This window comes from Shewanella hanedai (assembly GCF_007197645.1).
GTDB classification, from domain to species: domain Bacteria; phylum Pseudomonadota; class Gammaproteobacteria; order Enterobacterales; family Shewanellaceae; genus Shewanella; species Shewanella hanedai.
This window is the reverse complement of record NZ_VKGK01000003.1, coordinates 115,343-173,013: the sequence shown is the minus strand read 5'-3', so window position 1 is coordinate 173,013 and position 57,671 is coordinate 115,343. Positions and strand designations below refer to the sequence as shown.

General features: G+C 42.0%; 58 protein-coding genes (2 of these 58 running past the window's edge). 5 read left to right on the top strand and 53 right to left on the bottom strand.

Annotation, left to right across the window (positions count from 1 at the left end; genetic code table 11):
- From FN961_RS04195 to FN961_RS04185, 3 genes are all read left to right on the top strand, one after another.
- Window positions 1-18, top strand: partial view of an MBL fold metallo-hydrolase RNA specificity domain-containing protein gene (locus FN961_RS04195; protein WP_229814620.1) — the 3' end only. Its footprint begins 1,521 nt before the window's first position; only the last 18 of its 1,539 coding nucleotides appear in the window; the start codon falls outside the window, past its left edge; its stop codon occupies window positions 16-18.
- Between the two features lie 256 nt (window positions 19-274).
- Window positions 275-724, top strand: coding sequence for an REP-associated tyrosine transposase (locus FN961_RS04190; protein ID WP_143563292.1), 450 nt, complete (start codon window positions 275-277; stop codon window positions 722-724).
- A gap of 667 nt (window positions 725-1,391) precedes the next feature.
- On the top strand, window positions 1,392-2,900 hold the full coding sequence (locus FN961_RS04185; protein WP_143563291.1) for a peptide MFS transporter: 1,509 nt from the start codon (window positions 1,392-1,394) through the stop codon (window positions 2,898-2,900).
- Between the two features lie 803 nt (window positions 2,901-3,703).
- On the opposite strand, the gene FN961_RS04180 is transcribed toward FN961_RS04185, so the two are convergent.
- The gene (locus tag FN961_RS04180) at window positions 3,704-4,807 is read right to left on the bottom strand and encodes a response regulator (protein WP_143563290.1); all 1,104 of its coding nucleotides are present in this window, start codon (window positions 4,805-4,807) and stop codon (window positions 3,704-3,706) included.
- 56 nt (window positions 4,808-4,863) lie between these two features.
- Window positions 4,864-5,613: an MlaA family lipoprotein gene (locus FN961_RS04175; RefSeq protein ID WP_143563361.1), complete on the bottom strand. Its 750-nt coding sequence runs from the start codon at window positions 5,611-5,613 to the stop codon at window positions 4,864-4,866.
- A 331-nt stretch (window positions 5,614-5,944) separates the two neighbouring features.
- Between FN961_RS04175 and FN961_RS04170 the strand changes: the two genes are divergently transcribed.
- Together FN961_RS04170 and FN961_RS04165 are read left to right on the top strand one after the other, a co-directional pair.
- The gene (locus FN961_RS04170) at window positions 5,945-7,888 is read left to right on the top strand and encodes a flagellar hook-length control protein FliK (protein WP_143563289.1); all 1,944 of its coding nucleotides are present in this window, start codon (window positions 5,945-5,947) and stop codon (window positions 7,886-7,888) included.
- A 67-nt stretch (window positions 7,889-7,955) separates the two neighbouring features.
- Window positions 7,956-8,294: an EscU/YscU/HrcU family type III secretion system export apparatus switch protein gene (locus FN961_RS04165; protein ID WP_143563288.1), complete on the top strand. Its 339-nt coding sequence runs from the start codon at window positions 7,956-7,958 to the stop codon at window positions 8,292-8,294.
- Between the two features lie 346 nt (window positions 8,295-8,640).
- Here FN961_RS04165 and FN961_RS04160 read toward each other — a convergent pair whose 3' ends face one another.
- From FN961_RS04160 to FN961_RS03915, 51 genes are all read right to left on the bottom strand, one after another.
- Entirely contained in the window at window positions 8,641-9,045 is a 405-nt protein-coding gene (locus FN961_RS04160) for a DUF2802 domain-containing protein (protein WP_143563287.1), read from the bottom strand.
- 81 nt (window positions 9,046-9,126) lie between these two features.
- Window positions 9,127-9,612 carry a chemotaxis protein CheW gene (locus FN961_RS04155; RefSeq protein ID WP_143563286.1) on the bottom strand — a complete coding sequence of 162 codons (486 nt, stop codon included), beginning with the start codon at window positions 9,610-9,612 and terminating at the stop codon, window positions 9,127-9,129.
- A gap of 7 nt (window positions 9,613-9,619) precedes the next feature.
- Entirely contained in the window at window positions 9,620-10,645 is a 1,026-nt protein-coding gene (locus FN961_RS04150; RefSeq protein WP_143563285.1) for a chemotaxis protein CheW, read from the bottom strand.
- On the bottom strand, window positions 10,629-11,420 hold the full coding sequence (locus tag FN961_RS04145) for a ParA family protein (protein ID WP_143563284.1): 792 nt from the start codon (window positions 11,418-11,420) through the stop codon (window positions 10,629-10,631). Before FN961_RS04145 ends, FN961_RS04150 begins: the two co-directional genes overlap by 17 nt.
- Window positions 11,421-11,457: 37 nt before the next feature.
- Window positions 11,458-12,063: a hypothetical protein gene (locus FN961_RS04140; protein ID WP_143563283.1), complete on the bottom strand. Its 606-nt coding sequence runs from the start codon at window positions 12,061-12,063 to the stop codon at window positions 11,458-11,460.
- Window positions 12,056-13,171, bottom strand: coding sequence for a protein-glutamate methylesterase/protein-glutamine glutaminase (locus FN961_RS04135; protein WP_143563282.1), 1,116 nt, complete (start codon window positions 13,169-13,171; stop codon window positions 12,056-12,058). The genes FN961_RS04140 and FN961_RS04135 overlap by 8 nt, the downstream gene beginning before the upstream one ends.
- A gap of 24 nt (window positions 13,172-13,195) precedes the next feature.
- Window positions 13,196-15,358: a chemotaxis protein CheA gene (locus FN961_RS04130; protein ID WP_143563281.1), complete on the bottom strand. Its 2,163-nt coding sequence runs from the start codon at window positions 15,356-15,358 to the stop codon at window positions 13,196-13,198.
- Between the two features lie 15 nt (window positions 15,359-15,373).
- Window positions 15,374-16,111: a protein phosphatase CheZ gene (locus FN961_RS04125; RefSeq protein WP_143563280.1), complete on the bottom strand. Its 738-nt coding sequence runs from the start codon at window positions 16,109-16,111 to the stop codon at window positions 15,374-15,376.
- A 14-nt stretch (window positions 16,112-16,125) separates the two neighbouring features.
- Window positions 16,126-16,509, bottom strand: coding sequence for a chemotaxis response regulator CheY (gene cheY / locus FN961_RS04120; RefSeq protein ID WP_012143382.1), 384 nt, complete (start codon window positions 16,507-16,509; stop codon window positions 16,126-16,128).
- Window positions 16,510-16,527: 18 nt separating this feature from the next.
- Window positions 16,528-17,268: an RNA polymerase sigma factor FliA gene (locus FN961_RS04115; protein ID WP_143563279.1), complete on the bottom strand. Its 741-nt coding sequence runs from the start codon at window positions 17,266-17,268 to the stop codon at window positions 16,528-16,530.
- Window positions 17,261-18,142, bottom strand: a complete 882-nt coding sequence (locus tag FN961_RS04110) for a MinD/ParA family protein (protein WP_143563360.1) — start codon at window positions 18,140-18,142, stop codon at window positions 17,261-17,263. The genes FN961_RS04115 and FN961_RS04110 overlap by 8 nt, the downstream gene beginning before the upstream one ends.
- Before the next feature lie 4 nt (window positions 18,143-18,146).
- Window positions 18,147-19,544 carry a flagellar biosynthesis GTPase FlhF gene (flhF, locus tag FN961_RS04105; protein WP_143563278.1) on the bottom strand — a complete coding sequence of 466 codons (1,398 nt, stop codon included), beginning with the start codon at window positions 19,542-19,544 and terminating at the stop codon, window positions 18,147-18,149.
- A gap of 11 nt (window positions 19,545-19,555) precedes the next feature.
- Window positions 19,556-21,655 (bottom strand): flagellar biosynthesis protein FlhA, encoded by a 2,100-nt coding sequence (gene flhA / locus FN961_RS04100; protein WP_143563277.1) that lies wholly within the window; start codon window positions 21,653-21,655, stop codon window positions 19,556-19,558.
- A 240-nt stretch (window positions 21,656-21,895) separates the two neighbouring features.
- Window positions 21,896-23,029 (bottom strand): flagellar biosynthesis protein FlhB, encoded by a 1,134-nt coding sequence (gene flhB / locus FN961_RS04095; protein ID WP_143563276.1) that lies wholly within the window; start codon window positions 23,027-23,029, stop codon window positions 21,896-21,898.
- A complete protein-coding gene (locus FN961_RS25765) occupies window positions 23,022-23,159 on the bottom strand; it encodes a hypothetical protein (protein WP_185972717.1) in 138 nt (45 codons plus the stop codon). Before FN961_RS25765 ends, flhB begins: the two co-directional genes overlap by 8 nt.
- Window positions 23,159-23,956, bottom strand: a complete 798-nt coding sequence (gene fliR / locus FN961_RS04090) for a flagellar biosynthetic protein FliR (protein ID WP_143563275.1) — start codon at window positions 23,954-23,956, stop codon at window positions 23,159-23,161. Before fliR ends, FN961_RS25765 begins: the two co-directional genes overlap by 1 nt.
- 70 nt (window positions 23,957-24,026) lie before the next feature.
- Complete coding sequence (locus FN961_RS04085; RefSeq protein ID WP_143563274.1) at window positions 24,027-24,296, bottom strand: flagellar biosynthetic protein FliQ; 270 nt, start codon at window positions 24,294-24,296, stop codon at window positions 24,027-24,029.
- A gap of 9 nt (window positions 24,297-24,305) precedes the next feature.
- Window positions 24,306-25,052 (bottom strand): flagellar type III secretion system pore protein FliP, encoded by a 747-nt coding sequence (fliP, locus tag FN961_RS04080; RefSeq protein WP_143563273.1) that lies wholly within the window; start codon window positions 25,050-25,052, stop codon window positions 24,306-24,308.
- Complete coding sequence (gene fliO / locus FN961_RS04075; protein ID WP_143563272.1) at window positions 25,049-25,423, bottom strand: flagellar biosynthetic protein FliO; 375 nt, start codon at window positions 25,421-25,423, stop codon at window positions 25,049-25,051. The genes fliP and fliO overlap by 4 nt, the downstream gene beginning before the upstream one ends.
- Window positions 25,424-25,433: 10 nt before the next feature.
- Window positions 25,434-25,817 carry a flagellar motor switch protein FliN gene (gene fliN, locus FN961_RS04070; RefSeq protein WP_143563271.1) on the bottom strand — a complete coding sequence of 128 codons (384 nt, stop codon included), beginning with the start codon at window positions 25,815-25,817 and terminating at the stop codon, window positions 25,434-25,436.
- A 56-nt stretch (window positions 25,818-25,873) separates the two neighbouring features.
- Window positions 25,874-26,902, bottom strand: a complete 1,029-nt coding sequence (fliM, locus tag FN961_RS04065) for a flagellar motor switch protein FliM (protein WP_143563270.1) — start codon at window positions 26,900-26,902, stop codon at window positions 25,874-25,876.
- 166 nt (window positions 26,903-27,068) lie between these two features.
- Entirely contained in the window at window positions 27,069-27,590 is a 522-nt protein-coding gene (fliL, locus tag FN961_RS04060) for a flagellar basal body-associated protein FliL (RefSeq protein ID WP_143563269.1), read from the bottom strand.
- A 119-nt stretch (window positions 27,591-27,709) separates the two neighbouring features.
- Window positions 27,710-29,332, bottom strand: a complete 1,623-nt coding sequence (locus FN961_RS04055) for a flagellar hook-length control protein FliK (RefSeq protein ID WP_143563268.1) — start codon at window positions 29,330-29,332, stop codon at window positions 27,710-27,712.
- Between the two features lie 166 nt (window positions 29,333-29,498).
- Window positions 29,499-29,945: a flagellar export protein FliJ gene (gene fliJ / locus FN961_RS04050; RefSeq protein ID WP_143563267.1), complete on the bottom strand. Its 447-nt coding sequence runs from the start codon at window positions 29,943-29,945 to the stop codon at window positions 29,499-29,501.
- 62 nt (window positions 29,946-30,007) lie between these two features.
- Complete coding sequence (gene fliI / locus FN961_RS04045) at window positions 30,008-31,348, bottom strand: flagellar protein export ATPase FliI (RefSeq protein WP_143563266.1); 1,341 nt, start codon at window positions 31,346-31,348, stop codon at window positions 30,008-30,010.
- A gap of 89 nt (window positions 31,349-31,437) precedes the next feature.
- Complete coding sequence (gene fliH / locus FN961_RS04040) at window positions 31,438-32,433, bottom strand: flagellar assembly protein FliH (protein WP_143563265.1); 996 nt, start codon at window positions 32,431-32,433, stop codon at window positions 31,438-31,440.
- Entirely contained in the window at window positions 32,433-33,479 is a 1,047-nt protein-coding gene (gene fliG, locus FN961_RS04035) for a flagellar motor switch protein FliG (RefSeq protein WP_143563264.1), read from the bottom strand. The genes fliH and fliG overlap by 1 nt, the downstream gene beginning before the upstream one ends.
- Window positions 33,479-35,182 carry a flagellar basal-body MS-ring/collar protein FliF gene (gene fliF / locus FN961_RS04030; RefSeq protein ID WP_185972723.1) on the bottom strand — a complete coding sequence of 568 codons (1,704 nt, stop codon included), beginning with the start codon at window positions 35,180-35,182 and terminating at the stop codon, window positions 33,479-33,481. Before fliF ends, fliG begins: the two co-directional genes overlap by 1 nt.
- Before the next feature lie 94 nt (window positions 35,183-35,276).
- Window positions 35,277-35,609, bottom strand: coding sequence for a flagellar hook-basal body complex protein FliE (gene fliE / locus FN961_RS04025; RefSeq protein WP_143563262.1), 333 nt, complete (start codon window positions 35,607-35,609; stop codon window positions 35,277-35,279).
- Window positions 35,610-35,899: 290 nt separating this feature from the next.
- Complete coding sequence (locus FN961_RS04020; protein ID WP_143563261.1) at window positions 35,900-37,258, bottom strand: sigma-54-dependent transcriptional regulator; 1,359 nt, start codon at window positions 37,256-37,258, stop codon at window positions 35,900-35,902.
- Window positions 37,245-38,360, bottom strand: a complete 1,116-nt coding sequence (locus FN961_RS04015) for a sensor histidine kinase (RefSeq protein WP_143563260.1) — start codon at window positions 38,358-38,360, stop codon at window positions 37,245-37,247. The genes FN961_RS04020 and FN961_RS04015 overlap by 14 nt, the downstream gene beginning before the upstream one ends.
- Before the next feature lie 222 nt (window positions 38,361-38,582).
- The gene (locus FN961_RS04010) at window positions 38,583-40,016 is read right to left on the bottom strand and encodes a sigma-54 dependent transcriptional regulator (protein ID WP_143563259.1); all 1,434 of its coding nucleotides are present in this window, start codon (window positions 40,014-40,016) and stop codon (window positions 38,583-38,585) included.
- A 524-nt stretch (window positions 40,017-40,540) separates the two neighbouring features.
- Window positions 40,541-40,951: a flagellar export chaperone FliS gene (gene fliS / locus FN961_RS04005; protein WP_143563258.1), complete on the bottom strand. Its 411-nt coding sequence runs from the start codon at window positions 40,949-40,951 to the stop codon at window positions 40,541-40,543.
- A 10-nt stretch (window positions 40,952-40,961) separates the two neighbouring features.
- On the bottom strand, window positions 40,962-41,288 hold the full coding sequence (locus FN961_RS04000; protein WP_143563257.1) for a hypothetical protein: 327 nt from the start codon (window positions 41,286-41,288) through the stop codon (window positions 40,962-40,964).
- Between the two features lie 24 nt (window positions 41,289-41,312).
- Window positions 41,313-42,683 carry a flagellar filament capping protein FliD gene (gene fliD / locus FN961_RS03995; RefSeq protein WP_143563256.1) on the bottom strand — a complete coding sequence of 457 codons (1,371 nt, stop codon included), beginning with the start codon at window positions 42,681-42,683 and terminating at the stop codon, window positions 41,313-41,315.
- Window positions 42,684-42,722: 39 nt separating this feature from the next.
- On the bottom strand, window positions 42,723-43,112 hold the full coding sequence (locus FN961_RS03990) for a flagellar protein FlaG (protein WP_143563255.1): 390 nt from the start codon (window positions 43,110-43,112) through the stop codon (window positions 42,723-42,725).
- A gap of 109 nt (window positions 43,113-43,221) precedes the next feature.
- The gene (locus FN961_RS03985; RefSeq protein WP_143563254.1) at window positions 43,222-44,040 is read right to left on the bottom strand and encodes a flagellin N-terminal helical domain-containing protein; all 819 of its coding nucleotides are present in this window, start codon (window positions 44,038-44,040) and stop codon (window positions 43,222-43,224) included.
- Between the two features lie 235 nt (window positions 44,041-44,275).
- Window positions 44,276-45,097: a flagellin N-terminal helical domain-containing protein gene (locus FN961_RS03980; RefSeq protein WP_143563253.1), complete on the bottom strand. Its 822-nt coding sequence runs from the start codon at window positions 45,095-45,097 to the stop codon at window positions 44,276-44,278.
- A 78-nt stretch (window positions 45,098-45,175) separates the two neighbouring features.
- The gene (gene flgL, locus FN961_RS03975; protein WP_143563252.1) at window positions 45,176-46,366 is read right to left on the bottom strand and encodes a flagellar hook-associated protein FlgL; all 1,191 of its coding nucleotides are present in this window, start codon (window positions 46,364-46,366) and stop codon (window positions 45,176-45,178) included.
- A gap of 11 nt (window positions 46,367-46,377) precedes the next feature.
- Window positions 46,378-48,297 carry a flagellar hook-associated protein FlgK gene (flgK, locus tag FN961_RS03970; RefSeq protein WP_143563251.1) on the bottom strand — a complete coding sequence of 640 codons (1,920 nt, stop codon included), beginning with the start codon at window positions 48,295-48,297 and terminating at the stop codon, window positions 46,378-46,380.
- A 43-nt stretch (window positions 48,298-48,340) separates the two neighbouring features.
- A complete protein-coding gene (gene flgJ / locus FN961_RS03965; RefSeq protein ID WP_143563250.1) occupies window positions 48,341-49,348 on the bottom strand; it encodes a flagellar assembly peptidoglycan hydrolase FlgJ in 1,008 nt (335 codons plus the stop codon).
- A 193-nt stretch (window positions 49,349-49,541) separates the two neighbouring features.
- A complete protein-coding gene (locus FN961_RS03960; RefSeq protein WP_143563249.1) occupies window positions 49,542-50,633 on the bottom strand; it encodes a flagellar basal body P-ring protein FlgI in 1,092 nt (363 codons plus the stop codon).
- An 11-nt stretch (window positions 50,634-50,644) separates the two neighbouring features.
- Entirely contained in the window at window positions 50,645-51,334 is a 690-nt protein-coding gene (flgH, locus tag FN961_RS03955) for a flagellar basal body L-ring protein FlgH (RefSeq protein WP_143563248.1), read from the bottom strand.
- A gap of 10 nt (window positions 51,335-51,344) precedes the next feature.
- Window positions 51,345-52,133, bottom strand: coding sequence for a flagellar basal-body rod protein FlgG (flgG, locus tag FN961_RS03950; protein ID WP_143563247.1), 789 nt, complete (start codon window positions 52,131-52,133; stop codon window positions 51,345-51,347).
- Window positions 52,134-52,144: 11 nt separating this feature from the next.
- The gene (gene flgF, locus FN961_RS03945; protein ID WP_143563246.1) at window positions 52,145-52,888 is read right to left on the bottom strand and encodes a flagellar basal-body rod protein FlgF; all 744 of its coding nucleotides are present in this window, start codon (window positions 52,886-52,888) and stop codon (window positions 52,145-52,147) included.
- Window positions 52,889-53,176: 288 nt separating this feature from the next.
- A complete protein-coding gene (gene flgE / locus FN961_RS03940; RefSeq protein WP_143563245.1) occupies window positions 53,177-54,538 on the bottom strand; it encodes a flagellar hook protein FlgE in 1,362 nt (453 codons plus the stop codon).
- A gap of 146 nt (window positions 54,539-54,684) precedes the next feature.
- Window positions 54,685-55,500: a flagellar hook assembly protein FlgD gene (gene flgD / locus FN961_RS03935; protein WP_143563244.1), complete on the bottom strand. Its 816-nt coding sequence runs from the start codon at window positions 55,498-55,500 to the stop codon at window positions 54,685-54,687.
- A gap of 13 nt (window positions 55,501-55,513) precedes the next feature.
- Window positions 55,514-55,930 (bottom strand): flagellar basal body rod protein FlgC, encoded by a 417-nt coding sequence (gene flgC, locus FN961_RS03930; protein ID WP_143563243.1) that lies wholly within the window; start codon window positions 55,928-55,930, stop codon window positions 55,514-55,516.
- Between the two features lie 2 nt (window positions 55,931-55,932).
- Window positions 55,933-56,331, bottom strand: coding sequence for a flagellar basal body rod protein FlgB (gene flgB, locus FN961_RS03925; protein WP_143563242.1), 399 nt, complete (start codon window positions 56,329-56,331; stop codon window positions 55,933-55,935).
- A gap of 345 nt (window positions 56,332-56,676) precedes the next feature.
- Complete coding sequence (locus FN961_RS03920) at window positions 56,677-57,510, bottom strand: CheR family methyltransferase (RefSeq protein WP_143563241.1); 834 nt, start codon at window positions 57,508-57,510, stop codon at window positions 56,677-56,679.
- Between the two features lie 119 nt (window positions 57,511-57,629).
- Window positions 57,630-57,671 carry the end of a chemotaxis protein CheV gene (locus FN961_RS03915; RefSeq protein ID WP_143563240.1) on the bottom strand. 879 nt of this gene lie beyond the right edge of the window, so only the last 42 of its 921 coding nucleotides appear in the window; the start codon falls outside the window, past its right edge; the stop codon is at window positions 57,630-57,632.

Sequence of the window (57,671 nt, the reverse complement as noted above, 5' to 3'; positions counted from 1 at the left end):
GAAATAGGGAAAAGCTGATAAAAGCGAACGCCGCAAGCGGCTACGGTTGACGGAATGGCCTGCGGCCGCACGGAACACTTTGCTTACGGTAAAAAGCCTTATTCTATTGTAGGTCGGCATTTATGCCGTCGCTCTTGCTTGTTGTGGTTGTCTGGATTTGATGGGCTAAAGCCCAACCTACAAGGAAGCGGAGAAGAGCGGCCTGCGATGACGGATGAAATGATTCTATTGTAGGTCGGCATTTATGCCGTCAGGTATATAGCAAGGAAATACTATGTCATGGAGTGATTTACGAAAAGGTCGATATTCACAAGAACAAGGTGAGTACTTTATTACTTTTAACACACAAAATAAGCAGAAATATTTCGACGATTTTAATGTTGCATCTATATTTTGTTCGCAAATAGCAATAAACGAACATCTGCATAATTGTACTTGGTTAACCTGGGTGTTGATGCCAGACCATTTTCATGGATTATTGCGTTTAGGTGATGATTCAAAACTATCGAAGGTTATCGGTGCACTAAAAGGGTCTAGTAGCTTTGCTATTAATAAAGAATCAAAATCGAGAGGTCAGTTGTGGCAATCATCATTTTATGACCGTGCTTTACGCTGTGATGATGACAGAAAAAATGTTAGTCGTTACATAGTAGCGAATCCATTAAGGAAAAATCTAGTTGAAAATATTGGTGATTATCCATATTGGAATTCAGTATATTTATAGCGAACCTTACTAAGATCTTTTGTAGGTCGGCATTTATGCCGTCAGGTTTGTTATGTGACTTGTGGGTTATTGATTAAGATGATGATGGGCTAAAGCCCAACCTACAGGGGAAACAGATGACGCAATGCCCTTCTTCTTTTGTAGGTCGGCATTTATGCCGTCAGGTTTGTATTATACACAAGAGCGGCCTACGGTCTGCTAGAATCTAGAATCATCTTAGCCTCAGTCGTAGGCATGCGACTGCCCTCGTAGATGACGAAGTCATCGCCCTTCTCTGCCTTTATAGCAGTGAGTCTGCGAATGTCCTAGTAGCGCATCATCCTCGAAGGAGATGAAGTCACCACCTCCGTTACAATATCTTTCCGTTTACTCTTTATTCCGGCTGCTTAAATACTCAGCATTCACGCGCACAAAATTGACATTGGCAATGTGAAAAGGGTATATAAGATGGGTTTCGAAGGATTTATAGCTTCAAATATTAAAATATAACAATAGTATGTAACGTTTTTGTTGTGGATATTACTAGTTACTTGTATTAAATCAAGTCATTAGAATAACAATAACTAATTAAGCACTTAGCGTTACAAGACTGTAAAACAAAGCACTAACAATTTTTCTGTGACGACACTTGTCTCGCAGGCAATCACAAGCGAAGGTGGAAAACTTAATGAGCGTAGCAAAACCCCAAGGGACGATGCTCGGGCATCCGAAGGGATTGTTCCTGTTGTTTACAACAGAGTTATGGGAACGATTCAGCTATTACGCAATGCGTGCTATTTTGGTACTGTATCTGGTCGATAAAGTACAAGGTGAAGGCGGCCACGGTTTAGGTTGGACGAGTGCAGATGCACTTTCTCTTTACGGTACTTTTACCGGTTTAGTCTATTTTACCCCTCTTATCGGTGGCTGGTTAGCTGACAACGTTCTTGGTCAGCGAAAAGCCATCTATATTGGTGGTGCCTTAATGGCCATAGGCCAATTCACTCTAGCTTTTCCACATAGTTGGATCCCTGGTTCTGAAACCATTGCCTTCTATATCGGTCTAGGCACTCTTATCATAGGTAACGGTCTCTTTAAGCCAAATATATCGACTATGGTTGGTGACCTCTATGAAGAAGGTGATCATCGTCGTGACGGTGCATTCACTATATTCTATATGGGGATCAACGTCGGTGCTGCACTAGCTGGTTTTGTTGTTGCTTGGGCTTATACCTCATTTGGTCAGACCGTGTTATTTGAAGGACAAGAAGTTTTCATCAACAACTGGCAAGCAGGTTTTTTCTGTGCTGGTGTTGGTATGGTTTTTTCTTTAATTATTCAATTCATATTCGCCCAAAAACTACTTGGTGATATTGGACGTTACCCGGCAGCTAAAGTTGATAAAGAAAATGCAGCTGCCAGCGGCATTGTTCGAAAAGAACCATTAACTAAAATTGAGCGTGATCGCATCAAAGTGATCATGGTAATGGGTCTGTTCACCATTATTTTCTGGGCTGGTTTCGAACAAGCCGGTGGCCTGCTTAACTTGTTTACTAACGAGTTTACCGACCGTTCTATTGGTAGCTTCATCGTACCAACAACCTGGTTCCAGTCTCTTAATGCTATATTTATCGTAATTTTTGCCCCAGTTATCGCATCTATTTGGATCCGCTTGGGTAAGAATGAGCCAAACTCTCCTGTTAAATTTGCCTTAGGTCTATTCCTGCTCGCTATCGGTTTCCTATTTATGATGGGTGCGGTACTTGAAATGGATGGCAGCGCTGATGTTAAGTCAAGCATGTGGTGGTTAGTAGGTGCATACTTCTTCCATACCATGAGTGAGCTTTGTTTATCTCCTATTGGTCTATCTATGGTGACTAAGCTAGCGCCACTTCGTATAGCCTCTTTACTCATGGGTGCATGGTTCCTCTTTATTGCAGCAGCCAATAAAATTGGTGGTATCGTTGGTTCATTTATCGGCCACGATGGCACTAAAGAAGAGCAACTGGCTAACGCCATGGGCATCTTCGCAGGTATCGCAATTACAGCAACTGTTTCTGGTATCATTCTCTACTTCATGGCTGATAAGCTAGTAGATTGGATGCACGGTGCTGAAGGTGGTGGTAAACACACTGAAGAGCAGGCTCTCGATGAAGAGATAGCTGTTACAGCAGAGCATGAAGCGATTAAAAGATAGGTTCTAGGTTCTAGGTTCTAGGTTCTAGGTTCTAGGTTCTAGGTTCTAGGTTCTAGGTTCTACAAAGTATGAAACGCCTTGCTAGCAATAGTAAGGCGTTTTTGTTTATTTAAAGTGGTGAAAAAGCGGCCTACGGCCTTCTAGGACGTGACTTCGTCACGGCGAGAGCGTCGCAAGCGACTTCTAGAATCTATACAATCAAGTGAAAAGCAAAGAAGGACGGGCTTCGCCCTGCTAGGTTCTAGGGCGCTTCGCTGAGATAAAGGCGGAACGCCGCAAGCGGCTACAGTTGACTGAATGGCCTACGGCCGCACGGAACGCTTGGCTTACGGATAAGGCAGATAAGAACATAGATCAAGCCTTGTTCAATTGTAGGTCGGCATTTATGCCGTCGCTCTTGCTTGTTGTAGTTGTCTGGGGTTGATGGGCTAAAGCCCAACCTACAGGCAAGCTGACAAGGACGGGCCTGCGACGAAAATAGTATCTTAACCGTCTTTCCGGCGAATGCCGGAATCCAGCTTTGCTTTTACCGTAAGTGATGCACGAGCGATCCGTTATCCGTAATCGAAGCTTTCCTCGCAGTTTAGCTCGTATAGCAAGCCAAAGGCCGCCCCTCGCAGTGAGCTTGCGAACGTCCTAGCATGGAGTTTGCGACTGTCCTAGAAGATGACGCAGTCATCGCCCTTCTCAGCTTTTATAGCAAGGAGCTCCCGACTGCCTTAGAAGATGGACGAAGTCATCGCCCTTCTCAGCCTTTATACGACGACCCTCGAAGCTGACGTAATCGGCGTTCGTCTTAAATTTTAAAAAGAGAGTTGCACATATCCACCAGAAGGAATTTGAGTATCATAGGTGAGTCCACTGAAGTGGTCTTCGAGTAACATGTGCTTATGCTCTACTGCACTGGAGCAGATACAGAGTTTCTCTTCAGGTAATAAGGTTCTGAATTGAGAACTAGGCTGCCCCCAATCTAATATTCCTAACTGTAGTGAATCAGGAAGCGCTAATGGCGTGAGCCCTTCGCTGTTGCGAATATAACAGCGCAAACCATGGCCAGCTTGAGCAATAGATGCACGGTATTGAGTCAACTCAACGACGATATAAACAATATCAATAAAAATGTCCAACCCTGACTTAGTCATCCGCTCATTTAGATAACAAAGCATGTTGTAAGGCTCAATGATGGCGAGCGTCGAACCATCTCGAAAAAGTTTAAGCTTTTGATTGACGAAACTTTTTAATAACACGCTACCAAACGCAGCCCGATTATCCTGAGGATGGAAATGCGCCATATACATGACAAGATGCTTATCTCCGACATTAACGGTATCAATAAAGTAAGCACTAACCTCATCAGCTTTAAATAAACTGTAATCGATTTTTGCAGTGGGATAATTGATCTGTGAAGGAGGGAATAGTTGCTGCTGAACGCTTTTTGCCGCTTCAGCGTTCTGTTCTAGCACCGCTAGATTATCTTGTAACTCTTGATAAGAAAGCTCTTCCAGATCCTCAAGATGTACATCTTTCATATGACGTTCATCGAGGCATTGCTTTATGGCATTTTCGATAAGAAAAAGATCAGCAACAGGCTTAACTAAATAATCGCTAGCACCAATTCGCAGGGCTTCAACTACATCAGCCATCACTTGATTACCAGATATTACAATAGAAGGGACACTTGGGTTAATCTCAGACATCTTCTTGAGCATCACTAACCCGCCCATAATTGGCATACTCAAATCTGCCAGTACGATGTCGATGGCATATTCTTTAAACTTATCTAAACCTTGCTCGCCATCATCAGCTTCGAGTACCGTTGCGCCACGGCTATCAAGAAAACTTGCAACAATGGTTCGAAAAACAGGATCATCTTCAACAAGTAAAATAACAAGTTCTTTTAGCGCCATTAAAGGTCCTTTTGTACAGAAGGTTCGAGTCCTAAGTACTTCCCTCTTCATTACTTTTAATCTAGCTCCTCCAAATATTCATCAAGGAGTTCGTCATCATCTAAATCTACTGGAACATCACCATCATACACCTTATAGTCCATATGTTGAAAGTAAGCCTCTTTCACAAAAGTATATGGATCCAGAGCATTATCAACCAACCTTTCCTGATCTATGGCCTCTGCACGTCGATGTAGATTTATAAGCCCCCATTTGACTAAAGATTGCCAAACAGTAAACTCTGATAAAGGAAAGTATAGGCCATCAACCCAATCAGACGCGAGTTCTCGAGTCACGTAAGGCCCTAAAAACGGAGCCATAAAATAAGGTCCATCAGGAACACCGTAATATCCCAAAACTTCATTAAATTCATCTTGTTTACGTGGCAGTCCCATCATATGAGCAACATCAATGACGCCAAGTAGGCCCATGGTGGTATTAATTGTAAATCGCCCCCCAGCATTTGCCGCCCAGCCCCACTTACCTTGTAAGGTATTGTTAACTAATGTACTAGGTTCATCGAGATTACTCACGAAATTATTAAGACCTGTTTTCATTGGCAAAGGAATATAATCTTTATAACCATGAGCTACAGGTCGGTATAGATAGCGATCCATAAATAGGTAATTAAAATCCCACATAGTCCTGTTAAATCCTTCAATAGGATCCCTAGGATCGTTATAAGAGATGATAACTGAAGGTGCATCTTGTACTAGCTCATACTCATTAAGCTTTTGCTTACCATCATCAACGTTCACATTCAGCATCTCTATGTCTGCTGAATGTTCAGATAGGACTTCCTGCCCAGATACTGAAAAAGCTGAGACGGCAAACGATGCTAACATCAGCACTATTCTATTAAACTTCATATTTCTCTCTTAGAGCTTACAACTGAATCCATTTCAGTCACTATTGTTTCGTAGCAAATCAAAGTTAAAGCTTTTCTTAACTTTTGACGATAAGAAGGTATCTCAATAATAATTAACTAGACTAATGAGTGTGATTATACTGTAACTTCAACAAGGATACTCGGCAGAGAAAATAGATCAACGTCTAAATAGACAGACTAAACAATCAAATTCCAGCAGGAAAAACCAGATGAGTAACCCAAGTAAGCCCACTAACAACGATAAACCTGCGATCCTCCACACAAATAACCATGCTGACATGATGAAGAGATCAATCTTATCAAACCAAACATTAGTTCCAACATTACCAGATGAAACTATAAACAGACAAAACCCAAGAGAGATACCTCTAACTCAGACTCATATGGTGAAACCAGACCAAGCCAATATAACCGCGAAACTTACACAGATCTCAATTAACGGAATCAACTACAACATTGATTTCCTATCAAGTAAAAATAGACGTGATACCACTGTTGCTGCTGAATTTCTTGTTAAAGTGACATTAGATCCTCAAGCCAAGAACATTACCAATCAGACAAATCAGCTAGTCAATTCAGAAACTAAGCTCGTCAATCTAGCTAAGAGAATAACCTTTGAACTACCACAAGCTGTTAAACAGCTCGTCATAGACAACAATATAAACTTTAATCAGCTTAAACAATTAAGCTCTAGGAATGAAGGCTACCTGCTACCTAATGCTCAACTTGTAGGTAAAAAACTTATTCTATCTAACAATTTAATAGTACCACTCCCCACCACTATCACATTGCCACATCAAAAAACCGATAGCCCGAGTCCGACCCATGTTTTACCCAGCATACATTTCAACAGTCAAAAGTGGTATTTAAGCTTAAAGCCCATCATAAGTGAAATCGATATTAAACTATCCTTGATTGATACCAGCAAGAGAAATGACATTCCGATATCTGTGGAAAAACCTTTAACCATTGCGAAACCTGACATTGCTAGATTGTATTCTAACTTAATGAAGCCGCTGGAAAACATCTCAATTAATAAATTGATGTTGCCTGAACTATCCGGTAGTCAATTGACGGCTGATGAAAGTAAGCAAACACTTACAAAGCAAGACGTTTTTGCTAAACCCATTTCACCACCAGAGTACCAGAATAAAAATGCTACAGAGCACGTGAAATCACACACTAAAGAGCAGCTAAACCTAATAAAAGAAATACAGTTAAATGCCATAACTCAATTGAGTAGCAAAGTAATAAGTAGTTCGGATGAATACTCTTCGACAACCCAAAAAGCAAAACAGACATTGATGTTAACTGCGTTGAACAATGCTTTTGGAAAAGCTGGTAGTTTACCTACCACAGTCGAACATAAAGAGATAAAGAACAATTTAGCATCACAATTAAGCAAGCTTATTCCTCACATTAACCCAACTAAATTATTTGCCTTAGCTGATCCCCATAAAATACGTGAAGAACTCCTCGGGCAACTAAACCTTAATACCCCTGTAGATGTTAACTCCTTAATTAAACCATCACTATCGAATATGAGCTCTATCTCAATTTTGTTTCATCTACTTCTAGGGGTTAAAAACCGTCAGTTCACTGCCGAAAAAGCCGATGGGAAAATAAAAACCACGCAAGAAACACTAAACTACTTTCAAAAACTTCAACAGAAAATGGCTACGAGTAACACACTCCTTACTTTACTTGAAAAAGCTGGCACAACAGAAACCACAGGGAAACTGATCAGCAACCTTAGCTTATACTCTCAAGCAAGCAGTGACACTAATGGGCTAACAAATTGGTATTTCACTTTGCCCTACTCGCTCAATCGACACCAAGACAATCTTGAAGGTCATTTTACTCAAGAAGATAATGATGATGGTGATAAAGCCAATAGCTGGAAACTACAATTAAAGTTCAACTTACTTCAGGGGCCCATTTTAATTCAAGCCAAAGTGCTCGAAAATCGGATGTCGATGACCATCAAGGTTGAAAACTCCGAACTACAAAAGCGCATCGACAGTCTACTCCCTCCTCTTATCAAAAAGTTAAGCGCTATTGGATTAACACCTGATAAGGTATCGACGCAACACTCAAAAATCCCAGCCAGTTTACTGCCAGGGGAGCACTACTTGGTAAAAATCAAGGCTTAACTTGTTAAGGCATGAACTTAAAATTTGTTCTTCTGTTAGTTGTAATTCAACCGTATTGGATATTTAAATGAAAGATGATCCAGATAAGAAAGTAAGTACTGACCTACTTGAAACTGAGCGTGAAGCCATAGCACTCGGTTTTGATGGTCACAATGCACCGAAAGTCACAGCAAAAGGAACGGGAATTGTTGCAGATGAGATTATTGCTTTAGCAAAAGAGGCTGGGGTTCATATCCATAAAAACGCTCACCTCAGCGACTTCCTTCAACGCTTAGAACTTGGGGATGAGATCCCCAAGGAGCTTTATCTGCTTATTGCAGAACTTATTGCCTTTGCTTATATGCTTGATGGAAAGTTTCCAGAAGAGTGGAATAATATGCATAAAAAAATAGTAGAGAAAGTATAAAGGCTAAGAAGGACGATGACTTCGTCATCTTCGAGGACAGTCGCGAGCTCCTTGCTAGGACGCTATGCTGCTAGGGCGGGCTGCGCCCTGCTATAGAGATTAATGCTACGATTACGGATGACGGAACGCTGGCGCTTACGGTAAAAGCAAAGCTGGATTCCGGCATTCGCCGGAAAGAAGGTTAAGATACTAATTCCGTCGCAGGCCACTCTTATCAGCTTCCCTGTAGGTTGGGCTTTAGCCCATCAAACCCAGACAACTAGAACAAGCAAGATCGACGGCATAAATGCCGACCTACAATAGAAAAAGGCTTTAACGTATATCCGAAGCCCGCCCTTATTTAGTATTAACCTTTCCCGTGTAATCTAATAATTAATTCAGCTTCAGCTTTAGGTATTTCACACTCATGAATCAACTCCTCAACCCCAGCACCTAAATCAACCATCTTCATTGCACGAGTATAAAGCTTCGCTTGAGGGTCTTGATGCTTAGCCTCATCTAATCTTGCATCTTGTAAAGAAGCTTTCTTCTCAAGTTCCTGCATCCGTCGACCAACACCTATTGTGCCGCTTCTTAGCTCTTGGAGCTCACGCTTTACAGTTTCACGTTGACGATCACTCTCTTTTACCAAGAGAGTTAATGCATTCACTTTATTTCTTAACTGTTTAGTTTGTATATGCTGAAAAAGTAACAAGCCTAAGCCGGCTATTACACACACAACTAACGCGATCAATATTTCATCACCAATCATGGTTTCTTAAGACTCTTATAAAGCAGAAACGAGAAAATAGCCCCTAATCACTAGAAGCTAATATTCAGGATTCAATTGCTGTTAAACTTGTGTGAGTTCCATCCATTCTTCATCGGACAGCAGCTTATCTAGATCCACTAGAATTAGCAGCTCATTATCTCGGTTGCTAACCCCTTGAATAAACTTAGCGCTCTCTTCTGTACCAACGTTGGGAGCATTATCAATCTCTGATCCACGTAGATAAACGACTTCAGCAACACTGTCGACTAGAATACCGATCACTTGTTTTTCAGCTTCGATAATCACAATTCGAGTCGAGTCATCAAGCTCCGAAGAGGCTAAGCCAAAACGAGAACGTGTATCGATAACCGTAACTACATTACCTCGAAGGTTAATGATCCCCAATACATAGTGGGGAGCACCTGGTACCGGAGCTATTTCGGTATACCTCAATACCTCCTGAACCTGCATGACATTTATGCCATAAGTTTCATTGTCGAGTCTAAATGTTACCCACTGCAACACTTCATCATCTTTATTTATTGCTACTTGATTTGCGTCTGTCATATTTACCTCAGCCAACAGGATCCTGACTACCTAAACCTGAATTTAATAACTCTATGAGTGCATGCACATGCAATATGCCACACATCTGCTCTTTTACAACTCCAGCCAACCAGGGGCGCTTACCGCTCTTGCTCCGCCAGTTGACATCCGATTTCATAATTTTTACTGAATTAACTAAGGATTCACACGTTAATCCCCAGTTACTATCTTCTAATAATACAACATATTGATAGTTTACGGATTCAGCTAATGCATCATCATACTTCTCAGGCATAACCCAAGCACAAGTATCAACCACGTTTAACTGTGAGTCTCTATGAGTTTGGACTCCTTTATACCACGAAGGCCGACCCATAATATGGTTGAGCCTATCAAGTTTTACTATCCCACCTAAACTGACCAATGGAACAGCTAATGTTAACCCAGCCACTTTAAAGAATAGTACTTGAAACTCATCATCGAGAGTTTCAAGTAGATCTTTTGTCATTTTAGGCGGAATTTCACCCATTTTTGTTTCAAATGCTGTACCGAGGGCCTGTTTAAACTCATTTAACTCTTGAACATTACTTTTCAGTTTTGTTTGTGCTTGAACTTTGGGTTCAACATTGTTCGACTCCAACAACACTTTGGGGGGAATCTTTACTTCGGCTTCCTTTACTTTACCAGCAGGTTTAACGTTATTAGACTTAAGTAAAGGCTTAAGTAGTTGTTCCAAAGCCAGCTTATCTAATCGCGGCTCTCGCTCTTTTAACTCATTTGAGGACATCTTTTTGGGTGTCGATTGCCTTTGAGTCAGTACTCTCTTTTCATTTTCATCATCAAATGAAATTGAACTATCTACAACTGAAATTTCAGCTTCTCTAGAAGATATGCTTATTGCTGAACTGACCAATTTTTCTGACCTATCTTGATTAAATTTATCACTACTTATCGTTTCAGAAGCATCAATTGGTGATTCATCTTTTCCATTATCGTCTTCAGTTAACAATAGAGAAAAATAATCTAAAACAGCATCATCAACTAGGCGAGACATGAGGTACTGCTCCTGCGAGTAGGTGATCTAATAACCTTTCATACGCTTTTACGCCGCGACTGTTAGCAGCAAAATGTGATGCTGGAAGATGAGCTAAACTAGCGTCCCTAAACTTAGTATCCACAGGTATAACATCTGGCCATAGTTGCTCTCCATATTCTTTGCTAAGTTGCTGCAATGCAGCTGACGAAGCTTTCGTTCGTCGATCATACATGGTCGGAACGATCGTAAAACTATATTTTATCTTTTTTGACCTCCCCATTAATATCATGGTCTTGATCATCCTATCTAAGCCTTTAATTGCAAGAAACTCTGTTTGAACTGGTACAATAATATGCTGACTGGCAGCCAAAGCATTGACCATCAGTACCCCTAACACAGGTGGGCAATCAATTAATGCAACATCGTAACTATCTTCGACTGATAAAAGTAATTTTTTAAGTATCAGTCCCATCCCACCTTGATGGCCTAATGACCTATCCAAAGTCGCTAATGCCATAGTTGAAGGAATCAAATCAATGCCCTCTACCGACGTTGGTACAATATGTTCCTGAATTAATTCTTTTGTCAGCTGTTGATGTGCTAAAAATAAATCATAGAGTGAAGACTTAACCAGCTCAGAGTCAATACCAAGGTAATACCCCAGGGAAGCATGAGGATCAGTATCGATCATTAGCACCTTCAAGCCACGCTTTACAAGAGAGCCCGCTAAACTGGCTACTGTGGTTGTTTTACCAACCCCTCCCTTTTGGTTTGCTACTGTCCAGATTTTCAAAAAATCCCCTCAAAACTACTATTATTTCTGTCCGAAGTTAGTCAAGTTCTCGAGTTGTCACTCTTATCCCCCCGTGGGGTAACACGATGACCTTTACTCCTTGGTCGTTTTCTGAAACAGTCTGTGCTTCAAGATAACCTTTTCTAGTGACATTGTTGTCATTTTTAATTACTTTCATATCTTGCATTTCAGAAGACTGAACACTAGCATTAAGAGGTATAGGAACTTCAATAGCACTTTCAACTACTCTGCTTTCTTGATTAGCTTCTATTCTCTCAGGCATTTCAGCTTTCTTTATCGGTTGATTGATTTTATCAATCTGATCGAGTTGGCGAGGACTTTCTTCTTGTTCTTCATTACCTGGTCCGAAGCTCACTTTAACTTCTTGTTGAGGCTTTGCTTGAGTTAACATTGTTTTAGTTGCTTCTGGATTATCTGACATCCACTTCGCAACAACTTCAGCCTGTTCATCAGGTACCATAAGTAATACTTGAGTGCCTTCTAATCTTTCAACTTCTAATACCAAAAGTTCATTTTTATGCCTAATCTCTAGGTATAAAGAAGTTAAGGTGAATACTGCAACAGAAAGTAAAAGAATAACCACAATAGAGAAAGTATTCGACTCCCCCTTTGATTTAGCCATGAGCTGATTCTCGTAAAATGGCATCAGCCATCTGTTCTAGACCAATCGATTGACTAGACAATCCCGCAGCAGTAACTGCCTGTGGCATACCATATACTATGCACGATGCTTCGTCCTGAGCCCAAATAGTCGCGCCTGAAGTCTGCAACATGCGCGCTCCTTCTCTTCCATCTGCTCCCATTCCTGTCAAAATGACGGCTAATGTCTCTTTACCTAATATTTTGGATACTGAGGCGAACGTAATATCAACTGAAGGTTTATAATTCATATCCTCACTACCTGCCACCACTTTCAATCTACCATGAGAGCCTGCACGCTCTAACATCATCTGCATCCCTCCTGGTGCGAGGTAAGCATGCCCCGCTTTTAATTGATCGCCAGAAGCGGCCTCTTTCACTTCAATTTTGCATAAAGCATTTAATCGAGATGCAAAAGCAGGGGTAAACGCTGCCGGCATATGTTGGATTAAAAGAATAGGATGTGGATAATCTTGCGGAAATTTGGTCAGAATTTTTTGCAGTGCTACTGGCCCCCCAGTAGAGGTTCCAATTAGCAATATTTTATATTTCTTTCCAGAAGAACGAGTAATAGTGCCGGTTTTTGGTGTGATGGCAGCACTACCAGTACGAGGTAATGGGCTAGAAAGAGGGCGAGATAAAGGAACTGAAGTTGGTTTGGTAACCACAGGTCTAGTGATTGGTCGGTAGACCCTCCTTCGACCAATGGTTTTAATTCTTTGCTGCAGCAGTCGTATTGCTTCATCTTTATTCGTTGCGATATCTTCAAAACGCTTAGGCAGAAAGTCTAATGCCCCCGCTTCTAACGCATCTAACGTTGCTTTAGCACCGTCATGTGTTAACGACGAAAACATGAGAATAGGAACAGGCGTATTAGCCATTATTTCACGAACAGCTGTTATACCATCCATGACTGGCATCTCTATATCCATGGTGATGACATTAGGCTTAAGCTCAGCCGCCATCTTCACAGCCTCTAATCCATTGACGGCAGTTCCAATCACTTCTAAATCAGGGTCTTTAGCAACAATCTCACTTACCCTTCGACGAAAAAAACTAGAATCGTCAACAACGAGAACTTTAATGCTCATTCAATTTCCTATCCGCATATATTTTTATTTTTTTGCGTAATTACTTAATAAGCCTGGTACATCAAGTATCAGTGCAATACCACCATCAGATGTGATTGTAGCACCAGCCATGCCTGGAGTACCTTGTAATAATGTACCCAAAGGTTTAATAACAACCTCTTCTTGACCAATCAAGGAGTCAACAACAAAACCTATTTGTGTTGTACCTAGCTGAACAATGACAACATGACCATGTTCCTTATCACCATGGACTAACACACTAGGCTTGCGACTCAACCAATGTTCTAAATAAAAGAGCGGTACAGCTTTCTTTCGAACTATCACGGTCAATTGACCATCAACAACATTCGTTTTGGTTAAATCCAGATGAAAAATCTCACTCACACTTGATAATGGCAGCGCAAACACTTGTGTAGCGACTTCAACCATCAATGTCGGCATAATTGCAAGTGTCAACGGAACCTTAATCTCTAGAACAGTTCCTTTACCTTTCAATGAGTCAATGTGAATGGTACCGTTCAACTGAGCAATACGGGTTTTAACAACGTCCATGCCCACACCACGTCCAGAGATATCTGATATCTCCACTTTGGTGGAAAAACCAGGAGCGAAGATTAAGTTATAAGCTTCAGTATCTGACATTCGCGATGCGGTGTCTTCATCCAATACGCCGCGACTAATGGCAATCTCTTTTAATTTCACAGGGTCCATACCTGCGCCATCATCTTCAATCTTGAGTAAAATATGATCGCCTTCCTGACTAGCAGAAAGTGTAATAGTACCGGTTCTTGACTTACCCGTTGCTTCTCGCTCATCAGGCATCTCAATACCATGATCCACAGAGTTTCTCACTAAGTGGACCAAAGGATCAGCCAATGCTTCTACCAGATTTTTATCTAAATCGGTCTCTTCACCGATCATATTAAGATCAATCTCTTTTTTCAGCGTACGAGCTAAATCTCTTACGACACGAGGGAATCGACCAAACACCTTTTTAATGGGCTGCATTCGAGTTTTCATCACAGCGCCCTGCAGATCTGCAGTCACCAAATCTAGATTTGCTAACGCTTTTGACATCTCTTCATCATCACGGGCGATACCGAGACTAAGGAGGCGATTTCTGACTAAAACTAATTCACCAACCATATTCATGATCTGATCTAAACGTGCTGTGTCGACCCTAACGGTTGTTTCAGCTTGCGGCATATTTGTTGCTGCAGGCTTAGATGCAGCCTTAGCTTTTGCCTTAGGTGCTGGAGCTGCTTTCGCAACAGGCACATCTTTCGGCGTTGGATCGGCAATCACGACTTTTTCAGGTTTTTCTTTTGCTTTGGTCTCTACGACTGCCGGAGTGGTTTTTGCGCTTTTTTGTGTATCTGAGCCATGTAGCTCATCAAGTAACTTTTCAAACTCATCATCAGAGATATCATCCGAATCAACTGGAGCTTCGATCACTTTCTCAGCTTCATCATTTAATTTAAACTGTCCAGAACCATGCAAGTTATCAAGTAATGATTCAAATTCGTCATCAGTAATATCACTACTCGAACTTGGTTCAGCACTTTGGCTCTCTGATGACTTATCATCTCCTTTATCACCACCATGTAGTGCATCAAGAAGTGCTTCAAACTCAGATTCATCTATTTCATCTATGTTGCCATCTTCGCTACTGGAAGCTGTTTCTTCATCAAATAGATCGATTCCAGCATCGTCAGCAGCAGGCTCCTCAAACAATTCAGTTGACGTGTCCGGCTCTGGAGTTTCTGGCTCAGAATTACCACCTTCGTTGGGCAATAATTTACCAGCACTGAGCAATTTTAAATTTGCCAGTAACTCTGGATCAGCAGAATCTTGTTGTTCACCTGCTTGCGTCTGAGCAAACATAGAGTTGATGGCGTCGACAGCTTGCAGAATAATATCCATCAACTCTGCAGAAACCCCACGTTTACCTGTACGAAGCAGGTCAAACGTATTCTCGGCTTCATGGCAAACATCGACCATAGGGTTCAAACTAAGAAAGCCAGCTCCCCCTTTAACCGTATGAAAACCCCGGAAGATGGCATTGAGCAATTCAGTATCCTCTGGATTATTTTCCAGAGTCACTAACTGTTCTGATAAAAGCTCTAAGATCTCACCTGCTTCTATCAAAAAATCCTGCAGTATCTCTTCATCAACATCAAATGACATTAACTTGACTCCTAATTAGAAACCTAGACTCGATAACAGATCATCAACTTCATCTTGACCAGCCACGACATCTTCTCGTTGCTCAGCATTCATTATCGGCCCTTCAGCTTCAATACCTGTTTCCAATGTTGGTATACTTTCGGGTACCGTTTGTTCGCCAAAAACCGTCAACATAGAAACTAGATTATTCTCAACCTCTCTAACTAAATCGATCACTCTGCGAATAATCTGACCCGTTAGGTCTTGGAAATCTTGAGCCAATAAAATTTGATTTAGTAAATCTTTAAGACGAATTGAATCAAGTTCACTTTGCTCAACAAACTGTTCAACATCATGGCATAGGGCTTTGAATTCAGTCAGTTCAATATCACGTTTCATGAGTTTGGCCCATTTAGGCTTCACTGACTTTATGTTTGTAGTAAGTACATTTGCTAAAGGCAAACATTCCTCTACAGCATCCATCGTTTTATTGGCAGCTTGCTCTGTCATATCAATGACATAGTTTAAGCGCTCTTTAGCATCAGGGATCTCGGTGCTCGCCAAAGTTACGAGCCTATCGTCAACTTGAAAGTCAACGATAGAACTGTGTAATTGTCGAGTCAGCCTTCCAACCTCATCAAACAACTCTTTTTGAATAGGCGTCGCGATCTCTCTGAGCAATTCATCTGCTTGCGACTGCTCACCTTGAGTAAGCAGCTCTACAAGTTGGGTAGCTTGTTCAAGCGAAATTAGTCCTGAAGAAATAGACTGCATAGCACAACCTTTGATTAACCGAGTCGTTCAAAAATTTTGTCTAACTTTTCTTTCAATGTTGCAGCTGTAAAAGGCTTAACAACATACCCATTCACACCAGCTTGTGCCGCTGCTATTATCTGTTCCCTTTTAGCCTCAGCAGTGACCATCAACACAGGGAGATGCTTTAACTCATCATCTGCGCGAATCGCCTTCAATAGATCAATTCCCTGCATACCTGGCATATTCCAATCGGTAACAACAAAATCAAAATCGCCTTTTTGTAGCATTGGTAATGCTGTGGAACCGTCATCTGCTTCTTGAGTATTGTTAAAACCCAAGTCTCTTAACAAGTTCTTGATGATACGTCTCATTGTCGAGAAATCATCAACAACGAGAATCTTCATATTCTTGTCCAAAGTTTCCTCCGCGGAGCTCTAATTATTACTTACGTGATCGTTACTATTTGTCCAGTGCTTAAGTTTAGCTTTTAGTCTGAGCATTGCCTGACTTAATATCTGACTAACCCGTGACTCACTAACCTCAAGAATGGCCCCAATCTCTTTTAAATTTAATGCTTCATCATAGTAAAGCGACAAAACTAACCCATCTCTTTCTGGCAATAGTTTAATAGCTTCAACCAAGGCCGTATGAAACTCAACATCCGCAATTGATTCAAATGTATCGTCTTGTTGACCTTCGATATGACTAATAACATCTACCGACACACCTAGATCTTCAATCCCAATCACTTTACCAACTGAAACATCGTTAAGAATATGGTGGTACTCATTTAGCGATATATCAAGTTTTTGAGCAATTTCAGTGTCTTTAGCATCTCGACCCAACTCTTGCTCTAGCTCATCAATGACTTGAGCAACACGCCTTTGGTTTCGATGCACAGACCTTGGAACCCAGTCTCCGCGGCGGATCTCATCTAACATTGAACCACGAATTCGGATCCCGGCAAAGGTTTCAAACTTCGCACCTTTGGTGCCATCAAAATTGGTAGAAGCTTCGAGCAATCCCATCATACCTGCCTGCAACAAGTCATCAATTTGTACTGATGCAGGTAAGCGCGCTAAAAGATGGTGAGCAATCTTCTTTACCAGCGGAGCATACTGTTCAACGATAGAAGCGTTATTATCTAAACAAGTATACGCAGCGGTTTTACTCACTCGCTCTATCCTCTTGATATTCAGGCTTCTGTACTAATCGTTCAACAAAAAACTCTAAATGTCCCCCAGGTTGTTGCGGTATCGGCCAGCTAATAATTTTATTAGCTAAACCATGATAGGCAATTGTAGCGGGTGACTTTGGAAAGGCTTCTACTACCAATTTTTGCTTACGTACAGATTTTCGCAAGTTTTCATCGAATGGAATTGTAGCTACCAATTCTAATGCGACATCTAAGAAACGATCTGTTACTTTACTAAGCTTAGCAAAGAGTTCCATACCTTCCCGTAAACTTCGCACCATATTCGCAACTATTTTGAAGCGAAACACTCCATGCTCTCGACTTAAGATCTTAATAAGTGCATAAGCATCAGTGATAGAGGTAGGTTCATCGCACACAACAACCAGAACATCTTGAGAGGCTCGCGAGAAACTCAACACCATATCTGAAATTCCAGCAGCTGTATCCACTATCAGAATATCAAATTGAGTGCGCATCTCACTAAACGCTCGAATAAGACCAGCATGCTGAGCCGAAGAAAGCTCTACCATCGCTTGTGTTCCCGAAGTGGCAGGAATGATACCGATACCTTTTGGACCACGCAAAATAATATCATCCAGCTCCACATCGCCAGACAATACATGGGATAAATTACGCTCGGCACGAAGCCCAAGCATAATATCCACATTTGCCAATCCTAAATCAGCATCTAAAACTAATACCCGTTTTCCTTTTTCAGCTAATGCTACTGCAGTATTGATTGAAACGCTGGTTTTACCAACGCCACCTTTACCACCAGAAACGGCTATTACTTTTACTTTATCGTTATAAGGTTGATTCATCATACGTAAACCACTTGCTTGATCCCGAGTCATCACTTTACTCAAATGCATAGGCCCTATCATCAGACCGTTCACAATTCTGTTTTATTACTTGTTCTTTCCTGTTTAACACTGATAAAGCTTTATTTGCTAATGCATATGTATCAGCAACTTGCATATCTTCAGGAACCCTTTGACCATCAGTAACATAACTTAATGGTAACCCACTTTGTATCAATACGCTCAATGCAGGAGCTAATGAAACAGATTCATCTAGCTTTGTTAGCACCGCTCCCGAAAGAGGAATTCGTTTAAACTGCGCAACCGCATCTTCTAACACCCTTCTTTGTCCTGTAGCAGACAGTACCAGATAACTCCTAATAGGTAATCTGCTATTTGCAGCTAAATTATCTAGTTGCTGAAAAAGCCTCGCATCACGCTGCCCCATTCCCGCCGTATCTATCAATACTAGCTTGCGATTACGGAACTGATACAGAATTTGTTCCAACTCGTTGAGATCATGCGCTTGCTTAACTGGACACCCCATTATTTTGCCATAAGTTGCCAATTGCTCAAAGGCCCCAATGCGATAATGATCAGTTGTTATCAACGCAACTTGGTCGGCACCATGGTGAGCAGCAAATCGAGCTGCTAATTTAGCTACCGTCGTTGTTTTGCCAACGCCTGTTGGCCCGACAAAAGCAACAACCCCGCCTTGGCGAACAATATCATCACCTTGATTATCTAGCATATTAGCTAAACAACGAGGTAGCGCCTTTACGAGTTCTGCGGGTTGGTAGTGCTCACTCAAGTCAGACAGTTTACTTGCCACCATCGGAGAGAACTCTGCATCTAACAATTTACTTTCCAGCATTGCTCCGACAGGATTGATTCGGCTTTTCTGCTCCGACAATAACGAGGTAACCTGGTGAGTTAATAAATTACGCAAAGAAGCTAGTTCTTCACGCATTGCGTCCATCTCTTGGCTCGCATTATTCTTGGTATTTGAACTACTTCTTTGAGTATATTGTGGCATCTCTATTTCAGGAGCCATACTCTTTGTTTGAGGTGCTTGTAAGCCCTTAGCCCAATCAGGCATCTCTAATTCATTACTTTTACTTGTTGTCTGTTGATTCACTCGACTTTGTTGTCGCTCAAGTAAAGCTTGTAATGAATCAGCTGCCGGCGCTGGATTAACTTTTGCCTCTGACCTAATAGGTCTTTTGAGCCCAAGAGATATTTTTTCCTCGGCCAATTCCATAAAAGTGGGAGCTGCTGCTTTTTTAGGTGTCTTTTGCAAATTAGGCTTGGGCTCGTCGTAGTCGACAGCGGCAACAATCTCAATGCCACCTGTCACCTTCTTGTTCGACATAATAACAGCCTCTGAGCCTAAGGTCTCTTTAACCTGAGCGAGAGCTGTACGCATATCTTTTGCTAGAAATCGTTTAATCTTCAATTAAATGCCCTCTACTGGCCAACCGCAGACACTATTCTAATCTGCTTTTCATCGGGTACTTCCTGATAGGATATAACCCTTAAGTTTGGAATCGTATGTTTTACAAACCGAGATAAGGTGGAACGTAACATACCTGACGTAAGCAATATCGCTGGTTGACCTATCATTTCTTGCCTTTGAGATGCATCCTCTAAAGATTTCTGCATCCGCTCAGCTAAACTAGGCTCAATATTCGGGCCTTCACCACCTGTTGCTTGCATAGACTGATGCAACATCTGTTCCAACTCTGGCGCCAAAGTAATGACAGGTATTTCAACTTCTGGTCCACTTATCTCCTGAACAATCATCCGTTTTAATGAAATACGAACAGCAGCTGTTAACACCTCAGTGTCAGCACTCTTAGGCCCATACTCTAATAATGTCTGCACTATAGTCTTAAGATCTCGAATCGATACCCCTTCATTTAGCAGGTTCTGCATCACTTTGACCACTGTACCAAGTGGCATAACATCAGGAATAAAGCCATCAACCAATTTTGGAGAATGTTTTTTCAGCATATCCATTAACTGCTGAACTTCTTCGTAACCAAGCAACTTAGCTGCATTATTGGTTAACAATTGACTTAAATGTGTTGCGACAACCGTTGCGGCGTCAACGACTGTATACCCCAACGATTGTGCATGCTCTCTCAATTCAGGCGCTATCCACACTGCTTCTAAGCCGAAAGCAGGATCTGTAGTCTCTATGCCATCTAATTTTCCGTAAACCTGTCCTGGGTTGATAGCAAGCTCACAATCATAACGAATGTCAGCCTCTCCCGATGCAACTCCCATCAAAGATATACGATAGCTATTTGGAGAAAGATCCAGGTTGTCTCTGATGTGAACTGCGGGAACTAAGAAACCTAACTCTTGTGAAAGCTTTTTACGCACGCCCTTTATACGGCCTAACAACTCTCCGCCTTGCCCTTTATCCACCATAGGAATCAAACGGTAACCAACCTCAAGGCCAATAGTATCAACATGTTGTACATCATCCCAACTCAACTCTTTTGGTTTACTGTCTGCTGTTTCTGTTGGCGGCTTCAAAGCTAACTCTAACGCATTTGTCCGTTTGGTCTCTTGCTTGCGATATAGGAAATAAGCAATAGAGGCAGTGATCACACCAAATGAAAGAAAAGCAAAATGTGGCATACCCGGTACTAAACCCATGACTAAAAGTACGCCCGACGCGATGGCAATTGACTTTGGACTGTCAAACATCTGACTAATCATCATCTCGCCCATGTCACCAGCTTCATTCTGGCGCGTTACCATTAATGCAGCAGCGATGGACAGTAGTAGTCCGGGAATTTGAGCAACAAGACCATCTCCAATGGTCAACAATGTATAAATCTCAGCAGCGGTAGAAAAGTCCAGATCATGTTGAACCATACCAATCACAAATCCACCTAGGATATTGATAACAAGGATCATGATCCCAGCAATGGCATCGCCCTTTACAAATTTTGAGGCACCGTCCATTGCCCCATAAAAATCCGCTTCTTTAGTCACCTCTGCTCGGCGAACTCTTGCTTGTTCCTGATTTAAAACCCCAGCATTCAAATCTGCATCGATGGCCATCTGCTTACCTGGCATCGCGTCCAATGTGAAACGAGCACTCACTTCAGATATACGGCCAGCACCTTTAGTGACAACTGCAAAATTGATAATAATCAAGATTAAAAATACGACGAGTCCAACAGCATAGTTCCCACCAATGACCACGGAACCGAATGCTTCAATGACCTTACCTGCCGCATCACCACCATTATGTCCTTCAAGCAGTACGACTCGAGTAGAGGCAACGTTCAACGCGAGGCGTAATAAGGTGGCAACAAGTAACACACTCGGAAAAGCAGCAAAATCTAAAGGTCTATTGGTATAAATAGACACAAGCAAAATGATAAGTGCGAGTGAAATGTTAAAAGAAAATAAAATATCAAGGAGAAACGCGGGGATTGGCAAGATAATCATTGCCAATGCAGCAAGCACAAGCAACGGCGTTCCAAGCCCTTTGAAGTTAGCGGGTTTGATATTTCTAAACTGACCTAAACGAGCTTTAACATCCATTCAAAAGAGTCCAAATTTTGACATCTAGCTCTAGTAAAGCAAGATTTAAGCCACTATATCAATCACGTCAATAGCAATTGATTTAGTTAATGTTTTTAATATGGGGGCTTACTATACTGATTAATTATCTTTAAATGAATATTTTAGAGCAACTATCTAAAAAAATTTTCAGTTAATACCATGACTTTTGATTAGCATCACTGAAGCCATCCTAAGAATCATCGACATATCTCTAAATACTTAAAATTTCAAATCTTCCGGAATAGGCTGATTGACAGGGATCTGAGTCGGTCTCCTCCCACCACGCTGTTGATATTGTCGTAACTGGAACACGTAAGCTAACACCTGTGCTACAGCAGTAAATAAGCCTTCAGGGATCTCCTGATCGATTTTCGTTGTATGGTAAATCGCTCGAGCAAGTGGTGGGGCCGAAACAATCGCAATTTCGTGCTCGCGAGCAATCTCTCTTATTTTAAATGCCACATCATCAACACCTTTAGCCAGTACATAAGGAGCTGTTGACTTCATCGCATCGTATTTAACCGCCACGGCGTAATGTTCAGGGTTAACAACAATCACATCGGCATTGGGCACTTCACTCATCATCCGACGTTGCGCCATCTCTCTTTGAAGTTGTCTCAACCGCCCCTTAACCTCAGGCTTACCTTCAGTGTCTTTGTATTCGTCTTTAATCTCCTGTTTAGTCATCTTTAATTGTTTATTGTGATTCCAAATCTGAAATGGCACATCAATAACAACAATCACTAAGGTTGAAGAGCAAAGTAAGATGAACATCCAGGCAAGCAGATCAAGAGAATGATAAACGTTACCAGGAAGGTGTTCTCGAGAGAGTGCTAGAATATCATCAAAATAGTAGCTCAACAGAAAATAAGCCGATAACGCTACCACTGAAAATTTTGCAATACCTTTGGTTAACTCAACCAAAGCCTGTACGCCAAACATTCTTTTAAAACCTTTTAGTGGGCTCATCTTGTCAGCCTTTGGCATAAAGGCCTTAACTGAGAAAGTGATCCCTCCGAGTACTATATTGCCAATAAATGACACCACAGCTAGAAAAGCAATTAAACTCAACATGGGTAACGCTAATTCAGAGCCAATAAACGACCAAATCATAAACATCTCATTGGTGTCGAATAGTTGTGATCTCTCTTGGCTAAAAAGCGTCGTCATGATTAAAGCTAACGCTTTGGCAATACCAGGGCCTACCATTACAAATCCAACAGCAGAAGCGAGTAAAACAGCTGAAGTACCTAACTCTTTTGATCTGGCAACCTGACCTTTCTCCCGCGCTTGTTCGCGGCGTCTGGGGGTTGCCTCTTCGGTTTTCTCTTGACTACTGTCATTTTCAGCCATTGCTTACCCCCAATAAGTCATCAATGACGACATCATTAATCGTAATACGTTGGAGTTCAGCAATATCGCACAAGAGCCCTTGAATCACTAAACACACCGACCCGTTCATCCCAATATGATGACTTACCATTAGAACAACCCATCAGAATTACACTGTAATTCAACAATATCGCACAAGAGCAGTTGAGCAGCCCGCCATACAGCACCAAAGTGTTCCATAATGGGCGTTAACGTCAACCATAGGATAAATAATCCCGTGACCATAGTGACAGGGAAGCCGATGGCAAAGATGTTAAGTTGTGGAGACGCTCGGGTCATCACACCAAAAGAGAGGTTAATCATTAATAGCGCCACTATCGCTGTCATCGACATAGTTAACGCAGCACCAAACATATACGCGCCCCACTCCGCCAACATTTTATAACTTGTAATGCTAATCCCTTGATCAGATATTGGGATCGTATCAAAACTTGCCACCAACATCCGAATCAATACTAAGTGCCCATCAACGGCTAAAAATATCATCGTGGTTAATAGTAAAAAGAAATTACCAATTACGGGTGTTTGTTGACCCGAGGATGGATCGACCATAGATGCGAAACCTAAACTGGTTTGCATACCAATAATTTGTCCCGTCAACACAAAAGTTTGCATAACTAGTAGAGTGACAAACCCCATTGCCACACCAATAACAATTTGTTGAAAGGTAATGAAAGCAGAAGAGACTGAAAAGAGATCCACATTTTCAACGGGAGGAAGCACCGGAGCGATAGCGAAAGTTATCGCCATTGATAACAGAACTCGAACCCTGACAGGCGTAGTATTCGCACCAATAATAGCCATTGCCATCAACATACTGGCGACTCTAAATAGGGGCCACATATAGGACGCGATAGTGTCCATTAACGTGCCCATTAAGATCTCCATCGTTATGACACTTTATTTTTAATATGCTCATTCACTGACGGTGAACAAGTATTACAAAATACAGCCCTCATTAGCCTATGACCTGTGGGATCATATTGACCATCTCGATGAAGAAGTCGACCATTGTCTGGATCAAGGTGTGCCCAAGAAACATAAGCGCAAATAACGTGGTTAATAAACGAGGTAAAAAACTTAATGTCTGTTCGTTAATGGATGTCGCCGCCTGAAAAACGGCAACAACAAGACCAATAATAAGACCTGGAATAATGATCATAGAAACGATAATCACAATAACTGATAGGGCCTCGCGGAAAATATCAACCAGGGACTCTGGACTCATAATGCCTCCCTAGGTACCAAAACTATTGGCTAACGTTCCCATCACTAAACTCCAACCATCGACGAGTACAAACAGCATAATTTTAAACGGAAGCGACACAATCATAGGCGATAGCATCATCATACCCATGGCCATCAAAATACTGGCAACCACAAGATCAAGCACTAAAAAGGGGACAAAAAGCATGAAGCCAATCTGAAAAGCCGTTTTTAGCTCACTAGTAATAAAAGCGGGAATAATGACACTCATGGGAGCCTCTTCCGCTGACTTGATATTTGTATACCCGGAGATTTCAATAAAAGTCTCCAGATCGGTTATCCTCGTTTGAGCCAACATAAAGTCTTTAATTGGCTCTTTTCCCGTATGAAAAGCTTGCTCTATGGTTAATGTTTCATTGATATAAGGTGTTACCGCTTCATCATAAACCTTGTCAAATACAGGTGACATGATAAAAAAAGTAAGGAACATACTCATACCAATCAACACCTGATTAGAGGGAGTTTGCTGCAGCCCGATGGCTTGTCTAAGAATAGAAAGAACGATAATAATGCGAGTAAACGAGGTTAACATAATGAGCATTGCAGGCAAGAAGCTCAATGCCGTCATCAGCAATAATATCTGCATCGTGACTGAGTATTGAGTCTCACCATTAGCACCTGTCGACACCGTAACAGCAGGCAAGATGCCGTCTTGAGCAAAAAGTTCTGGAGAGATGACTAACAAGGTCAACGTGATAAAAATCAGAATGCGCTTCATAGTTGTTTTGTCTTAGCTTGGCGTAATCGAGTTGCGAAGGTTTGAGTATCTATTTTGACGGTTTCATCTAACTTATCAATTAAATTAACTTGTTGAGATGTGACACCTAATAGATATTGTTGACCATTGAGCTCTATCAGCACAACTTTCTCTTTTTGCCCTAACGGTGTCACAGCAACCATTTTTAGCACCCCATTACTCGCAGGCACTAAGTTAAGTCGTTTTACAATGTAAGCTAATACAAATATCAGTACGAGCACCAGTATTAGCCCCCCCATCATATTAGACAGAGCCATTAACGCAGAGCCTTTCTCTATCGGGGCAACAGCCTCGGAGGCCGCGACAACACCACCGGCTAACAATGAGAGCATTTTCTGACCTTTATTTTAGCTTCTTAATACGTTCCGTCTGACTGATAACATCTGTCAAACGAATACCAAATTTATCGTTAACCACAACCACTTCACCATGTGCGATTAAAGTGCCATTCACCATAACATCCAATGGTTCACCAGCCACACGATCTAATTCAACCACTGAGCCTTGGTTAAGCTGTAATAAATTACGAATATTAATAAAACTACGCCCAACTTCCATTGAGATGGTCACTGGGATATCCATAATTGAATCTAATTTAGCAACTTCCTCACTCGTCAGCGGTGCTGAAGTGTCAGTTAGTTCATCAAACTCAACCGCTTCTACTTCTTCTAATGCTTGTTCGGCCATCGCATTGGCCCAATCATCACCAGTATCTTCTGTGCTCATCTTATCTACCTTAATATTATCTTGCTAAACAGTTAGTGACTCACTGCAGCTACAACTTATAACTCTTTAACTTCTCGAACTTTAGCTTTGCGGGTGATCAGCTGAAGTTCAGATTTGGCTGTTTCAGGTCGTGGAATTTCCTGAATAATGTGTAATGCTAAATTATCTCGAGTTCTACCTAACTTACATCGATAACTAGGCAAGTCTTCTACTCTTAGAATAATATGTTCTGGAAGTTCAACAGGAATCACATCGCCTGTTTTCAGTTCCATGACTTCTTTTAATGTGATCTGATGCTCTACAATCGTTGCATCAATTCCCACATCGACATCCATGATTTCATCTTTTAACGCTTGAGACCAACGCATATCTGTATCTTGAGTGTCACTCTGTACGCCAGCATCAAGAAGTTCACGTATAGGTTCAATCATCGAATAAGGCATCGTGATATGGAAATCACCTCCTCCGCCATCGACCTCAATATGAAATGAACTAACAACGACAACTTCGGTAGGACTGACAATGTTAGCCATAGCAGGATTGACTTCAGAATCTAGATAATCGAACTCTACATCCATCACTGGTGCCCAAGCGTCTTTATAATCCTCAAAAATAATTTTAAGTAGTAGTTGCACGATCCGTCTTTCAGTTGGCGTAAACTCTCGCCCTTCAATCTTGGCATGGAAACGTCCATCACCGCCAAAAAAGTTATCTACAAGAATAAAAACAAGCCTCGCTTCCATCGTAATTAACGCTGTTCCTTTGAGTGGATTCAAACGCACCATATTCAAACTTGTAGGGACAAATAAGGAGTGAACATACTCACCAAATTTGAGCATTTGCACACCATTAATTGAAACCTCCGCAGCTCGACGCATCATGTTGAACATGCTAATTCGTAAATGACGGGCAAACCGTTCATTTACAATTTCAAGCGTAGGCATACGTCCACGGACAATACGATCTTGAGAGGAGAAGTCATAAGAACGGGCATCAGCAATGTCCAGTTCCTCTTCATCTTCCTCTACATCATCAACTCCGTGCAATAACGCATCAATTTCGTCTTGGCTTAATAGATCACTCACAATATTGCCTTAATTAAACTATAAAAAGAGGGCGGCTCATTAAACAACCGTTCAACTGACATCCATGACCATTGCTTCAAGGTATCAACCTAATGCTCTAAAAAGAGGGTATTCTATTATTTTATTGAATCAAAAACATAATTTACATTCACAGTGATTCAAAAAGTTACTGCATAACAAATCCAGTAAACAAAACCTTCTCAACCACTTTGCTTCCGGTAACGGGCTGTAATGTGTTTTGAACATTGAGTAATGCAAGTTGACGTAATTCATCTTTCCCTGACAGGGAACTCATTTTTTGAACATCGGCACTACTAAACGTTGTCAGAAGTGCATCTTCAATAAGCGGAATATGTTTTTTGATTAACACATCATCATCAGAGCCTCGAACCATGAGTTGAACTTTTATCTCAACTAACCTTGAACGACTTGCTCCAGGAAGATTAAACAAAAAAGGCCGTGGCATGCCAACATAAAATGCCTCACCAGTGTTCTCCTCTTCAACGACTTCAGCAGCACCATCTTCAGCCATGGCTGGATCGCTCGCTTCGCTAGAACCAAGGAAAAACCATACACCGCCACCAATACCCAGTAATAAAACCAAACCGATGACGCCAAACACAATCAACTTTTTCTTACTTTTTGGTTGGTTGTTCTCTTCAAGATCTAAGGATTCTTCAGCAGCCATGTTATTTCCCTTTTTAAAAATGTCTTCAGGATAGATAAAGTCAGAATAAAAACTTAGTTACTAAGGATTTTAGTTAACATTAAGACGATCCACACATTCAATTACTATAGGTTACCTGCTTATGCGTAATAATCTATACCTGAAGGGTAACTAGTTGCTTGTTTTGAGCTTATTAACGATTCCTCTGATGACATTTCATCCAGTTCTGAACCAAATTGACCACCGCCCTCTTCTGAGCTTTGCTCTCCATCGGCATCATTACCTCTATTGTCTTGAGAAACTTGACTGTCCACTAACTGCATTCCCTGCTCAGACAGAAGCTCTTTTAACCGTGGAATAGCTTGTTCAATAAGATCACGAGTTTGATGTTGAGCCACATGAAACTGGACTTGAGTTTGGTCACCTTGAACTTGAATTCGTACCATCAATTGACCCAATTCAGGTGGGTCGAGCCTAATTTCTGCATGTTGGATCCCTTGGCTAACCATCGTAATGAGCTGTTGTTTCATCACTGGCGAAAACCGCTGGATCATATCCTGCATCTGTACTTGCTGTTCATTGCTTTGTTTCAATGACAGTTGAATTTGTGCAATATCAGTTCGAGTAGCTTGCTGCGGTGTTAACTGAGAACTTGCTGATTGCAATTTAGATTCCGCTCCTGATGTTGTTTCAGAAAAAGCGGAGCTAAGCTCCATCCCCGCTTTCATCGGCGTCAATTTAACTGAAAGCTCTGCACCTTTCAGTTGTTCCTCTGCAGCGACTTGACCTTCGGTCAGTGGCTTGGTATTAGCTGAGATAATTTCAGTTTGACTTACCAGCTTTTCACCTAGGATGGTGTTGAACTTAATGCCTTCACCTTTATCTTTTGATGTCAGCTCTTGGGTATGGATAGAGGTATCTTTACTTCCCTGAACTAAAAATTTGTCTTTACTAACATCAAACTGATTAAGCTTATCCAGCCTATTTTGCTCATTATCCGTAGTTGCAGCCTTTAATGGGTTCTTATTAGCTATTGAATCAGACATAACAGTTCCAGAAGTTTGCACTTCAGGGCCTTTCACTTGATTCTGCTTAGATAAAGCCTCACTATTTATTGTTGTATTATCTGCTATTGATTTAGCATTTCTACTTAAATCAATGATCTCTTGCGAACTTCCCTCACCATTTTTAACCAGTGCAATTAGCTGAGACAAGGTTTCAGGAGGAAGTGCTTCTAACTCCTCCTGACTAAGACCGCTTTGATTCATAAGTTCACTAAGAAGCTGTTCATCAAGAAGTTGCTCATCGAGAGATTCTGACTCAATATTCAATGCAGCGGCCATCTCTTCAATTGAAGTATCTTCTATCAGAAGATCATCAAGCGGCAAAATATCGCCGTTAACCTTATTGCTAGCGGCATAGCTTAATTCTGCGGCCAAATTAATTTGTGCCAAGACATGAGACACATCGATTAAATCACCATCACTAGTGTCATCCGTATCAATCGATTGAACTTGGACGCTCTGTTCGACTTCGCTATCTAATGACGGAGTATTAGTAGGCTCACTAGCAGCTTTAGCGGTGTTTTTTTCAGCAGATTTAGCGTTAACAGGCTGTTTAGCCTCAACACTTGCTTGCTTTAGTGCTGTAGAAAAGTCGCTATTCTCAGAGGATTTATTGTCGTTACTCGCCAGCTTAATATCTGAGTTTGGTTGACTTTCAGCCTTATTGCTGGCTAAAAGTACATTGTTCATTTTCTGCATGAAGCCTCCGAAAAACGCTAAAACCTACGTGATGAAGGCCCCTATGTAGCGTCAAAATGTCGACCGGCTAGGCCGAATCAAAACCGATATAGTTAACTAAGCAATTTAAGTGCCAACCATGGAGTCTGAAGTTAGTTTTTGTCATTAAAACATATAGATATAATCGTTAACGAACACGCTTGCGATAAAACTGTTGAGAAGCAAATTCATCTATCATCTTTTGCTCTCTTCTTAACTCCTCTTGCGCTACTTTATCAGCCTTACGGGCAAGAAGGAGTTCGACAGCTTTGCGTTTTTGTTGCATCTCTTGCCAACGGTTTTGTCTGTGTAATCTTTGGTTATCAGCATCCTGAATCGATACAATCTGCTTCGTGATCGCCTCATCAATCTGTCTGACGAATTGATGAAACTGGTGATAATAACTCGCACTGATGCTTTTTCCGTGATGGTCTTCCATCTGCTTCATATAGTCGAGACGATAATTTCTTAGCGCTTCAAGCTGGCTTTGACATTTTTGTAGCATCAATTGAGCCGACTTGAGTTGCAAACCGGCTTGTTCTTCAGCATCTTTTGCCAGTTTTAACACTGTGTCTAACGGATCATGCTTTGCCATTTAATCTCCAAAAATAACCCGCACTACTTATATTAATCGGCCTTTCGCTTTAAAACGGCCCCTTAAACCTTACATTGCGCGCCCATTTGGGTCAGCATCAGCTCACTACTATCAAAGCTTATTGCGTCCTTCATGCTCTGCCGTAAAAAAGCATTCATTGCTGGCTGTAAGCGAATCGAGTTATCAATCCTTGGATCACTTCCCTGAGTGTAAGCCCCAATAGAGATAAGATCTTTGTTCTGTTGATACAATGAATAAACTTGTTTGACACGGCGCATTGCTTCTAGATGTTCTGGGCTTATCACCATAGGTGCAACACGGCTAATTGAAGCTTCTACATCAATAGCAGGGTAATGGCCTGAATCAGCTAACTGACGAGATAATACGATATGACCATCTAAGATGGCTCTTGCTGCATCTGCAATCGGATCTTGTAGATCATCACCTTCTGTCAATACAGTATAAAAAGCAGTGATCGAGCCTTGACCTGGCGCACCATTTCCCGCTCTTTCAACTAATTTAGGAAGTTTTGCAAATACCGAAGGCGGATATCCTTTGGTCGCAGGAGGTTCACCAACCGCTAGCGCTATCTCTCTTTGTGCTTGAGCATAACGAGTTAAACTATCCATCAGTAACAATACGTTATAACCGAGATCTCGAAAGTACTCAGCAATACGCGTTGATGTTTCACAAGCACGTAATCGCATCAAAGGCGAAGTATCGGCAGGAGCCGCGATGACCACAGAGCGAGCACGTCCCTCCTCTCCTAGTATTTCCTCAATAAACTCTTTAACTTCTCGACCACGCTCACCAACGAGACCTACCACAATAATATCGGCGGTCGTACCTCGGGTCATCATGCCAAGAAGTACACTCTTTCCGACACCAGAACCAGCAAAAAGCCCCATTCTTTGGCCTTTCCCCACTGTCAGCATGGCATTAATCGCCCTAACACCGACATCGAGTGGTTCTGTTATTGCGCGGCGCGATAAGGGATTAATTGGCACTGAGTGCCTTGGGGCTTTTTGATCTGTTTGCAGACGTCCCAGCCCATCAAGAGGCAAACCGTTACCATCAAGAACCCTACCGAGTAAAGATAGCCCCACATTCAGTCCACTCTGCTCGCCGAGAGGAGTCACTCTTGCACCAGGGAGAACTCCACGGAGCTCTTCTATCGGCATCAAATAAAGGAGCTTGTCATCAAAACCGACGACTTCAGCGACGAGCTCACCCGCTGACGTTTCAATACTGCAAAGACTGCCTATAGAAGCACGACAACCTGTTGCCTCAAGCGTTAACCCAACCACGCGCACAAGTTGCCCACTCGCTTCAGCAACGAATGGGTGTACTTTATCCGACTGTTGTTTAATTCTATTAAGCAATTGATTTGGGCGGCTATGCATCTTTTGTTCGCCTTGTCGCTAGACTTGATTTACGACCTAAAATAGAAATGACAACTCTATTCAGACTATTTGAAAATAACGGGTAGTGACTACAATTTCTCAACTGAATCATCACTGGCTACTTGCGTATCATCAGCTTGATTAATTGGATCCTCAATTAAGGGGGCGCTGTCAGCACTAGCTGGAGTATCAGCGGCGTTCAATTCTGGATTTGAATGTAAATCATCCTCAACGTCTTCCCCATGATTGACAACAGAAGATGTACCTAATGTCTGTTTTTGCTGTTCAACAATTTGACCTAAATTTTGGTGGTGACCTTCCAGTTCCTGTAATACAGCACTCATTCTAGATTCCAGTCGCATATCGATACTGCTGCGCTGACTTGAAATAATACAATCCCCATGAGATAAACTTGGATCACTCTCAAGTTCCCAGCGATTTTTTTCCAACTGGTTAGCAGTATATAGCTCTTGAGTAAGTTGATAGTCATCAGGGTGTAGACGGATCACGACCCCTTGCTCTTTCAAAGGTAAGGAGTCAACACCTTGCCTTAACGTAGTTAAAATATGTTCTGGATGCGTTTTAATTTCATGTCCGACAACCGCACGAGCAAGCTTAAGCGTCAGTGACACCAACTCCTGCTCTATTTCGTTATCAAGCAGTTCAAGTGGTTTTTCAAATTGATTGACCAAGTGTTCAAACCGTTTTACTAATTCGAGAGCTTTCTCAATGCCTTCTTGATAACCCTGCTCTTTACCTTGTTCAAACCCTTCTTCGTGGCCTTGCTTCAAGCCTTCTAGGCGACCCGCTTCAAGCCCTGCTTGATGGCCCTCCTCCTTCCCTTGGGAAAAACCCTCATTCTCAGCTTCTTGTCTAATCTCTTCGATTTGACTTAAAGTAGGTGGCAAGATTGAGGCAGGCTCTTCGGTTATCGGTTTTTGAAGCGTTCTTCGCCCAAAAAGATTAGAGACATCTTCAGGAATAGCTTCCGTTACATCCGGAATGTGCCATTGAGTGTACTCTTGTTCACTCTTTTGGGTTTGAATCTCTGTGTCTGTCGAATCTTCAGGTTCATTTGGCTTCATTATAAGAACTCTTCACCACCGCCACCGCCTAACATTATTTCACCACTGTCGCTCAAGCGACGCGCAATGGATAATATCTCTTTCTGCGCAACTTCAACTTCGCTTATCCTGATTGGCCCCATGGCTTCAAGATCATCAGCTAATAGTTCAGCCGCACGTTTTGACATATTACCGAGGACTTTATCTTTAAGTAGATCATCAGCCCCCTTAAGCGCTTTCATTAAGACGTCCTGTTGAACTTCTCTTAATAATGCTTGTATACCGATATCATCAACATCAATCAGATTTTCGAACACAAACATCAGATCTTGAATTTGTTGAGCCATCTCTTCATCAGACTCACGGAGCGTCTCCATCAATTGACTTTCAACCCCTGTATCCAAATAGTTCATGATATTTGCAGCAGCTTTCAAGCCGCCCATTTTCGCTGCTTGTGCACCACCTTGACCAGCGAATTGTTTCTCCATAATATCATTCAATTCTTGCAATGCCGCAGGCTGAACCTCTTCCAGATTTGCGATTCTCATCATTAAATCTAAACGCGTATTTTCTGGTGATTGCGCAAAGATTTCAGCTGCTTGATCCGGTTCTAAGTAAGAGAGCACGATAGTTTGGATCTGTGGATGCTCATTTTGAATAATGGTGGCAACTTGTCGAGAATCCATCCATTTCAATGATTCAAGGCCTTTAGCACCACTTCCCATAATGATCTGTTCAATCAGATTGCCCGCTTTATCTTCACCTAATGCGGCAGTCAGTGCTTTACGAACAAACTCTTCACTATTAAAACCAATCGACGAATATTTCTGTACTTCATCGAGAAACAGTTGATGTACAGCAATGACCTTTTCTTGACCAAAGTCTTTCATCGCCGCCATCACCATGCCCACATTCTGAACTTGTTTCGGCTCTAAATGCTTTAAAATAGAAGCGGCATCAGCTTCACTTAAACTAAGCAATAATATAGCCGTTTTTTCAGCACCACTAAGATCATCGATAACCGACTGCCCCTTAGCTCCACCCTCTGCCACTTCGTTAGTACTCATTATTGTGGTTCATCCTCTTGTAGCCATCCTTTGACAACCTGGGTCGACAATTCAGGTTCATTGGCCACTAATGCCCTAATCGCCTTAATCATATCATCATCTTTATGCAGGTTTGGTATCAAAATTGAACCGTCATCGTTGTAACTATATTCAGCTTCAGGTCGATTCAACATCCCGAGAGTATCCGATGCATATTGATCTTCTATTTCTGCTAACTCGTCACCAAATTTAGGCTCATCAGGTAGACCGTTGTTATCCGGGTAGATGAGTTTCTTCAGCAAAGGTCTGACAATAAATAAGATTAGAGCAAGAATAACGAGTCCGCCCATCGCCAGTTTTGCAGCTCGCCAAAACCAAGGTTGCTCCCACATTTCCAGCGCAGGCATCTCTTCGATCAATTGATCCATAAAGGGAACGGTAACGACTTCGATCACGTCACCACGCTGAGTATTGAATCCCACAGCACCTTCGAGTAAACGTCGAATATTACTCATCTCTTGATCAGTTCGTGGTACACGGTTGACTTGGCCATCTTCAGAAACGGGACCTGATTTGAAATCGACAGCAACCGAGACACTGACACGTCTTACCACGCCTATTTGTTGCTTCGTATGGCTAATAGTCGTATCTAATTCAAAGTTTCGAGTTGCTTCTTTATGAGTAGAACCTGAGTTCCTACTTGCCTTTTTAGCTTCTTCTGTCATTGCATCTTGAGGAATATTAGATTCCATTGGAGGCTGGTTAGTCAATGCGCCTGGTATGCCACCGTTGGTGCCAGAATTAGAGTTGTTTTCAACCGTCATCTCACTACGCAGAGCAGGTAAGTCTGGGTTATATCGTTTTGCTGTTTGCTCAACAGCAGTGAAGTCCATATTCACATCCACTTGTGAAGTGAAGTTCTCAGGACCTAATATAGGCATTAAAATGGATTCAATCTTGTATCTGTATTCTGACTCTTTCTGTTGAACTAACTCTAGTTCACGTCTGGCTCGTGCTGAAGCACCATCTTGACTGCCAGAATTAAGTAGGCGACCGTTGGAATCAGTCACCGTCACACGCGTTGGTTCTAGTCCTTGAACTGCTGAAGCGACAATATCGACTATCGAGTCTACCTCTTCTTGGCCTAAGCCGCTTCGACGAGAAGTGATAACGACTGTAGCACTTGGTTTTGAACGGTTTCTTGCAAAGACATTTTCTTTAGGTATCGCAAGTATCACTTTTGCACGAGTGACACTTTTAAGCTCTTCAATTGCTCTGGCTAAGTTCTGCTCTTGACTGTGTTTGAGTCTTGCTTGCTCCATACGTTGGCTAACGCCGAAGCCACTATCCTGACTGAGGTAATCATTAGCACTCGCAGCGTTATCGACTCCCTCTCTGCTAAGCATCAATTTAACATCTTGATACTGCTCTTCCGGAACTTTAACTACGTCACCCTCAATCTTATAATCAACTTTATTCTTGTCTAATACATCTAACACTTGAATCATATCTTCAGTCGCCATCTTTCCCAATGGTCTGAATTCAGGTTCTTGTGCCAACAACATAACAAATACAGCCACAGCAAGGCATATAGCGAGAGCAAGGATCATCGTCACCTGACGCAGCATATCGGACCCACCAAAAGATCCGAGTCCGCCAGACTTATTCTCTTCCTGTACACCACCGGCAGTGTCATTGCTTCCCAGATTTGTACCTACAACCATATCAGTGCTCAAAATAGATCCCTGCTTGTCTATTATTTATTACGTGGCTAAAATACCAGCTAAAAATGTAATAAAATCGAAATATTACAATGTATTATACAGGCATACTCATAATTTCTTTATACGCTTCGACGAGTTTATTTCTGACTTGAACAGTCGCCTCAAACGCAACACTGGCTTTTTCGCGCGCAATAACCGTATCTGACAGTGAAACGCGAGTATCCCCCATCTCAAGACGAGTCGACAGATCACCGGAGTTTGCCTGCAATTCACCAACATGACTGACAGCTTGAGATAACATCTCGCCAAAATCACTCCCTGAAGTACTTCTTACTTGCTGTGATATTTGGGGAGTGATGCTACCAGTAGGAATTTCGCCACTAAGTGACTTCATCTCTTGCAGTAAAGAATTAGCGCTGATTTGCATAGTTTTCTCCCAAATAGTCGACTAACAGTTAAAGTATTGACAGATAGTTGACGAAAATGATTCTTAATAAAGACTATGCAATTTGTTGGCCAATATATTAAAACGAAACAAGCACCGAATAGAGTAGACATCGATAAACTCTATTAATCGACGTAAATAAGTGAAGTGTTGAGGCGTTTATATAACAAAAGTAAAGACGGACGCTTTACTTAATAAGATGCAGGGGGTGGCGTTAAAAAAGCGAACAATGTTGAGTAACATCGTTCGCTTAACGAGCAATTATCTGATGATTAAGCGGGAAGCTGTATTCCTGCATCTCTCATTTTTGCCATTTTGTATCTGAGTGTTCTAGCGCTTATCCCAAGTTTCTCAGCAACTAATTTTCGACTTCCCTGACATTGAGTCAAGGTCTCCAGAATAATGACATGCTCCTGTGCTTTTAACTCGTCACCTAAGGCTTCCAACTCAACTGAACCTTCTGAGTTGTTAACTTTCTGCGCATTATCCTGCGTGAACATCACTTCATCAGCATCTAGGATAATGTCAGTGGACGTAATACTATTTCCACTTAACAAGATCAGCGCTCGTTGGATGACATTATCTAATTCCCTGACATTGCCTGGCCATCGATGAGTCAACAAACGACGAGCAGCACTCTCTTCCAATACAGGAACTTCAGCTAATCCAGATTTTGTCGCATGCCTTAATAACAAATGCCTAGCCAATGGTAAAATATCAGCAGGTCTTTGATTTAATGCTGGCCAAATTAGCGGAAAAACATTAATTCGGTAATACAGATCTTCTCTAAACTCACCTGAAGCCGCTAGTGACTTGAGGTCTCGGTTTGAAGTTGCCAATACTCTGACATCAAGCTTTATGTTTTTACGGCCGCCAATACGTTCCACTTCTCTCTCTTGTAAAACACGTAGCAATTTAGCTTGAAGCCCTAACTCCATCTCTGAAATTTCATCAAGCAACAAAGTGCCACCTTGAGCCTGTTCGAATTTCCCAGGACAGGCTTGGTAAGCGCCTGTAAAGGCTCCTTTCTCATATCCAAACAAGGTAGCTTCAAGCATGTTTTCCGGTATAGCCGCACAGTTGATAGCCACGAATGGCTGTTCAGCCCGAGAACTATTTTGATGAATAAAGCGAGCAAGCACCTCTTTACCCGAACCACTAGGTCCCATAATCATCACAGAAGCATCGGATGCGGCAACCTTTTGTGCAAGTGATAAAAGCGCTAGACTTTTTTCATCAGCAACCACTGGTTGCTCCAAACATGATTTAGGTTTCAAATATCGAGAGACTTGATTTAATAACACTTCAGGTGAAAATGGTTTTGCTAAATAATCGACTGCGCCAAGCTTAATTGCGTTCACTGCATTATCAATTGTCGCATAAGCTGTCATCAATAACATCGGGACTTGCGAATGATGCTGTTGAAGATAGTGAAGTAACCCTAAGCCGCCAACCCCTTCCATCTGCACATCGCTTATCACCATATCAAATGACTCATTCTTGAGTTTAACGATAGCATCTTCTGCACAGGCCGCTTCGACGCACTCATAGTGTGCCATCAGCAAAGTATCTAAAAGAGCTTCTCGAAGTGAATGGTCATCTTCAACCAATAATAGTTTACCTTCTGACATACTCAGCTCCTTCATCTTCTAGTGTATACGGCTGATCTTTGTGCTCTGAATCATCTTGCAAAATCTTGGGGAAATTCAATGATGCCGTACAGCCTTTCTGTTCTTCACATCTAAGTTGCAACTTACCACTGTGATTCGCAACAACTGACTGAACAACCGCTAAACCGAGTCCAGTGCCTTGTGCTTTAGTGGTGAAAAAAGGCTCTAGTACCTTCTGCTGCGTTGCTTTGTCTAGCCCTTTGCCGTTATCAATAATATCAAGGTGTAAACATGTACTTGTTTCATATCCACTTATTTTAACCGCTGTCGATCCCGCTTCGATACTGTTGATAACTAAGTTATTAATTGCGGAGCTCAATGCACTTGAGTTAGCTAAAAACTTGCTTTTGGTTGAATCGATAAATTCAAGTTGACAAGAATACTGCTCAGCAATCGGTTCACAGTTAGCGAGAACCCTACTCATTACAGTTGAAATATGTTCAGGCTTATCTTGATCTTGTTGCCTACCTTTGGCCATCAGTAGCATGTCATTGACTTGATGTTCAAGCTCATTAAGTCTATCCACTAACTTCTTTTGAAATCGGCTTCTGGAGCTCTCAGCTAATTTCGGGCTGCCTAAGTTTGATGCATACAATAAAGCTGCAGTTAGCGGTGTGCGTACTTGATGTGCCAAGGTTGCGACCATCTTTCCTAAAGCAGAAAGACGCTGGAGGTGTGATAAGTTTTTTTGTAATAAGCGGGTTTCTGTCAGATCTGTTAATACGATCAACTGGCCACTTTCTGGCGTAAGGGGGGTAATTGCAATTTTTACTCTTCGTCCATTGCGTAGTGACACCTCATGTCCATCATCGTCTTGAGGAGAAAATGCACGATTAATGACTTGGATCCACTTTAACCCTTCTAAGGGTAAACCTAACAACTTAATCGCTACAGGATTAGCATCTGTCACTACCCCATCACCATTAATGATCACGACACCAGACGGCATAGCTTGCAAAATATGCTCCATCCGATTAGACATGTTTGCGGCAGGCGCCGCTTCCATCCATTTCGTGTTATGTAGAGACATTGTATCATTTAGTATATGAGGACTTACGGACATATTCACTCCGTCAAAAAATTGCTACTAACCAGATAATGCAGATTTTATGCCAGAATAAACCACTGAAAATAAAGAGGATAATTGACAAGACAATATTAGACGTTTAAAAACATCTTTTCATTCATATATTCAATAATAAAATACTATAAAAAAACCCTTACAAGCAAGGATATCATCACTGCTTGTAAGGGTTTATTTTGCGAGGAAAAGTCAAAGTTTGAGCTACTCTTTCCCCATCCCGTATTTACGCATTTTTTCGACAAGTGTGGTACGTCTAATGCCTAGCATTTCAGCGGCTCTGGCGACCACATTATCTTGCTGTTCCAAAGCCTGCCTAATCATATCGATTTCAAGCTCAGCTAACAGATCTTTCAAATTAACTCCTTCAGGAGGGAGCTCGCTTGGAAAACGTGTTTCAGGTATATCGATAGGCTCTTCATTACTGAAGATTGAAGCAAGAGCATCACGTTCTTGCTCCTCTTCACTCACCTCTACACAATACTCAGGCACATCAATGTGACGGTATTTCATTGGCAGATCATTAACATCAACTAAACCGCCAGGATAAAGAATCGTCAAGCGTTCAACCAAATTCGATAGTTCACGAACATTACCCGACCAAGCGTGTTCTTTTAATGATTCTATTGCCCTTTGAGTAAAGCGAACTTTTCCTCGTCCTTCGTTGTAAACCCGACTAACGAGTTCTTGTAGGAGAAGAGGTATGTCATCTTTGCGCTCACATAATGCAGGCATCTCAATGGGGAAGACATTTAATCGGTAATAGAGATCTTCTCTAAAGTCCCCGTCTACAATCATAGATTCAAGATGACGATGAGTCGCAGCGACTACCCGAACATCGGTGGAAATAGACTTACTTCCACCAACACGCTCAAAAACACGCTCTTGTAGCACACGCAATAGCTTAACTTGCATCTGCAGCGGCATATCGCCTATCTCATCTAAGAAAAGCGTTCCTTTTTCAGCTAATTCAAAGCGTCCTTTACGTGCACTTATTGCCCCCGTAAAAGAGCCTTTCTCGTGACCAAAAAGCTCACTTTCAAGCAGTTCAGGAGGAATGGCGCCACAATTTACAGGAATAAAAGGGCCATCGCGGCGCTCTGATATATAGTGAATATTTCGAGCCACCACTTCTTTGCCAGTTCCTGATTGACCAAGAACAAGAACCGTCGCGTCAGAAGGAGCGACTTGGTTTATCAGATGACGAACCTGAGCAATTCCATCACTTCTTCCAACCAGACTTCTAAACAACTTGGTCTGATTAACGCTCGTGGGAATATCCGGTCGCTTAGCCTGACCAAAAACCTGACAAAAATGCAATAACTCCGTCAGTTGAGGATAATTAAGTGGTTCTTCAATATGGCCAAGTATATTTGACGCAACTGCGCCGTCCATATCCCCAAGCAATAAAATGGGTTGCCAAGGTGAGTTCACCGCAAGAGATTGAAGTAACTCTTTAGACTGAATATCGGAGGAGATGATAAGAGCTCTAAATCGAGTATTCTGAACTCGCAATTCGAATTTATCGAACGCGACTAACTCAACTTGTTCACCCAAAAATTCAAATACACACGATAAGCGATTCATTCGCTCAGACTGGTTACCAACAAGTAGAATTCGTAGATCTGTTTGCATCATTCAAAAAGCCGTAAAGCGCTCGTTATTATTCGCATTAATTATAAGTGTTTGTTGCTTTAAAAAGCGGGGTAGTGTAACTCAATATAAATTGAACAAGATAACTACCATGAGGAATAGTGTATTATCAGCAAGCTATTAGCAAGTACCTGATGCATTTTATGCTCACTAAATTGATTTTAGCAGAACTATTTGAGTTTTTCTGAAATTAGTAAACGAATTACGCATTAATTGTCAATTTATTGACTGGAGCCAATAAAGCCCGAATCAATCACCTTATGATGATATGCAGTCAAGCTAATTGAAAAGTCAGGATAAAACGAAGATTTCATGTACATTAAGGCAAGGTAATTAACCATCATTTAGTGACAAATCATGCACACCATCCATGGTGATCACGTTGATGATGAATAGTGTTTGTTCCCTTTTAAAAATCAAGAACGTAGAATAAAACACATTAAAACTCATCGTAAAAAGCTTTGACTCATATTTTAAAACGAATATGTTTAAGTCGCTCCAAAATAGGATTAGATAGCTTCAGTATGCGAAGCCATATGATGCATTTCAGGTGGAATGGCATCCCAACCCTCTTTTATTGTTTTTAAAATGCTGCTGACATCATCAATAGCTTGTACATCATTATTCATATTTGCTTCTGAGATCCGTCGCAACATAAAATCATAGAGATCAGAAAGGTTACCGGCAATGTCACCTCCAGCATCCATATCAAGGCTATTATTTAAACCGGTGATGAGACCTACGGCTTTGCCTATATAAATTCCTTTGTTAGCTATATCATTGTTGTCAATGGCATAACGACTTTGTGCAAGACGCTGTAAAGCACCTTCAAACATCATCTGTATTATTCTGTGCGGTGAAGCGATTGAGATTTCACTCTCAACAGATACTTTACGATATGATTGCAGTGACTTTCTCATAAATTCCTACCTATTTAGCATCGATTGATTTGTAAACATTAATTTGACGTTTACTTTTACTACTCAGATGCATCAACTCTTGTCTATGTCGCATAATCACTTTAGCTTGCTGCTCAAAATCATGAGTCAACGCTAATTGTTTTTGCCACATCGCTTTATCTTCGAGCTTAATTGTTACAAGTAGCTCATCAAGCAAAAGTTGACGCTTACCAACCAAATCTAGCAAGTTTGATACCAACTCATCAGTTTCTTCATTTTCAGCAGGCTCTTTATCCAAAATGATTAACAGCTCAGTGAGAGATTGGTTCAGCGCTTCCAACTCAATAAAACTTTGCAAGTCCTACTCCAAAAATAAAATACGTTAACCTTGTGATTTAACCACTCCAGGAAGAGAGTTAAGCCCATTGATGATACCACCAGCTTGTTGGTTTAGCTGACCGACAACGAGATCCATGGCATTAAACTGCTTGAAAAGTCTAGCTTGCAGCTGTTCCATTTTTAATGAAAACGCTTCTCGTTGATCCTCTAACCTTTGCTTATCACTGGTATAAGCATTATTTCTTGAATCGATGAGCCCACCAGACTTAACATAACCTTCAACAAGGTCATCTAGCTTTACGGCAATCCCGCTTGTTTCAGTTGAAAATAAGCCTTCAATGCTACCAATATTCTCATCAATCACTTTATCAAGTTTGGTACTGTCTACAGAAAGTTTTCCGTATCGATCCGCCGTGATCCCTATATCGTACAGCGCAACAGTTTCACCATCAACACTCACACGGGAGCTGATAAGATTACGTGTTTGAGACTCAATCGAGCGGATCATTGAATCCCCTTGAAGTGCTGCAGCAGTCTCTTTCTCAGCATCATAAGCACTTAGCTTATCGATGGATTCCATAAGACTATTGTAAGCATCAACAAAGCCATTAATATTTTCTTTAATCCCCTCTTTATCCAACTCGATTTTAACGGTACTGACTGTATTCACGTCTTGATCGGTAAGCGCGAGGGTAACACCTGTTATAGCGCCTTTAACCTCATTTGTTTGAGAAGTTAATTTCTGACCATCAACATAAACAATGGAGGGCTTTGCAGCTTGAAGCTCGGTTAGGTTTGCACCACCAAACATGTCATTAAGCCCAGTTCCTGAAGTATCATTGGCCACTAATGATATTTGACTATCAGTCCCTTCGACATCGGAGCTGAGAACCAATCGACTTCCGGCATCACTGGTAATAATCGTTGCCGTCACGCCAACATTATCAGTCGCATCATTGATACTTTTGGCGATGTTCTCAAGCGAGTCACCTGCACCAACCGCCACAGAGAAGCTATTACCATTAACAGTTAAATCTAAGCTACCTTCACCAACAGGGCTTGTCGAATCAGCAACATTGATACCAGCAACTTTATGCGCTGTCGCTAGTTGTTCTACCTTGATGTTATAACTACCAGTCTGTGCTGTTTTGTCGGCAGTTGCAGTCAAAAATTTGCTATCACCAGTCGAGACCGTTTTCTGATTGATATTATTGCCATCTTTGAGCTTTTCTAGCGCATCCTGAAAGGTCGATAAAGCACTTTTCAATGTGCCTATACCAGACACTTTGGCATCAATCGTCTTTTCGGTTTTATTGAAAATAGCTTCTTTCGGGAGCTTTTCAGCATCAACTAAAACACCGACAATAGTGTTAATATCAAGCCCTGAACCTATTCCCGTCGCTGTTAATGCCATAAAAACCTCATAAAACTATTTAATGTTAAAATTGACTATTTACGCTTCAGTCTTCATCAGAAGTCCTGTTACTTCAGACAACTTCTCTGCTAACTTTAGCGCTTCTTCATTTGGTATTTGCCTAATGATATCACCAGACTCAACATCCATGACACTGACAATATTCTTACCAGAACCCTCATCGATCTTAAAGGCTAAACCTTTACGCATTACCGACATCATATCGGAAAGATCTTCAACAAGTCGTTGCATATCAGCTTGACTGTTTTTTGACTGAGTTTCAGTTTCCTTTTCTGTCGCCTCTACCGCTTGAATCGTCGCGCGGCGCTCCAATTCTGTACTCTCTGCTGCAGTCGATTTAACTGGCGCAGTGGCCACTTCTATTTTAGCCGTTGCAGTGCTGGATGAGTTTGCAAAATTGATATCCATAACTGTCCTCTCCTATCACCAAATTACTTTATCGTCCTAAAAAGAACAAAGGGAGATCCGTAACCGAACCTCCCTTTCAACTATTTCATCAACTAATCTTAAGTTAATATTATAGTAGTGATAGAGCAACTTGAGGTAATTGGTTAGCCTGGGCTAGCATTGCTGAGCCGGTTTGTTGCAATACCTGATTCTTGGTCATTGCAGACGTCTCTTTTGCGAAATCCACATCCACAATACGACTCTTAGCATCGGCAACGTTTGCCTGAGTGTTTGCACTGTTACTGATGTTGTGTGATAAACGGTTTTGAATCGCACCTAAATCACCACGTTGGGTATCAATAGTCTTAATCGCTTTATCAATAGCACCTAACGCTGAAGCTCGGTTAGCAGAAGTCGCTAGAACAAGTGCACCAACTGACAATGATGTTTTATCCGTTTTCTTAACGGTAACTTTAATATCTTCACCATCTTGATGACCAACCTGGAAGTTTTTACCAGCAGAAAAGTCACCTGTCATTAGCTTAGTATTACCAAAAGCGGTGTTAGAACCAATTTCGTTGATTTCATCAACAAGCTGATCCATTTCTGCTTTCAATGCTGCGATATCATCAGTACTGTTTGCACCGTTTTCAGCCTGGACAGTCAAGTCACGCATACGCTGTAGCATGTTTGTCTGTTCTTGCATCGCACCTTCAGCGATTTGAGCAATTGAAATTGCATCATTTGCATTACGCATACCGACTTCGAGGCCACGAACTTGACTATTAAGACGGTTTGAAATCGCTAGACCTGCCGCATCATCTTTTGCGCTGTTAATACGTAAGCCGCTTGATAAACGCTCCATAGAGGTAGCTAGGTTGCCACTAGAACTATTTAGGTTTTTCTGAGCTTTCAGTGATGTGACGTTCGTATTTACTGTAATAGCCATAATTTGTTTCCTCTTTATACCTGGCTTGAAACTTTGCCTGTCTTCTTAGCCAGGCGGAGCATTTGGGTTACAGTATATTTAACGGCAGAGGATTTTTTATCTTTAATTTTTTTTTATAAAAAAGTAAAAATAAAAAAAATCACAACAAATGAACAGAAAAAGAACTTATAAAACAATAGATAACTAAAAGCGACCCCATACTTACATATGCGAGTCGCTTTATGGTATTCCCACGTTACCCTAGAAGAGAAAGGGCTACCTGTGGGAGTTGGTTCGCCTGAGCAAGCATCGCTGAACCGGTTTGTTGTAGTACCTGGTTTTTCGTCATCGTCGCTGTTTCTTTAGCGAAATCGACATCTACGATACGGCTTTTTGCATCCGCCACGTTAGCTTGCGTGTTAGCACTGTTACTGATGTTATGTGCTAAACGATTCTGCACCGCACCAAGATCAGCTCGTTGAGTATCGATGGTTTTAATGGCTTTATCGATGGCTGCTAATGACGATGCACGGTTTGCTGATGTTGCATTGTTCAGTGCAGCAACGGAAAGTGTGGTCTTATCTGTCTTCTTAACGGTAATTTTGACATCTTCACCATCTTGATGACCAACCTGGAAGTTTTTACCCGCAGAAAACCCACCTTGCATCAGCTTTGTATTACCAAAAGCGGTACTGGTACCGATATTATCAATTTCTGTTGCCAATTGATCCATTTCAGCCTTCAGTGCTACCAAATCATCTGTACTGTTTGCACCGTTTTCAGACTGAATAGTCAAATCACGCATACGCTGAAGCATATTAGTCTGCTCTTGCATCGCACCTTCCGCGATCTGAGCAATAGAAATGGCATCGTTAGCGTTTCGCATGCCTACTTCAAGGCCACGGACCTGACTATTAAGACGGTTAGAAATCGCGAGACCTGCCGCATCATCTTTTGCGCTGTTAATCTTCAAACCACTGGATAAGCGTTCCATTGAAGTCGCAAGATTACCACTCGATGTATTCAGGTTTTTCTGCGCTTTCAATGATGTCACATTCGTATTAACTGTAATAGCCATTTTGACTTCCTCTTTTAGTACAAGGCCAAGATTGCACCTTGGCTAAATTAAATTGATTTATTGGTTCAATATTGAGGTCTATATATAATCAAACAATGAAACAGACCCTACTTTGCTAAACACACTTGAAACCGCATTTAATGCCAACTGCTGTTTCTCAAACTCCGTAATTGCCGATGCGTAATCAAGATCTTCCAACATTGAAAGAGTCGAACTATTCACTACCTTCTCCTCCACATGTTGAGTGCTGTAACTTTCTAAGCTTTTTAGGCTGTTTCCTGTTTCACTTCGAGCAATGCTTATTTGATTGACACCACTATCGATATTATTCAATATCTGTGCCAACTCAGAAACACCTTGTGGAGTATTCACTTTATTTGGATCTTCTATCAACGCAATTGCTTGATTGATGGTATCAAGAATGCTCACTTCTGATTGAGGCGCTATCGAGAAACTGTCACCAGCTTCAGGTAAGCCATCAAGCTTGACCTCCATACCATTGAAGGACACTGGGTTAGCGGGATCGAAACCAACTTCTGTCGTCACTAAAGCAGAGCTTGAATCTCTTACTTCCAAGTTAGCCCCAACCATAGTGAAGGTATAAGTGTCTTCGACATACGTTGCTGGGTTAGTGATTTTGGCGCTATCTACTGAAAAATCACCCACTTGACTCGCCAGATAATTGGCACTGTAATCACCTAAACCACTAGGCGCATTCATAAAAGCTTTATCACCGGCAATATTTGTCTCAACCACCACCCCAGAGGCAATAATGGAATCACGTGCTCCGCTGTCGCCGCTGTAAACAATATTTCCTGCATTATCAAAGGCAAATGGTTGTTTGCCTGTTTCATTACCGCCAAAGATATAATTACCTGATTCATCTTTGGTGTTAGCAACGGCAAGCAGTTCCTCTAAAGTGCCACGTAACTCATCGGCAATCATTTGCCGCTCCGAGCTAGACAATCCACCATTGATTGCACGGATCACTTGCTCTCTTGTTGAAGCCACTAGCGTTTCAGCTGTACCCAGTTTACTTTCACTCAAACCAAGGCGGTTTTTGGCATAATCTATATTCTTCATAAACTGGTCGACTAATGCGTTCTGTTGATTCAGATTATCGATCCCCACAGCAGCGACAGGATCATCTCCCGCCGTATTGACCCTTTTACCACTCGAAAGCTGATCTAAAATCTTGCTGGTCGACGTTTGCTTATCTAAAACGCTATTAATGCTTTGATTAAACATTTGCGAAGTTGAAATTCTCATATTCACCTCCCCTATCGAACTGAATTAAATAAGGTATCGAAAATTTCTGAAGCCGTGGTCATGATTCTTGCTGACGCTTGATAGGCTTGCTGAAATCGAATTAAGTTTCCGGCTTCTTCATCAAGATTGACCCCTGACTCGCTCTGAACCCGGTTATAAGCTTGAGAATAAACCGCTTCAGCAGAACCCACTGCAACTGCAGCAGATTTAGCTTTACTGCCGACAACCAATTTAGTCTCTTCATATACATCCGATAATGTAGATCCACCACTGTTCATTAATTTCGCCTCACTCAGTTTTGCCATAGACACAACATTGCTGTTATCTCCTTGAGCGAAAGCAAAATCAAATGTGAAACTCTCTGTTGACGTAGCAGTTGTATCAACATCAAAGCTAAAACCATTACTGGTAATTGTCGGTGGGGTATAAGGAGCTGCAGCACTCACTAAAGTGCCAGATGCATCAAATACGGTAAAAGTGTTGGCCACAGGATCAATCTGATACGTCAGCTCTGAACCTGTTAGTGGAAGATTGGCATTATTTCTATCAATACTAACAATCTCAATTTGGGTATTTCCAGAATTTGACGTGTCCGCAGTCACTTTAGGACCGGCGGCGGCAACCCCTTTAGGATCGGTCATCTCAACCTTAATCCCAGCTGCTGCACCCGCAGAGGGGCGAACTTCAAACTTATCGCCATCAGCAAAACTGCCTGAATCGATGTGAATAGTAAAACCATCCCCACCACTAAGTTCATCTCCTGCGCCATTTAACGTTAGGGGGGTTACAGCACCAGTGGAAGTATCCTTAAGTTCATAAGTTGCTGGGGCGGTAAAAGTAAGATCGTAGCTTGCCCCCGTTAACGCACCTGTATCATCAATATTAACCCTAAGGTTTGCGTTACCAGTATTGTTACTTAAGCCACCAACACGGCCAACAGACATGCTAGGGTCATTAATATCGGTAAAAATGTTTTGACCAAGTGCGCCATTGAGATCGAACCCTTGAGACTGAGCCTGATTGAATGCGTCAGCAACACCTAAGGTCAGCTGGCCAACCTCAAGTTGAGCCTGCACTAACGTGTCATCACGAAACTCGAACAAAGCACCAAGTTGTCCACCCATCTGTTTTGGATCAATGACCATCGTTGCCGACCCAGCAGAACTCGTTACTCTTAATTCTCCAGGGTACGGATCGCCTGCGGTTGTCCCGATTGACATAGACACTTCACCGGAAACCAACATCACAGCACCACCTAACATGACACTTTTCGCTCCCGTCTCTAATGGGATAACATTAACTTGCGAATACTGGCTCAACTCCTGAATCAAGGCATCTTGTTTATCCAGCAGGCTCATATCCTCGCCTTGGGACTTCATCAACTCTTGATTGATATGACCTAACTCTTTACCTATCTCATTAATTCGATCTGTTATGCCTGAGATCTGATCATTTGTTTGCTTCATTTGCCCATCTAAATGGGATTGCATCTGATTCAAGCTGCTGGCCAGCTGACTTGCTGAACCTAGCACGCTCCCTCTAATCCCGAGATCATCAGGCAGATCAGCTAAGCTATTTAATCCTGCAAAGAGATCGTTAAGGCCCTGGGGCACTGACTTACCAATTTGTGAAAACAGTTGATCAAGTTCATTTAACTTAACCTGAGAGGTTTGCGCTTCACTTACACTGGTTTGCCCTATTCTCAATTCTCTAGCAGCGTAATCGTTATAGATACGTTTGACGTCAGAGATATACGTTCCAGTACCAAGAAAATTACCTCCGAGCCGTTGATTACCTAAACTGGATTGTTCTGCGACTTGTCGGTGATAACCCTGAGTATTAGCGTTAGCAATATTATTACTCGTCACCCCGAGTTGTGATTGAGCAGACAATACACCGGTCCGAGCAATATTAAGAAGATCTATAGCCATTAGTTGGCCCCCCTAAGCTGCTGGATATTGATAAACTGAATGTTCATTTCTCTCCCCCAGGTAATCCCGCTTGAACAACTGACGAGAGCGACTTCATTACCTTAATCACCTTATTGGCGTATTGTGGATCGGTTGCATACCCAGCATCTTGTAACGCCTTAATAAATTCATTTGGATTAGCCGCTTTCTTGATCGCCTCTTGGTAACGAGGACCATCAGAGATAAAACGAACAAAGTCATCAAAACTCTGTTTGATATCATCGTAAACTCGGAAATCAGCTCTTTGCTGAACCGCTACTCCTTGTTCGAACTCTAATGTTTTAACCGCAGCTTTATTTCCTTCCCAGCGATTATCAGCCTTAATGTTAAATAGGTTATTACTAGAATCACCACTGGCTCGTTTCACCATCTTCTGACCCCAACCCGTTTCCAATGCAGATTGAGCAATCAATACTTCAGCTTGAGTACCTAATGCAGCAGCTGCTTTCTGGGCATGGGGATAAAGTTGAGCCACAAAATCATTGCGATCATTAAACGTGATATTTGAATAGGACACCTCTGACGGCAATTGCTTGCCTGATAAGACAGCCTGTAATGGATCACTTGCCGCTTTTTGAAGGTCCGTAGATTCAGAAGCTGGTTGATTATCACTCTTTGCAACACGATTCATTACCATCGTTTGCTCAATACCGCCTCCAAGATTGGCATCATTGCGCAATACAGATGAAGGGGTCACATTGCTGGTCTCAGGAGAAAGTTGCTGTACCATCAAATCTGCCAGTCCTAACATGCCTTTATCTGAGAGATTCACTGACATCTGTTGATCATGCATCTGTTCGTAAAACTTGGTGTACTGACTGTTCATTGGGCTGTCAGACTCAAAAGCAGCATTAGCATCGCGCATACTTTTCATTAGCATCTGTACAAAAATACCTTCGAACTGTTGTGCTACTTCTTTCAAAGCTCCCTTATCATCTTTCTGGGCTTTCGATCTAAGGGAATCCAGACCTCCAAGGTCCAAAAAGTGAGAAGAATTTGACAGCTTTTCCATAATATATTCCAACAATTGCGACAATAAACAGACGTTGTTAACTACACAATGCAAAGGACATACCAGTTATCTAAGAAAACATTCACCTTTAATGCTCTCGAAATGCTTCTAGCAGATAAACAAAGGGCTTAGTCGATAAACTAAGCCCTTTACTTGAATATAATAATTCTGATGGTGCTAGCTATTGTTGGCCTTAGATAATAATAAGTTCACCGTGTAAAGCCCCAGCCATTTTTAATGCTTCGAGAATGGCAAGTACATCAGAGGGCGCAGCACCAACTAAATTTACCGCTCTAACCAACTCATCGAGTGTCGTACCAGGGTTAAACAAGAACATACGACTGTCCTCTTCCGCCACATCTATCGTACTGTTGGCGGTCACAACTGTTTGGCCTGCAGCAAGAGGGTTAGGTTGCGATACCTGAGTTGCCTCAGCTATCGTAACTGTCAACCCTCCATGTGTGACAGCAGCGGGGAGTAGACGAACATTACTGCCAACAACAATGGTGCCAGTACGTGAATTTACAATCACCTTTGCTGATTCAGACGCAGGCTCTACTTGAATATTTTCAAGAGTGGCAAGAAATGAAACACGTTGAGAAACATCCCTTGGTGCACTTACCTGAACAGATGCAGCATCAAGGGGTCTTGCCATTCCTGGACCAAGCAGCTCATTAATCGCATCAGCAAGTCGCTTAGCGGTTGAAAAATCCGCTCGGCGCAAATTAAACGTCAAATGGTCACCGGTTGAAAAAGGGGTAATAACCGTCCTTTCCACAATTCCGCCATTTGGAATACGACCCACTGTTGGCGTATTTTGAATGACTTTCGAACCATCTAAGCCTTCTGCACTAAAACCACTAACAACCATACTGCCTTGTGCTATTGCATAAACATTACCATCAACGCCCTTCAGAAAAGTCTGCAGTAGTGTTCCGCCTCGTAGACTCTTGGCTTCACCTAAGCTTGAAACTGTAACGTCAAGAGTTTGACCCGGCTTGATAAATGCGGGCATTTCGGCGTGTACAGCCACAACAGCAACGTTTTTAATTTTTGGTCGCGAGTTATCCGGCAAATTAATGCCAAAGTTTTTCAGCATGGTTTTAAAGGTTTGTTCAGTATAAGTCGTCTTCTCACCCGTTCCTGGTAAACCTACCACTAGGCCGTATCCAATCAATTGGTTACTTCTCACGCCTTGAACATTGGCAATGTCTTTAATCCTTTGAGCTTGACAAAGACCTGAAACTGACAACAAAACCAATATCGTAAATAGTTTAAGTTTCATCTTATACCTCCTTAAAACGGCCACCAGCTACCAAAAAAGAACGAGCTTAACCAGCCCACTTTTTGAGCTTCGGCAAAGGTGCCTGTGCCACTATATTGAATCCTAGCGTTGGCAACACGTGGGGAATCGATAGTATTATCTGGACGTATATCTTGAGAACGAACAATACCTGTAAGACGAACAAATTCATCGCCATTGTTAATGCTTATCCATTTTTCACCACGAATAACCAAGTTGCCATTATTCAGCACTTGCATCACATTGGCAGAGATACTGCCAGATAAACTGTTACTTTGATCAGCACCTGACTCACGTTTAGTGTTCATGCTGTCTTTATATCTAAGATCAATGGGCTGTCCACCAATAGTGATATTCCCACCACCGGCGTAAATAGGGTCCAGAGTTAAGTCGGTTCCCTTTTTAATCTCATTATTGGCACTTTTCTTTGCTTGGGTCTGCTCCATCAAAATAACGGTGATGATGTCCCCCACCTTCAATGCTTTAATATCTGAATAGAGGCTCGATGCCTGACTATCCTGATACATGGAACCAGTTGCAGCAATCTTAGTTGGCGGAGCTTCCGGATAGACAGGCGCATAATAAGGGTCGTCTGCAATGGGTTTCCCCCCTGTAGAGCTACAACCCGCTAATACTGGTATAAGCAATATGGTCGATACGACCCATGGCAATAACTTAGTCATGGTGATGCCCCTACAAGTTTTGCGTCACGTAAGACAGCATCTGATCGACTGCCGAGATAACTTTAGAGTTCATCTCATAGATACGTTGACTCTCGATCAAATTAACCAGCTCTTCTGTCACATTCACATTCGATGTTTCTAAAGCCCCTTGGCGAATTGCGCCCATGCCATCTAATGATGCCGTTCCCTGAATCGGTGTGCCACTGGCGCCCGTTTCAGTGTATAAATTCTGCCCCATAGGATCTAATCCACTTGGATTGATAAAGTCAGACATGGTCAATTGACCCACCACTTGACTTTCTGCCGTCCCCGCCGTTTTGACAGAGACTTCACCCTCAGCCGAAACCGTAATACCGGTTGCATTTTCAGGAATGGTAATTGAAGGCTGAACCACATAGCCAGAACCGGATGTCACTATTTGCCCAGTATCATCTAAGGTAAATTGGCCGTTGCGGGTATAAGCTGCCGTTCCATCTGGTAATTGGATTTCAAAAAAGCCGGGTCCTTCGACCATCAAATCCAAAGAGTTATCAGTGGTGAGCATATTGCCTTGCGTAAACACCTTTTGAGTGGCTACCACTTTTGTTCCCGCACCTATGTTAAGGCCGTTAGGCAACTTAGTGTTTGATGCGCTCACCCCACCCGCCTGATTGACGGTTTGATAAAGGAGATCTTCAAAAACAGCGCGGCTCTTCTTGTAACCAACCGTACTGGCGTTAGCCACATTGTTAGAGATCACTGAGATATCGGTTTGCTGAGCGTCTAGCCCAGTCTTACTTATCCATAACGCCGGATGCATAGTATCTTCTCCTAGCTAATGCGCATTAATGAAGCAGATGCTTGATCCATCTCTTCTGCGGTTTTCATCATTTTGACTTGCATCTCAAACTGACGTTGAATTCCAATCAAAGACACCATTTCATCAACAGCATTGACATTACTGCCCTCAACTGCCCCACTTTCAACAGCGACAAGTGGATCGGTAGGAGCATTCTCACCCGACATCAGTCTGAATAGACCATCGGCGCCCCTCATCATGTTTTCATCGCCGGGATTGACCATTTTTATCTGCCCAACCTCTTCAATAACCTCAGCTGTTGCTCCAAGGGGTCTCACTGAAATAATGCCATCTTGTGATATCGCCACCTTTTCAATAGGCAGTGGCAAAACAATAGGGCCGGAGTCCCCCATAATTGGGTTTCCTCTGTCATTGCGAAGTAAACCTGTAGTGTCAAAACTTAAACTTCCAGAGCGTGTATAAGCTTCACCGCCATCGGCACTCTGAACGGCAATCCAACCACTCCCCTTAACAGCAATGTCGAGATCTCGGCCTGTCGTTTTGATAGGACCAGAGGCGAAGTTTGCTGAGGGGTTTTCAGTCATCGCAAATACACGAGTAGGTAACCCCTCACCAAACGCCTGCATGGAGCGCGCTTGAGCAATATCGGATTTAAAACCATCTGTATTCGCATTAGCTAAGTTGTTTGAACGCACTGCCAGAGCATTCATATTCTGCTTAGCGCCGCTCATCGCGACGTAGAGTAATTTGTCCACCAGCTCCTCCGTCAATCTTTCGCTTAATTCTTTCTATTAATTAAAAGAGAGCAAGTTACGTGCCAAGAAGATAGCTTTGTTAACTAAAAGTAGCCTCAGAGCTTACCGTTAATATAAACTTTGCTCTTCACTTACGAAGTGGTGATGCTGAACTAGAAGCTAACACTAGAATGGCTGTGGCTTAAAATGAAAAGAGCAAAATCAATGCGTTGATTTTGCTCCTAGGATATAAGGTTACTCTTACCTTAACGGCTATATTTAGTCGCAGTTGGCAGTAATCCGTTAAAGTTAACGGATCTGAAGTATCGTCTGCTGCAGCGTATTGTTGACTTCAAGCGTTCTTGAGTTAGCCTGGAAATTACGTTGAGCAGAAATAAGATCAACTAACTCTGTCGTCAAATCCACATTTGATTGCTCAAGCGCTGACGAACGTATGCCGCCAAATGTGCCACTGTTGGCTTCACCCGCGAGTGCAAGACCTGAGTCTAAGCTGGCTTTCCATGAAGTGTTACCTACCTGAGTTAAGCCTTGTTCATTAGCAAAACGAGCAAGTGCGACTCGCGCCAAAGGAACCGTAGAGCCGTTACTGTAGCTGGCATTAATCAGTCCATCAGCACCGACTTCGACATTAGTCAAACGACCGACGGTAGTACCATCTTGAGTCAATTCAGTTACTTCAAAAGTCGATGAGTATTGAGTCGGATTATTGAATTTAATGATTAGATTTTGCGTACCATCAGCGCCAGGGCCCAAGACACCAGCACCATTAACACCTAACTCTTCTGTCGTAATAACCGCGGGGTCACTCGCAGTATAAGCACCGGTATCATTATAAGTCAGTACTGAACCTTTCCAGCCACCAGCATTGGTCGCTGTACCAGTACCATCAGCAGTACCATCACCGTTAGTATCGGTCTGGTATGTACCTGCTGCACCAGCCAAATCAACTTGCTTACCATCAACGGCGTAGAATGCAACCCAATTACTTGCACCTGTGTATGCTGCCTGCGGTGGACGAACAAAATAGGTCGTCATAACATGTGGCTCACCTAAAGAATCGTACATGGTCACAGCTGTTGAGTTGTTGTATGTTTCACGATCGTTAGGGTCAAATGCAGCAGGGTCTAACGTCGAATCACCCGCATTTAGGTTCATCTGTATGCCAATTTCATCTGTTTTCTTCGGGCTACCCGCCGTATCTGGAATAATAACAGGGCTGGTGGTCGTTAAGCTCACCGACGTCGAATTACCATCCTTATCGACACCAAATGTTTGCAGGTAATTACCTTGAGAGTCTACAAGGTAGTTACTCGAATCAACCTTAAATGCACCTGCTCGTGTAAAGGTATTATCTTGTCCATCCAAACTACTGGAGGTAACAAAGAAGCCACCACCATTAATAGCCATATCTAAGGCATTATTAGTAAACTGTAAGCTTCCTTGATGAAACTGCTGAGCAACCTGGCTTGTCGTAGCACCTCCCCCAACCGCTGTTTTACCATTGGCAAAAATAGAGTTTGCATACACATCAGCAAATTCGGCTCTAGATTCTTTAAAACCAATGCTGTTAACGTTAGCGATGTTATTCGCCGTAGTATTCAAATCTTTCTGGGCAGCGGAAATACCACTCAATGCAATGTTAAACGACATAATTCACCTCTATTTAGATTCATCTCAGAAGGTGACATCGATGCCATCACTTCATTGTTTGAACTAAGTATCTTGTGCCTAGTTAGGAGCAAGATTATTTAATTACTTAAGTTCACCGACTTTCTGTCAGTAAACTTACTTTTCAATTAACTTTCAGAGACAGCCAAGACATCGCCAATCTTAATACCGCCAACGCCTCGTAGGTTGAGAATTGCACCAGTACTGGCTGTGCCTAAAGAAACACTCGTGACATGGGCGTAAGTTGAAACGGCCAGCTCTTCACTCTTACCATCGACCTTACCTGAAGCTTTGATGGAGTAATTGCCATCAGCTACCGGTTCCCCGTTTTTATCTAACCCATCCCAACTCACATCGATATTGCCACCCGCACTACCATCAACGGTAAAAGTCTTCACTAATTGACCTTTATCATCTTCGACACGCACTGTGATGCTCTCGATTGTTTCAGGAGTACTAATAATCCCTTTTATCTCTCTACCTTCGGTTGAAATATTACCTGTATCCGATGGAATTAGTACTTTTTGACCAACCAAACCAGAAGCTTGCAACGCTTGGCTTGATGTCATCACGGTATTGAGATTAATAATTTCATCATTAAGATTGTTGATCCCGTCCACTGTAGAGAACGAAGCCATCTGTGCGATCATCTGATCGTTATCAACAGGCTTGAAAGGATCCTGCATCGACAACTGCTGACTCAATAATGAGAAGAAATCTTCTTGGGTCAGCTCTTGGCTATTTGGCTCAGGAGTCGAAGACTCTTTAGGAAGACGAATTGCATCAAGAAAAGGGTTACCTGTTGTTGATGTCTGCTCGTCACTTTTCGTCGTAGCAGACTGAGCCGCTGATGCAGCTTGTTTTGCCGGAGCCGCAGATTGATTCGATGTCTGCGAAACGCCACCTGAAGGTTGAGCATTAGTTAACGGATTGATGAGGCTCACTGGTTACCTCCTTTTATTTGCCAATTCTAAGCGTTTGCTGAAGCATTGATTTTGCAGCTTCAGAGACTTGGACGTTCATTTGGTATGAACGAGATGCTGAGATCATATCTGCCATCTCCTCCATCACATTCACATTAGGCTTATAAATAAAACCATCATTGTCAGCCATAGGGTGATTTGGAGAGAACTGCTTTTGCAACGGCGCATCACTCTCAACAATGCCTTTTACCGCGACAGATTGAGAAGACTGTTGCTGATGACTGGCTTTTGCCATCTCAGCCTCAAAAATGGGATGGCGTGCACGATACGTTTCATCAATGCTACTGGACACAGAATCTGCATTCGCAATATTACTGGCAGTGGTGTTCAATCTTACCGATTGGGCTGCCATACCAGAACCCGAGACATTGAATATATTGAATAAGCTCATAATTAATCACCTCTCAAGGCTTTTTTAAGCCCAGAAAACTTGCTGTCTAAAAAGCCTAAAGACATTTGATACTCAAGTGCATTCTGCATAAATTCTGATTGCTCTTTTTGAATATCGACCGTATTACCATCACCAGTATCAGGCTGATTAGGTACTCTATAACCATAATGCTGCTCAGAAAGGGCGGCTAAATCGAAGTGTTTACCTTCGTTACCCGTCATCGCCAGACCACGTTGACGGCTCGTTGCGGCTTGTAAAGCCTTATCGAAATCTACGTCACGGGCTTTAAAGTGAGGAGTGTCGGCATTAGCGATATTCGAAGAGATAACTTCAGCACGTTGAGCACGGATCCCAAGGGTATATTGGTGAACGCCTAACGCCTTATCAAAATTTATCGCCATAAAATTGCCTCCTGAGCTTGATGACAGAAGATAAAGCAATAGTTGTGCCATAAAAATAAGGTCGAATTCTAGGAGCATTACTTGTCGATCAGCTTTAACAAGAAGAAACGGGGGGACTAATACATGATAGCAATTAGGAAGAGTAGAAGCGGGGGAACAGAAAAATAGATAAGTGATTGTATTTAAATTATTTTACAAAGGTATGAGTTTATAAAAACGAGTAGCCAACTTATTGGCGTCTTGCGGCAATCCTTGATAGACGAAAATGATGTCACCAGTAAGCTAGAACTCATATATCGAACAACCCTTTAATTCACTGAGCTGTTCGAAGCGGGCATTGAAAAGTTAGGTTTTCTTTTGATAATAAATGCCTGGATTACAACGAACCATATCAAATTCTTCAGTCAAACCGGCAATAGACTCTGAAGCGCCAAGAAAAAGTATCCCTTTAGGGTTTAAAGCGGCAGCAAATTGCCGCAATATTTTCGCCTTTGCCTCTGGGGAAAAATAGATAAGTACATTACGACAAAAGATAATGTCAAACTTACCTAACAAAGTATAACTTTCAAGTAGGTTATGGGCTCTAAAGTTAACCAATCGTTTAACATTATCGTTGATCACCATAGTACCATTTGGGGTCGCGGCGAAAAAATGACGTTTACGCTCTTCAGACAATCCTCTCCCCAAAGCTAAGTTATCATATTCTGCATGTTTGCAGCGTTCCAACATAGTAGGAGATAAATCTGTTGCCAAAATAGACGCATTTCCAGGTAAAGTGCCTGGTTTCTTTTGTTGGTACTCAAGAATAGTCATTGCCAAAGAGTACGGTTCTTGACCAGACGAACAAGCTGCCGACCAAATTTTAAGAGGCCGCCCAAGTCTGCCGTATTCAGGTAACAAATTATTAGCTAACAATTCAAACGGGTATCGATCTCTAAACCATAAGGTTTCATTTGTTGTCATAGCATCGATTACAGAAGCCCGTAATTGTCTCTCTGTAGGCTTCATGGAAAGCTTCACAACTTCAGACAAAGATGGAAGGTTAAATTGTCCCATCAAAGGTGCTAAGCGGCTACGAACTAAATACTGCTTATTATCACCCAGCACAATACCACTGTGTTGTTCTAGAAATAACCTAAATTGTGTGTATTCAGTTTCAGCAAGTGATTTATTTGGCACCTTGGTGTCCTAATATCAGTAAAATAGGCTATTACAGCATTTAATCGAACAGAGCGCTGGTTTATACATTAGCAAGAAAAAAGAAACAAGCTTAATATAGTCGCAGCGCACAGCGGTTATTATAGACTCAAATGTTTATTCACTGCAGCAGCAAGTTCATC

Excerpts from the sequence above, each read along its gene's own strand:
- FN961_RS04190 (WP_143563292.1), top strand. The coding sequence starts at position 275 with ATGTCATGGAGTGATTTACGAAAAGGTCGATATTCACAAGAACAAGGT.
- FN961_RS04185 (WP_143563291.1), top strand. The coding sequence starts at position 1,392 with ATGAGCGTAGCAAAACCCCAAGGGACGATGCTCGGGCATCCGAAGGGA.
- FN961_RS04180 (WP_143563290.1), bottom strand. The coding sequence starts at position 4,807 with ATGGCGCTAAAAGAACTTGTTATTTTACTTGTTGAAGATGATCCTGTT.
- FN961_RS04175 (WP_143563361.1), bottom strand. The coding sequence starts at position 5,613 with ATGCTGAATGTGAACGTTGATGATGGTAAGCAAAAGCTTAATGAGTAT.
- FN961_RS04170 (WP_143563289.1), top strand. The coding sequence starts at position 5,945 with ATGAGTAACCCAAGTAAGCCCACTAACAACGATAAACCTGCGATCCTC.
- FN961_RS04165 (WP_143563288.1), top strand. The coding sequence starts at position 7,956 with ATGAAAGATGATCCAGATAAGAAAGTAAGTACTGACCTACTTGAAACT.
- FN961_RS04160 (WP_143563287.1), bottom strand. The coding sequence starts at position 9,045 with ATGATTGGTGATGAAATATTGATCGCGTTAGTTGTGTGTGTAATAGCC.
- FN961_RS04155 (WP_143563286.1), bottom strand. The coding sequence starts at position 9,612 with ATGACAGACGCAAATCAAGTAGCAATAAATAAAGATGATGAAGTGTTG.
- FN961_RS04150 (WP_143563285.1), bottom strand. The coding sequence starts at position 10,645 with ATGTCTCGCCTAGTTGATGATGCTGTTTTAGATTATTTTTCTCTATTG.
- FN961_RS04140 (WP_143563283.1), bottom strand. The coding sequence starts at position 12,063 with ATGGCTAAATCAAAGGGGGAGTCGAATACTTTCTCTATTGTGGTTATT.
- FN961_RS04135 (WP_143563282.1), bottom strand. The coding sequence starts at position 13,171 with ATGAGCATTAAAGTTCTCGTTGTTGACGATTCTAGTTTTTTTCGTCGA.
- FN961_RS04130 (WP_143563281.1), bottom strand. The coding sequence starts at position 15,358 with ATGTCATTTGATGTTGATGAAGAGATACTGCAGGATTTTTTGATAGAA.
- FN961_RS04125 (WP_143563280.1), bottom strand. The coding sequence starts at position 16,111 with ATGCAGTCTATTTCTTCAGGACTAATTTCGCTTGAACAAGCTACCCAA.
- FN961_RS04110 (WP_143563360.1), bottom strand. The coding sequence starts at position 18,142 with ATGACTCGGGATCAAGCAAGTGGTTTACGTATGATGAATCAACCTTAT.
- flhA (WP_143563277.1), bottom strand. The coding sequence starts at position 21,655 with ATGGATGTTAAAGCTCGTTTAGGTCAGTTTAGAAATATCAAACCCGCT.
- flhB (WP_143563276.1), bottom strand. The coding sequence starts at position 23,029 with ATGGCTGAAAATGACAGTAGTCAAGAGAAAACCGAAGAGGCAACCCCC.
- FN961_RS25765 (WP_185972717.1), bottom strand. The coding sequence starts at position 23,159 with ATGGTAAGTCATCATATTGGGATGAACGGGTCGGTGTGTTTAGTGATT.
- fliR (WP_143563275.1), bottom strand. The coding sequence starts at position 23,956 with ATGGAGATCTTAATGGGCACGTTAATGGACACTATCGCGTCCTATATG.
- FN961_RS04085 (WP_143563274.1), bottom strand. The coding sequence starts at position 24,296 with ATGAGTCCAGAGTCCCTGGTTGATATTTTCCGCGAGGCCCTATCAGTT.
- fliP (WP_143563273.1), bottom strand. The coding sequence starts at position 25,052 with ATGAAGCGCATTCTGATTTTTATCACGTTGACCTTGTTAGTCATCTCT.
- fliO (WP_143563272.1), bottom strand. The coding sequence starts at position 25,423 with ATGCTCTCATTGTTAGCCGGTGGTGTTGTCGCGGCCTCCGAGGCTGTT.
- fliN (WP_143563271.1), bottom strand. The coding sequence starts at position 25,817 with ATGAGCACAGAAGATACTGGTGATGATTGGGCCAATGCGATGGCCGAA.
- fliL (WP_143563269.1), bottom strand. The coding sequence starts at position 27,590 with ATGGCTGCTGAAGAATCCTTAGATCTTGAAGAGAACAACCAACCAAAA.
- FN961_RS04055 (WP_143563268.1), bottom strand. The coding sequence starts at position 29,332 with ATGCAGAAAATGAACAATGTACTTTTAGCCAGCAATAAGGCTGAAAGT.
- fliJ (WP_143563267.1), bottom strand. The coding sequence starts at position 29,945 with ATGGCAAAGCATGATCCGTTAGACACAGTGTTAAAACTGGCAAAAGAT.
- fliI (WP_143563266.1), bottom strand. The coding sequence starts at position 31,348 with ATGCATAGCCGCCCAAATCAATTGCTTAATAGAATTAAACAACAGTCG.
- fliH (WP_143563265.1), bottom strand. The coding sequence starts at position 32,433 with ATGAAGCCAAATGAACCTGAAGATTCGACAGACACAGAGATTCAAACC.
- fliG (WP_143563264.1), bottom strand. The coding sequence starts at position 33,479 with ATGAGTACTAACGAAGTGGCAGAGGGTGGAGCTAAGGGGCAGTCGGTT.
- fliF (WP_185972723.1), bottom strand. The coding sequence starts at position 35,182 with ATGGTTGTAGGTACAAATCTGGGAAGCAATGACACTGCCGGTGGTGTA.
- fliE (WP_143563262.1), bottom strand. The coding sequence starts at position 35,609 with ATGCAAATCAGCGCTAATTCTTTACTGCAAGAGATGAAGTCACTTAGT.
- FN961_RS04020 (WP_143563261.1), bottom strand. The coding sequence starts at position 37,258 with ATGTCAGAAGGTAAACTATTATTGGTTGAAGATGACCATTCACTTCGA.
- FN961_RS04015 (WP_143563260.1), bottom strand. The coding sequence starts at position 38,360 with ATGTCCGTAAGTCCTCATATACTAAATGATACAATGTCTCTACATAAC.
- FN961_RS04010 (WP_143563259.1), bottom strand. The coding sequence starts at position 40,016 with ATGATGCAAACAGATCTACGAATTCTACTTGTTGGTAACCAGTCTGAG.
- fliS (WP_143563258.1), bottom strand. The coding sequence starts at position 40,951 with ATGAGAAAGTCACTGCAATCATATCGTAAAGTATCTGTTGAGAGTGAA.
- fliD (WP_143563256.1), bottom strand. The coding sequence starts at position 42,683 with ATGGCATTAACAGCGACGGGAATAGGTTCAGGGCTTGATATTAACACT.
- FN961_RS03990 (WP_143563255.1), bottom strand. The coding sequence starts at position 43,112 with ATGGATATCAATTTTGCAAACTCATCCAGCACTGCAACGGCTAAAATA.
- FN961_RS03985 (WP_143563254.1), bottom strand. The coding sequence starts at position 44,040 with ATGGCTATTACAGTAAATACGAACGTCACATCACTGAAAGCTCAGAAA.
- FN961_RS03980 (WP_143563253.1), bottom strand. The coding sequence starts at position 45,097 with ATGGCTATTACAGTTAATACGAATGTGACATCATTGAAAGCGCAGAAA.
- flgL (WP_143563252.1), bottom strand. The coding sequence starts at position 46,366 with ATGAGAATTTCAACTTCGCAAATGTTTAATCAAAGCATTAATAGCGTT.
- flgK (WP_143563251.1), bottom strand. The coding sequence starts at position 48,297 with ATGGCTATAGATCTTCTTAATATTGCTCGGACCGGTGTATTGTCTGCT.
- flgJ (WP_143563250.1), bottom strand. The coding sequence starts at position 49,348 with ATGGAAAAGCTGTCAAATTCTTCTCACTTTTTGGACCTTGGAGGTCTG.
- FN961_RS03960 (WP_143563249.1), bottom strand. The coding sequence starts at position 50,633 with ATGAAACTTAAACTATTTACGATATTGGTTTTGTTGTCAGTTTCAGGT.
- flgH (WP_143563248.1), bottom strand. The coding sequence starts at position 51,334 with ATGACTAAGTTATTGCCATGGGTCGTATCGACCATATTGCTTATACCA.
- flgG (WP_143563247.1), bottom strand. The coding sequence starts at position 52,133 with ATGCATCCGGCGTTATGGATAAGTAAGACTGGGCTAGACGCTCAGCAA.
- flgE (WP_143563245.1), bottom strand. The coding sequence starts at position 54,538 with ATGTCGTTTAACATTGCATTGAGTGGTATTTCCGCTGCCCAGAAAGAT.
- flgC (WP_143563243.1), bottom strand. The coding sequence starts at position 55,930 with ATGAGCTTATTCAATATATTCAATGTCTCGGGTTCTGGTATGGCAGCC.
- flgB (WP_143563242.1), bottom strand. The coding sequence starts at position 56,331 with ATGGCGATAAATTTTGATAAGGCGTTAGGCGTTCACCAATATACCCTT.